The sequence below is a fragment of the Parasaccharibacter apium genome, assembly GCF_002917995.1.
GTDB classification, from domain to species: domain Bacteria; phylum Pseudomonadota; class Alphaproteobacteria; order Acetobacterales; family Acetobacteraceae; genus Bombella; species Bombella apis.
Genome location: NZ_LMYH01000001.1, coordinates 1 through 57,340, shown reverse-complemented (window position 1 = coordinate 57,340; position 57,340 = coordinate 1). Strand labels below are relative to the sequence as shown.

Below are 57,340 nucleotides of genomic sequence, written 5' to 3'. Positions count from 1 at the left end.
CTCAGAAAACTCCACAAGAAAATGGCGCAGGACATTGCAGCAGACGGCAATACGGACGATATAGAGGCCCAGAATGGTGGTGCAGGATAGCCCATGACCTTGCATGGAGCACCACCGGACCGTTCAATATCGTATCGTTCATCGCCTGCCTGGGGAAGATTATGTCAGAACAGACGACGCCTGTAACCTCCAACTCTGCCGTCCCCGGAGCAGATTCGGCCACTGGCAAGCCGCCACTGAAGATTCTGCTGGCTGGACCACGCGGTTTCTGTGCCGGGGTGGATCGTGCCATTCGGGTGGTCGAGGAGGCTCTGCGCCGTTATGGGGCACCCGTCTATGTCCGCCATGAGATCGTGCATAATCGCACTGTCGTGGAAGGGCTGGAAGCCAAAGGTGCCATCTTTGTCGAGGAGCTGGATGAGGTGCCAGAGGATGGTCACGTCGTGTTTTCAGCCCACGGCGTGCCCAAATCCGTTCCGGCAGAGGCGCAGCGCCGCAATCTGCTGTACCTGGATGCGACATGCCCGCTTGTCTCCAAAGTGCATCGTGAGGCTGAGCGTCATTTCGCCGGGGGTGGCCCGGAGCAGCGCCATATCCTGATGATCGGTCATGCCGGGCATCCTGAGGTGGTCGGCACCATGGGGCAGCTGCCGCCAGGGGCTGTTACGCTGATCAATGATGCGAAAGAAGCGGCCGAGGTCCAGCCGAAGGACGTGGACCGTCTGGCCTTCATCACGCAGACGACCCTGTCCGTCGATGACACGGCAGAAATCGTGGACATCCTGCGGTCCCGTTTTCCCAACATCGTGGGGCCCCGCCGGGAGGACATCTGCTACGCCACGACAAACCGTCAGATGGCCGTGAAGGAACTGGCTGCGGAGTGTGATCTGGTCATCGTCATCGGCTCACCGAATTCTTCCAACTCGCAGCGTCTGCGGGAGGTGGCCGAGCGGTCTCTGGCCAAGCGGGCCCTGCTGGTGCCAAAGGTTTCCGACATGGACTGGAATGAGCTGGAGGGTGTCAGGACGCTGGGCATGAGTGCCGGTGCGTCCGCTCCGGAGAGCCTTGTGCAGGAAATGATAGAGCAGCTTTCTGCCCGTTATGACGTGACAATCGAGGAGCGTATCGTGAAGGAGGAAAACATCAATTTCCGCCTTCCCCATCCGCTTTCGGATGCGGTCTGATCGCTCATGGCGGTTTATACGGACCTCCAGGAAGGGGACTTGCGGGGCTTCCTGTCACTTTATGACATAGGGGAGCTTCGCTCTTTCACCGGGATTGCGGAAGGAATAGAGAACAGCAATTTTCTGGTGAAAACCACTCAGGGGCGCTTCATCCTGACGCTGTTTGAAAAACGCATGAAACCGGAGGAGCTCCCGTGGTTTCTTGGGCTGATGGCGCACCTGGCGGGAGAGGGGATAGCCTGTCCGCAGCCTGTCGTGGCGAAAGACGGGGTGGCTCTGCGCCAGCTGGCAGGTCGGCCTGCCATTCTGGTCAGTTTTCTGGAGGGGCAGTCTCTGGAGGTGGTAACCCCGCAGGCCTGTGAGCAGGTCGGGCGGAGTCTGGCACGTCTGCATGAAGCCGGGCTGGGTTACAGGGCCGAGAGGGCCAATGCTCTGGCACCGGAAGGTTGGGTTGAGCTGTTTTCCCGGTGTACGGATGGTGGTGATGAGGCGGTGAAAGCCCTGATGGCGGAGGTCCGCACAGCTCTTTCAGCGCTTGTGGCAGCGTGGCCGGAGGCCGGGTCCCTGCCTCGTGGGCAGATTCATGCTGACCTGTTCATGGATAATGTCTTTTTCCAGAATGGTCATCTCTCTGGCATCATTGATTTCTATTTCGCCTGTACGGACTTTCTTGCTTATGACCTGGCCATCTGTCTGAATGCCTGGTGTTTTGAGGACGAACGTCATTACCGGGAGGATAGGGCTGAGGCACTTTTGCGCGGGTATGAACAGGTTCGCCCGCTGAATGCTGCCGAACATCAGGCCCTGCCGATTCTGTGCCAGGGAGCGGCCATGCGGTTTCTGCTTACACGTCTGTATGATTGGGTGCACACGCCAGAGGGGGCTTTGGTAACCAAAAAAGACCCTTGGGCCTATCAGAGACGGCTGCATCATTTCCGGAAGGCAGACCATGTCTGACAGGGCGGAGAAAGGGGACGCAGCTCCCAGCACGCAGGTGGATATCTGGACGGATGGAGGCTGCAAGCCCAATCCTGGGCCAGGTGGCTGGGGTATCCTGTTCCGTTGTCAGGGTCATGAGCGCACCATGAAAGGCGGGGCGGTGGAAACGACCAACAACCGCATGGAGCTTACGGCGGCTGCCGTTGCTCTGGAAACGCTGACACGCCCCTGTGTGGTCAATCTTTACACGGACAGTGAGTATCTGCGGAATGGCATCACCCGGTGGCATACGGGCTGGGTACGGCGCAACTGGCGCAATGCATCGGGAGACCCTGTGGCCAACATGGATTTGTGGCGGCGTATCCTGGAGGCAGCCAAGCGGCATCAGGTGGACTGGCACTGGGTAAAAGGTCATTCCGGGCATGCAGAAAATGATCTGGTCGATCAGCTGGCGACTGAAGGGCGGGAAGAGTTGGAAGCCGGTTCTGCTGCCGGGGATTGACGGTATTCGGAAGATTCTTGCCGAGAAATCTTTTCTGGGGCTTTACCTGCCGGGGGAGATTGGCTAGACAGGCTCCAGCTGATCCCGAATAGCTCAGTTGGTAGAGCAAGCGACTGTTAATCGCTGGGTCGTAGGTTCGAGTCCTACTTCGGGAGCCAGCCTTTCATTCAGGTCCGGGCCGTATGGCTGCGGGCCTTTTCTGTATCCGGAGCGGATACGGGTGAAATTATTTTCTAATTTGCTGAAAAAAGGGGCTTTACCTGCCGGAGGAGATTGGCTAGATAGGCTCCAGCTGATCCCGAATAGCTCAGTTGGTAGAGCAAGCGACTGTTAATCGCTGGGTCGTAGGTTCGAGTCCTACTTCGGGAGCCAGCCTTTCATTCAGGTCCGGGCCGTATGGCTGCGGGCCTTTTTCATGCTTCCCATAAAATAAAACAGCATGTTGTGGTTCTGCCAGTTTCTGTCTTATCGTATGATAAGGGTGTGGAATAATGCATGATTGAAGGGCACGAACAGAGCATGACAGGCACCGTACAGACGCAGGGTTCGCAGAGCATCAATTATGCGACGGTGACATGGGACCAGCTGCATCGGGATGCCCGCCTTCTGGCCACGGAGCTGATGCGCAAATATCGTCCGTTTCGTGGCATTGTGGCCATCACGAGGGGAGGGCTGATTCCAGCGGCCATTCTGGGGCGGGAGCTGGGATGCCGTCTGATCGAGAGCGTGTCTGTCGTCAGTTATGCAGGTGAGGAAGGAACCCAGCAGGAACCAAAGCTGCTGAAAGCCCCGGAAGCCGCAGGTGATGGGGAAGGGTTCCTGATCGTGGATGATCTTGTGGATTCGGGGGTGACGGCCCGTTATGTGCGGGAGATGCTGCCCAAAGCTGTTTTTGCCTGTTTGTATGCCAAGCCGGATGGGCGGCCCTGTACCGATCATTTCGTGACAGAAGTGCCGCAGGATACGTGGGTTCTCTTTCCATGGGACATGGCGCCGCAGTTTGTTGCGCCGCTGAACCGCAGTCACAAGGCGTAATTTTTTGAAAAAACACTTTTTTCATGCAAGAAAGTCCCTTGCCTGTACGGTGAAGTCCCTTTAAGAAGGCATCACGTCGTCGGGGCGTGGCGCAGCCTGGTAGCGCGCCTGTTTTGGGTACAGGAGGCCCCCGGTTCGAGTCCGGGCGCCCCGACCACGTCATGCAGCAAGGCAGGAGCGCCCTTAGCTCAGCTGGATAGAGCAACAGCCTTCTAAGCTGTGGGTCGCTGGTTCGAATCCAGCAGGGCGCACCATTATGCCGCCTTGTAGTGTCGCTCCGTTGCAGAGTAGTCTCCCTGTAAAATATCCGTTGGGCTCATGTAGTTCTGGCCTGTCGCCTGCATGCAGGTGCGGGTGGTGGATGTGCGTTACATAGTAAAATCTGTCCATAATGTGCTTCTGGCTGCCCTGAAGAGGAAGCGGGACGTGATGGCGCGTAAGCATATTGTTATCTGGAGAAGAGATGGAGGTGCGAGGGAAGGTTGAAGCAGGGACGTGGTGGTCTATTATCATTATGTTTTTTTTATTTAGTACATTATTCTTTACTGTTTTTTGTTAACAAATTTCTTTCATGAAAGGGGATGTTTACATTTTTTCTGCCCTGTTATAACTTGCTTCATAACCTGATGTAATGAGGTGTTACCATGAGTGAGAATCGTTTGCAGCGTCTTTGGGTCATGGACTGGTTCGGTCATGTGATCGATCAGCCTTCAGAGGGTGGTCCACTGATCCGCGATTATCTTTCTCCGGGGGCTTATCCGGACACGTTTGTATTGTCTTCTTGGCCGCTGAAAACGCCGGCCCGTGTCATGTTCCGCCATACGTCGAGCGTTGCCCAGAACCTGCCGGATGCCCAGTTTGTGGCTGCAGGTGAGAATCTGGTCGCTCTTGAAGACCAGGATTCCGGCACGTTCTTCTCGATCAATCCGCGCAATAACGATACACACTGGAATTCTCCGGCTGTTTATGACTGGGAGCGCTTCATCCTTCTGACCAAGGAGATGCTGGATGGCTTTGCCGTCCTCCAGGATCGTTCTTATGGTGAGGTGCAGATGAGCGGGCATCCGGTTCCTGCTCTGGTATGGCCTTCCGTTGCTGAGAATATCGGCAATTTCGCCTGGCTGGGTGGGTTTGCATTCTCCATCACGCGCAATCTGGAGAATCTGGCCAAGATTGGTGCGACTGCGCCGGGTAAATCTGTGGATGTGACCCTGGTCAGCCCGCATGGTGATATTGCCAAGCTGTCCATTGTTCGTTCAGAGAAAGAACTGTAAGAAATTTCGTCCCATCCCTCCTGCGAGGGATGGGATTTTTTACGTTAGACAGAACTGTCATTTGCGAGCCAGAGAGTTTCAGGCGAAGAAATTTCAAGTGGATTTGATGCTGTTTTTGGGGAAATGAGTGATGTCCGGGGACGTTTTGCCTTACTCATTTGATAAAGTCTGGTTCATGGACTGTTTCGGGCACGTTTTGTGCTATACGCCGTATCGTAAGGTGCTGGCGCGGGTTCCGTTACAGGGTTCTTTTCTGAGTGGGTTCGTGTCAGGTCCCTGTCCTTTTCCTAATAATTTCATACCGCAGTGGCGTAATATTTTTAACAGCCTAGTTGAGTTGCCTCCGTTCAGGATATGCCCACAGGATGGGGGGCTGGTAGCCTTACATAATGAAAAGACAGGTCACTACCTCAGCATAAATCCGTCGAACAACAAGACCGCTTTTTCTCCGGTTATCGCCGACTGGGAGCTGTTCTGCCCTCTTCAGTACGATGTTTATGTGGGGCTGCTCGTTGTTACGGACCCCGGCATGGCCGAGATTTTCTGTGAAAATGACGAACGGGAGGTTTCGGGGCTTTATTTTCTGGGGCCGGGTGACAATAAGCCGTTTGTTGCCAGTTTTGATAGAAAACGCATTGGTTTTCTGGAGAACCTTTCTACATTTGCGAGAATAGGTCGCCTGAAAAAGGGAGAGACTGCAAAGTTTCTTTTCAGGGGATTTATATCCGGGAAAGAGTACACCATGCGCATCACGCGCCTTAAAGAGATAGCGTTCTGAGGGGCATCATGTTTGTTTCCCGCTACAATACTTATCTGGCCGTTATCGATCGTGAGATCGTACAGAAATTTTTATGCACCTATTACGAGGATGATGCCCCACCGGCTGCAACAGAAGACGATATTGAGGCTGCGGGGTTTGAGGTTCATCGGCAGGTTGTTACGCGCGTTGGATTTTACAGGAAGGGGCAGGGCTACCTTTCTGCCAGACCGGATCTGTCCAACGGGTACAGCAATGTCATGCAGGATCGTGAGACGTTTCGCCTGATTGATCCTTCAATCCTACCACCTCCTGTGCCGGAAATGCCAGAAGAAGCCCACATTGCTCACAAAATCCACCAGATTGGCATTTTCCCCAAAGAACCGGGCGTCTATCCGGAAGCATTCATAGAGAACAGAAATAACATTGTCGCCCTGAATCAGAATTATACATTCTATTTCTGGTCGGAAGGTGGCTATTATGACATCGAGGAATTCATACAGAAGCACTATGGTGAGGAAATACTGAAATATTACAGGGCTATAAGTCCTGATTATCTGGCTGCCAGAGCTGACTTTTTCCGCTACCTGTGCCTGTACGCCATCGGTGGCGTGTATCTCGATCTAAAAACCGCCATGTCATATCCTTTGGATTTGGTCGTGAGGCCGGAAGACCGGTTTCTGCTGTCATTCTGGTGCCATGGTGCCCGTCCGCATACGGAAATCGAGCACATCCCGTATGGCGAGTACGAACAGTATTACATCATCTGTGCCGCGGGTCATCCGCTGATGCGCCGTATCATACAGCAGGTCCTGTGCAGTATTGCCCTCTACAAACGTCCCATTCATGGGACAGGGGCTTATGGCATCCTGCGGGTTACAGGGCCTCTGCTTTATTCAATGATCGTGCATGAATACCGTGACCGCTATGAAGATATTGTGAGGCAGATTCACAGTTTCTCCAACGGGATCGAATATACCATCTTTGATGATAACATGGCCCATCATGAACATGTGGGGAAGGATACGCATTACAGCCGGAGGGAGTCGAACATCATCAACTCCGAGATGCTGATCTGATCCCTGTGTGACGATGTGATGTAGAGGAGATGGTGCCCGTGACGATGATTCAACCTGTGGGCCGTATTTCCAGAGGCCTGCGGATGCTGCTGGCCGGGATTGGCCTTTCTCTTTTATTTTGCGGTGGCGTGACGGGCGCCAGAGCCGATGATTACTCCCTGTCATCTCAGGACAGCATTTTCTTGAGTGATCTGGAGCATCGAACCTTCAACTGGTTCTGGGAGACGGCCAATCCCAGGAATGGTCTGGTGCCGGACCGTGCTCCCCTGCCACATGGGGCTGCCAGTATTGCCAGTGTAGGATTTGGTCTGACAGCTTATGGTATCGGGGTGGAACGGGGTTATATCACACGGCAGCAGGCCGTGGAGCGGACCCTCCTGACCTTGCGGTTTCTGGTGGCGTTGCCACAGGGTGATGAGGCCAAGGGTACGGCAGGAACCCACGGCTTCTTCTATCATTTTCTGGACCCGGAGACGGGGCTGCGGGTGGCAGACTGGTCGGAGCTATCCAGCATAGATACGGCACTGCTGATGGGCGGTGTTCTGTTTGCACAGTCCTATTATGACAGGTCCGACAGGCAGGAAGCTGAAATCCGGACACTGGCCGAGACATTATACGGTCGGGTGGACTGGCAGTGGATGACCGGTGGCAAAAGCCCTTGGCTGAGCATGGGGTGGATGCCGCCGGGTCATTTCCTGTCTTCACAGTGGACAGGATATAATGAAGGGCTGATGCTGTACCTGCTGGCTCTTGGGTCTCCGACACATGCCCTGCCTGCTGAAACATGGGACCGCTGGACGGAAACTCACAAGGGGCAGCAGGGGAGTTTTTATGGGCGTGACCTGCTCAATTTTGCTCCCCTGTTCGGGCATCAGTATAGTGAATGTTGGGTAGATTTCCGCAATATTCTGGATAAGGCAAGTCGGCAGCGTGGTTATAACTACTTCCAGAACAGCCAGAGAGCGGTCTACGCACAGCGAGAGTATGCCCGCCAGAATCCGGGACATTGGAAGGATTATGGTTCAGACATCTGGGGGTTGACGGCTTCGGATGGACCGGGGGATGCCTACAGGGATGTTGATGGTCAGCGGCGTCATTTTCTGGCGTACAGCGCCCGTGGGGCCGGACGGGATTATGTGTTGGATGACGGCACGATTGCGCCTACGGCAGCAGGTGGGTCTGTAGCTTTTGCGCCAGAAATTGCCTTGCCGGCACTTCAGGCCATGAAGGCCCGATACGGCAGTCGGGTTTATAACCAGTACGGTTTTCTTGATGCATTCAATCCCAGTTTTTCTGATGGGAAGGACGGTTTCTGGGTTGATGGTCAGCAGCTCGGGATTGACCAGGGGCCCATCCTGCTGATGACCGAAAACCTTCGTAGCGGGCTGGTCTGGAATGTCATGAAGAAGAACCCGTTCCTGCAAAGGGGACTTCAGCAGGCAGGATTTGAAAAACGTTAGTCCGCCCTGTCAGACGAGTTTTATGGACTCTTCCAGCAGGGAGGAGGCTGATAGTGGCCTGATCCCTGCTGAGGCCTGCTGTATGATGAAGGTTTCAAATCCAGCCCGTACAGCATGACGGGCTGAGGCCAGAACGCAGACATCCAGCGCCACGCCGCACAGAAAAACCCGTGTGACGCCAAGGCCGTTCAGCAGGTCTGTCAGGCCAGTGCTGCGTCCGCTATCGTCATGAAAAGCAGAGTTTGAGTCCGCATCGGTTGCTGTTCCTTTGCGGATGATATGGGTAATGCGTCGCTGGTCCAGCCCCCCTACCAGAGCAGCGCCGTCTGTCCCGGCAATGCAATGGGCAGGCCATGGGCCGTTCTGCTCTTTGAAGGAACAATGGCCCATGGGGTGCCAATCCTGGGAAGCGACGACGGCCCTGAAATTCAGATGGCTGAGGCCATTGATGGCGTGCAGAAGGTCATGCCCGCCGGGAACGGGGAGGGCGCCGCCGGGCATGAAGTCATTCTGCATGTCGATGATCAGCAGTGCATCTTGGGCGCTTATGCCATGAGGCAGCAGGATGTGGCTGTTCATGCTTTGCCAGAGGGTTTCATACGGGTGACCAGAAGCTGGTTGATGCGGAAACGTTCGACATCCACCACCTCAAAACGGAAACCGGCCACCTCGACACGGTCTGCCTTGCGGGCCATACGGCGCAGACGATGGGTGATGAAACCGGCAATGGTGTCAAATTCGGAATTGTCATGGAAGAGGGGGATATCCAGCTCCCGGATAACATCCAGAATGGGAGCGGCTCCGTCGATGAGCCATGAATCAGCATCACGGCGGACGATGGCCTGCTCTTCAAAAGGATTGGCCAGTCCATCCATCAGGGCACCCATGATGTCTTTGTACGTGATCAGTCCGACAACCAGCCCATATTCATTGAAGATGAGTGCAAAACCGGCGCCATGCGTATCAAATTGGGCCAGTGTCTCCCACAGGTTCAGCGTATCGGGCAGGGAGAGGACATCCCGGCGCATGTTGAATATCTGTTTGGGAGGGGCCTTCTGCGGGTCGGTCAGTGTGGTGGGTTCATCAACAACAGCGACCAACACATCTTCCGCACGGATGGAGCCGACAACCCTGTCCAGCGATCCATCGCAGAACGGGTAACGGGAATAGGGGCGGACCCGCACCTTGTCACGCTGGCTCTCCAGACTTTCATTGACATCCAGATAAACGATTTCGTCCCGAGGTGTCATTGCAGATGTCACGGAACGGTTTTGCAGGGCCATGACATTCTGGATCATCTGATGTTCCTGCTCCAGAAGAACGCCGGAGGCCGTGCCTGCGGCAAGAATGGCCCGGAGATCTTCTGGCGTGACGGCCTCTACCGTGGCCGTGGCCGGGATGCGCAGCAACCTCAGGATCAGGTCGGCAATATGGGAGAAAAGCCATACGGCTGGATAGAGGAGCTTGAGGATGAGGGCAGGGAACCAGCCTACGGCCAGAGCAATCCTGTCCGGTGCGTTCATGGCCGTGCGCTTTGGCAGAAGGTCAGCAAAGAGAACGAACAGCCCGGTGACAAGGATGAAGGAGCTGAAAGAGCCGACCTTGTCTGCCAGAGGCGCCGACAGGCCCAGATGGTGCAGGCCCTCGGCGAAAGGTTCACTCAGCAGGGCATCTCCCACCACACCGCCCAGAATACCGACGGCATTGAGGCAGATCTGTATGGCTGTCATGACCTGCCCGCTATTGCGTCGGAGGCGCAGAAAAGCGCGGGCCCTTTTGTCGCCTTCTTCAGCCAGGGCACGCATGCGGGTTTCCCGTGCTGCGGCGAATGAGATTTCAGACAGGGAGATGAGAATGGAGACACCGATGAGTACGACCGTAACGAGGAGGCCGACAATCAGCATGATGAAGGGATGATGACTGGATGATGTGGTGGGCATGCGTTCTCTCTATGGCCACCCCGCCAGGGCCAAGGCGGCAATTATCGGCGGCATGATAATGCAGTTGGGGCAGGTTTCAATTGCTTTGTGTGAGGAGGATGGAAAATAAATTTATCATGCCGGGTTAGTAACGTTCAAAAATCCTGTCTTTTCTGCAGGGGGCAGACCAATTTGAGGAAGCATCTTGGAAATTATTACGAAACCCTTTATAAGATCGAAGGTTTGATTCAATGAGGTTGTGATGAGTACCTTTCCAATAGTTGTTTCATTTGACAAAAAATATTTGATACCGGCTCTTGTCACAATCAAGTCCATACTTGACCATTGCTCAGATACCAGCAGGATCGAGTTTTTTGTTTTATATCGGAATCTCGATACGACACTCATACGGCTCACAGAACAGGTTGTTGCCTCTTTTGGAAGCGTCATATCATTCATTGACTGTTCGTCTTTCATGGAAAGTCTGAATTTTGCCAATAATGAAAATCGGCCACTGGAGACTTATGTTCCTTTATTCATCCCGACGATTTTCAAGGGATATGAGAAGGTTCTGAGCATTGATGTTGACATGCTGGTGCGGGATGATGTGTTGAAAATCATCAACGAGATCCCTCAGAATAAAAAATTGGGAGGGGTTCGCTGTCTGATCCGTAATCATAGAAAATATGAAGATTTTGGAGATTTCAATAAATTCAGCCGTAACATGCTGGGAATAAACAACCCTTATTTTTATGTGAATAGCGGTCTCATTCTTTTCAATATGGACGCCATAACAGATGCAGATGCAGCTTACTGCATAGAGTGCATCAAGAAGAAATGGCTTTTTTATGATGAGTCAATACTCAATCATGTCTTTAAAGATTCTCTTCATCATTTCAGCCAGAGCTGGAACCTGTATGCAGAATATCTTCATACAAATTATCTTGAGTTTGAATATAGTATGCAGGAGCAGGTGAAGAAGGCGCAGGAGGATGCGTCAATTATCCATTATGTCGCTGATACCAAGCCCTGGGATCATCCGGCTCCTGACACGACTGATAAATATAGGCTGGAATATCGTGCCCTGGTGGCGGCGGTGAAGGATGAAATCAGGAATATCTTGCCCAGGACCATCTGTGGCGTCATGTGGAACAGGGTCGACAGAGCCTGACGGATGAATCCGGGGCTTATGTGAAGGGGAAAATTGGGGCGGTCCGGTCCGCAGGTATCTGTCAGTGTCCCGCCCCTCAGGGGTGGCGGGACACGGTTTTATTCAGGGCTGGCAGCCCAGCGTATCCATGTATTCTTTCATCCGTTCTACTTTCTCTTCTGAAGAGAAGCCCCAGAAATGAATGAGGCCAAGGCGCCTGTCATGCGTGGGGCCCTGATAGGCGGTGAATGACGTCAGGGCATTGGAATTGACCCCGTTCGTCTTGATGGCCAGATAGTTATAGGCCTCCTGGTCGGCCCAGCCATTGAATGAGCGCCCGAATTTGAAGACCAGATTGGTAACCAGATGGCGGATCTCATTGATGAAACGGCGGATTGTATCACTTTCCGTATTGGGGAAAAGGATTGTTCCCCCGTTGATGCCTGGTGTGAAGCGCCCCGGAATATCATCCATCGAGAACAGGGAGGATCCCACTGGAATGTGGGATTGTATCGGATGGAACTCTTCAGCCGGCGAACATATCTTGCCGCTTGAAAGACCACGGATCAGCAGGGGTTCCAGAGGATTGTCTATGATGATGTCCGGGTCCAGATACAGGAGCGGCTGATAACCTGCAAAAGTTTCCTTGTCCGTTATTTCGTATTTGGAGCAGACAAAGGAAAGGAAGTCCTGTGGGTACAGGTTGTGAATGATGAGGTTATCCGTATACTCTTTTTTCCCTTCAAAAAGATTGTCTATGTAGGCTTGGTCCTTGTCTGTCATGAGGATGATCGGCCCGGTGAATTTCCCCATTTTCCGCAGTGAGACAACGCACATCTTGCATTGCTGCATGACGGATTCTTTATTGTAAGCCGTGATATAGACGGCAGGATTGTAGAAATAGAGCGTTTCACGCTTCCATCCGTCAAAATAGAGCGTGATGTTGTATTTGTTCCAGTATCTGAAAAGCTGATACCGCATGTCGACATCAAAATGGTTGATCTTCAGTTTGAAGACGTCAACGGCTTCGATGTCTTTCCCATCAATGATTGTCTGTGTTTTGGGAATGACCCACCTGTTGGTGAGGAGGTGCCTCAGTATGTCAATTTCTCTCTGCGAAAGCAGCAGGAAGCCTTCCCAGAAGGAGGGATGTTCCCTGGAAAAAGAAAGTGTATGACAGTCAAAGCACAGGAAAAGCCCGTTCTTGTCCCGCAGGTTCCAGACACGGACGTCAGAATTGAAGGTTATTTCGATATCATCGACATGATAGGGGGCAATCTCTTCGCCCTGTGGGATGAATGTATAATTTGCGCCGATATCATCTTCGTGAAGTTCAAGAGCGAAAGCGTCGGTAGGGAAGTGGTCCTCCAGTTTGGAGCAATAAAGGGCTTTACTTGTGGCATCCTGTCGAACGATCTGGAAATCCCATGTTAGAAAATACCTTTTTTCACCCACTGTGTTAACCTCCGGAAACTCTTGGCGAAATTCCGTATAGAAGGGACCTGTAGGAAAGTCTATCCATTTGATGTTATTTTAAATAAGTATTAGGCATAAATCATAAATAAGAAAATAACTTTTTCTTGAGTAAATAAAATACAAGAAATTGTCATGTAAGGCATTTTTCGCAATTTGATGAAAATGAAATAGATTTATAATAAAATAATTAATAGTTTAATAAAAATTTTAACTTTTTTCACTTCATATTTCACCATTGTGGCAGGCTTTATTTTTATTGTACTTTGCAAGCCTGCCACTTGATGTCTGCTTCAGTCTGTCTCGGCCAGCCCGACCATGCCGCGCCACCCCATTTCATCAAGCGTGCGAATGTTCAGCTCGTGGGCTTTTTTGGCTTTGGAGCCAGCTTTTTCTCCCAGTACGACCAGTGTCGTGCGACGGGAGACGCTGTCTGTCACCTGTGCGCCCAGACGTTCGGCAATGGCCTTGGCTTCGGCTCGGGACATGGTGGTGAGAGACCCCGTGAACACCATGACCTGACCAGCCAGAGGCGCTGGACCCTCGTCATCAGCATCAGGACCGGTCTCCTCGCTGATGGTCAGGGAGGGGGTGAGATCATCCAGCGCAGCCCGGTTATGTTCCTCATCAAAGAAGGCGGCAACTTCTTCAGCAATGGCAGGGCCGATGCCCATGATGGCACTCAGGACGGTCCGTTCTTCGCTTTCGGGCCTGATGGCTGCCAGCATCGCCGTATGCCAGACGGGAAAGCTCTGGTAGTGGCGGGCCAGAAGCTGGGCATTGCGCTCGCCAATGCGCCGGATGCCGAGCGCGTAGATGAAGCGGGGGAGGCTGATGGTCCGGCGGTCCTCAATGGCCTGAAGCAGGTTGTCGACCGACTGTGCCCCCCAGCCTTCCAGTTTCTGGAGGCGGTCCCGATGCTCGTGCAGGCGGAAAATGTCTCCCGGCCGCTGGACAAGCCCGAGGTCATGAAAACTGCGGATGCTGCGCTCTCCCAGCCCGTCAATGTCAAACGCTTTGCGGGAGACGAAATGGATGAGCCTTTCGACCGTCTGGGCCGGGCAGGTCAGGCCCCCGGAGCAGCGGCGGACCGCTTCATCGCCGATGCGTTCGGCATGGGCGTGGCAGACGGGGCAGTGATCGGGAAAATGGAAGGGGGCGGCCCGGTCCTGCCGGTCTGCATCCACGACGCCCAGTACCTGCGGGATGACATCCCCGGCCCGCTGGATGCGCACGAGGTCGCCGGGGCGGACATCCAGACGGCGGATTTCATCTTCATTATGCAGGGTGGCCCGGGATACGATGACACCGCCGACATTGATGGGTTCCAGATGCGCCACGGGGGTGAGGGCACCAGTCCGCCCCACCTGAATTTCAATCTCATTCAGTCGGGTGATGGCCTGTTCCGCCGGGAACTTCCATGCAATGGCCCAACGAGGGGCACGGCCTACAAAACCAAGGCGTGTCTGAAGGTCTATGGCGTCAATCTTGAAGACGATGCCATCAATGTCATAATCAAGGTCAGGCCGTTCCCTGGCCAGGGTCTCCACATAGGCAGGCACGTCACTGGCATGGTTTATGGCCCGGGAGAGTGGATTGACAGTGAATCCCCATGTTTTCAGCTGGTCCAGCCAGTCCGAATGGGTCTTGACGGTTATGCCGGTATTGTAACCCAGCCCGTAGGCGAACAGCCCCAGAGGGCGGCGGGCTGTGACAGAGGCGTCCAGCTGGCGGAGCGACCCGGCTGCGGCATTGCGTGGATTGGCAAAGGGCTTTTCGCCCCGCTCTTCCTGCTGTCTGTTGAGAGCCAGGAAGTCGGCCCGGCTCATGAAGATTTCGCCCCGGATTTCCAGCAGGTCAGGAAAAGGAGCAGGCAGGGTCTGGGGAATGGAGCTGATGGTCCGCACGTTGGCGGTGACATCCTCACCCGTCGTGCCATCGCCCCGGGTCGTGGCAACCGTCAGCTGGCCTTTTTCGTAGGTCAGGCTGATGGAAAGGCCGTCAATCTTGGGTTCGGCCACAAATTTCAGCCCGTCCGTCTGGGCCTCGTCAAGCCCGAGAAACCGGCCGATCCGGCTGACGAACTGGCTGAACTCCTCCTCGCTGAAGACGTTGTCCAGCGAGAGCATGGGGGCACGGTGCTTCACCTTGCCAAAGGCCGGATTGGGAGCAGCTCCGACCTGTGAGGAGACACCATCCCTGCGCTTCAGTTCCGGATGGCGGGCCTCCAGCATGACCAGCTCCAGCCGGGCATTGTCATACTCGGCATCGGAGACTTCGGGGTTGTCCTGTCCATGATAGGCCTCGTTCCAGCGGGCGATCTTTTCTTCCAGTTCGGCATGACGCTGGGCGGGGGTGGGGGTTCCGGTCATTTTTCTGCAGGTCCAAGAAGGCTGTCTGCCGCAGCACGGGCGGCATCGGTTACGGTGTCGCCAGCGAGCATGCGGGCCAGCTCCTCACGGCGTTCCTCATCTGTCAGCGGGGTGGCACTGGTCTGTGTCTGGTTGTTGACGACCTGCTTGGCAATGCGGAGCTGATGGTCTCCATAGGCCGCCACCTGCGGGCTGTGGGTGATGGCCAGCACCTGGACATCCCGTGCCACACGGTTCAGGCGTTCGCCAATGGCCGAGGCCGTGGCTCCGCCGACACCGGAATCCACTTCGTCGAAGACCAGCGTCGTGAGGGAGGAGCGGCCCGCCAGCACGACCTTGAGGGCCAGCATGAGGCGGGAGAGTTCCCCGCCGGATGCCACCTTGCCGAGCGGTCCCGGTGGCTGGCCGGGATTGGCGGCGATGAGGAAGGCCACTTGTTCCATGCCATGGCGGTTCCACTGCTCGGCAGGCAGAGGGGCCAGCTCGACGATGAAACGTGCCCGCTCCAGCTTGAGGGGGACCAGCTCGGCCATGACCCGTTTCTCGATCTGACGGGCGGCCTTGCTGCGGGCCGCACCCAGCTCCTGCGCAGCGGCTTCATAGGCGGCCCGGCTCTCACGGACCTGATCTTCCAGCCGGGCCAGGGCCTCTGCGCTGGAATCAATGCTGGCCAGCCGCTGGTTCAGCGTCTCGAGGAAGGAGGGCAGTTCACTGACGCTGATCTTGTGCTTGCGGGCTTCGGCCCTCAGGGTGAAAAGCCGTTCTTCCGTCTCTTCCAGCAGGCGGAAATCTACCGTGGTATCGACGGCCAGACGGGAGAGCAGGGTTTCGGCCTCGGCCAGATATTCCTCGGCCTTTTCCAGGGCCGTAAGGGCTTCCTGTGCCTGTTCCTGCTGGGCGGAGGGTGTTTCCTGCTCCTCGCTCTGTGCCCGGTCCAGTGGGGAGGGAAGCAGCCGGGAAAGGGCACGGTTGGCCGAACGGAGGGCATTGGCCGGTGTGGACGTCCGGCGGTCCCGGGGGGTCAGTTCGGCAAGGGCGGCAGCAACGGCCTCGCCCCGGCGTTCATCCTGCTGGAGCCGGACCCGCAGGGCGGCAAGCTCGTCCTCCTCGCCTTCTCGGGGAGCAAGGGCAGTAAGGTCTTCCGTGATCTGCCGCAGCCAGTCTTCTTCCTTGCTGGCCTCTTCAACATCCTTCCGGGCCTTGTTCAGGCTGCGCAGGGCGTTCTGCCAGTCATCCCAGCAGCGGGCGACCTGCTGGCGGAGCTGCTGTGGCACACCAAAAGCATCCAGAAGGGTCTGGTGGGCACTCTGGTTTGCCAGTCCCATCTGCTCATGCTGGCCCTGTATCTCCACGAGCAGCGAGGCCACTTCCCGCAGGACACTGATGCCGATGGGCTGGTCGCAGATATAGGCACGGGAGCGCCCCTCTTTCGTGACGATCCGCCGCAATACCAGAGGTTCGCCTTCTTCGATGGAGGCGATGTCCTTGTTGTGAAGCAGGCCATAGACGGGATGCCCCTTGTGCAGCTCGAAAACGGCCGTCACGCTGCTCTGGGTCGCTCCAGCACGGATGATGCGGCTGCTGGTCCGCTCCCCCAGGGCGAGGCCGAGACTGTCCAGCAGGATGGACTTGCCAGCCCCGGTTTCTCCCGTCAGGGCTGTCAGACCACCATGGAAGGGGAGGTCCAGTTTTTCTATCAGAACGACATCACGGATGGAGAGATGTGTCAGCATGGGTGCAGCCTCCAGAACCGGCAGAAGCAGTCGGATTGGGCTTCTGTTGTGGTTTGCAGAAAATGCGGTGTCCGATAGTCAGAAAGAAACAGGCCCAGTGCAAGAGGCTGCACGGGCCGGACAAGGGCAAACGATGTGAAGTCGGAAGATTCCGGCTCCACATGCTGCTTTTCAGTAATGGTTACGGCATGCAGGTCACAATATCCCAGAGGGGGCTACCGTGTTTTCTTTCCGCCAGCCTGTTGGTTGGCGCCTGGGGCTGCCGTTGATGGTACCGGGGGAATCTCGACGGAGGCCACCGGCGCCGACTGTGTTGTGGACACAGGCTGCACGATGACGGAATCCGGGGAGACAGGTGCCTTGGCCTGCACAGGCGGTGCCGCACCGTCACGGTGTTTTCTTGAGCGCCTCTCATGCTTTTTCTGGGCATGGGACGGCTTGGGCAGCTGCGGCGTGAGCTGATGGTTGTATTTCAGCTTGTTGTAGGCGAGGCGGTACCAGCGGCTGTCAGGCGCATTATAGCCGAGGACAGCTGCTGCCTGACGGGCTTCATCAGGCAATCCCAGGGCCAGATTGACCTCAACCAGACGTTCCAGCGCTTCCGGCACATGGTTGGTGGTCTGGAAGTCCTGGATGACCCGCTGGTAACGGCCATAAGCTGCCTGATAGTCTTTTTCCCGCTGATAGTAACGGCCCACATACATCTCCTTGCCGGCCAGATGGTCACGGCAGAGGTCGATCTTCAGCTGGGCATCCCGGGCGTAAGAGGTCTGGGGGAAGCGGGTGATGACTTCCTGAAGAGCATCCATGGCTTCCAGCGTGCCGAGCTGGTCACGGGACACATCACCGATCTGCTCATAATAGCACAGGCCCCGCAGATAGTAGGCGTAGGCAGCATCCGGGCTTGTAGGGTGGAGCTGGAGATAGCGCTCCAGCTGCTGGACGGACAGCGCATACTCACCCTGAAGGTAGTAAGCGTAGCCTTCCATCAGTTCGGCACTGCCCGTATAGCCGGAATAGGGGAAATTCTGCTGGAGAAGCTCGAATTCACTGCTGGCCAGCTTGTAATGCCCGCCATGAAGAGCGTCGATCCCGTAGTTGTAGAGGGTCTCGGCATCCGCCGTGCGTGGCAGCTTTGCCTGTATGTCGGCATCGGAGCTGGAGCAGCCCGAAAGAAGGGCAAGTCCGAGCAATGCCGGGGCCCCAAGGGCAGGGAGACGGAAACGGGATGGGATCATGTGGAATTTCAGGATGCTGCTGACCATGATTTTCTTATAGCATGGGAGTGTTCAGGGGAAAGGGGGTTCTTGCTCTCTGGTCTGATATTCTCAGCCGGGAGAGGGCATGACAGGCGGGCTGCCATCGGAGAACCGCCAGTTTTCGGTGGACGCAAAAAGAGCATGCAGAAGCTGGCTGTTCAGCGCATGGCCTGTCCTGTGTCCCTCAAAACGGGCTGAAAGCCGGAACCCGGTACAGTACAGGTCGCCTACCGTATCCAGCATCTTGTGGCGGACACATTCATTATCGAACCGTAGTCCGCCGGGGTTCAGGACACGATCATGCTGGATGACCAGCGCATTGTCGAGTGATCCGCCTAATGCCAGTCCCTGCGCCTGGAGGGCGTCAATATCCTGATGGTTTACGAAGGTCCGGCAGGGAGCGATTTCTTGGGCGAATGTCTCTTGGGACAAGACCATCTGGAACGACTGCTGCCCGATGGCAGGGGCGGGGAAGTCGATGTTGACGGAGAGGTCGAGTGTGTCGGCCTGATGGGCGGGGAGAAGGCTGGCATGAGCACCGTGCCGCCCTTCCACATGAACTGGGCGAAGCACTTCAATGCTGCGGCGGGGGGCCGCCTGGCCGCTGCGGCCAGCTTCCTCAAGAAGAGACATGAATCTTCTGGAGCATCCATCCAGAATGGGTAGTTCCGGCCCATCCAGCTGGATCAGAAGGTTGTCCACTTCGCAGGCATGAAGAGCAGCCATGAGATGCTCTATGGTAGCGACTGTCAGCCCCGGTGTAAGGGGAGAAGCAGCCACCGTGGCCAGAGGGCTGGAAATGATGCAGTCATGCGTCAGGCGGAAGGCGGGGGTGTCTGCCATATCCAGCCGCTGGAGCCTGATGCCTGTATCCGGCGCTGCCGGGACAAGGCGGACCGTGGCAGGCCTGCCACTGTGGAGGCCCCACCCCTGGCAATGGACGGCCTGCTCCAGTGTGGTCTGTGCCTGCTGTAGGTGGGCTGTATTCTGGAGGGGCGGCTGATGAGGCCGACAGCATGTGGTCTCTGGCATGAGGGCAGGTGCTCGGGCATGGGCGACCTTACCCGGTGAGGCAGGACGCTTTCCCCCATGGGGGAGGTGGATGAAGCCCCCTGCCCGCAGGGGAACCGGGGGCTTTAATCAGACCCGGTTACTTCGGGCCACGGCGCAGATAGGTGGGAATGCTCAGCTCGTCATCCTCGGCAGGTGGGGTGACGCTGTCATGCTGCGGTTTCCGCTCATCAGTCGCAGCGTGTGTATCCCGGCGCTCCTGTTCTGGCGAAGGACGGGTACGGAAGAAGCGGCTGAACAGCCCACCGCCCGTTTGCCCGGTCTCCTCCCGTGGGCGGATCGGCTCCGATACCGTGGGGGCAGAAGCCTGCTGGTTCGGGCCGAGATGAGGGTCGTAATTGGGAAGAGGTGATGCCTCCTCGGCTGGCTGGCCTGCTCCTTCGGGGGCAGGGTCGTGTTCCGGGGCTTCTTCGTTCTGCCCGGTGTCTCCCGCGGAGGCAGTTGGATGCTCCGCTGCCTGGTCCGTGTCCGGTGTGTGAGCCACGGTTTCAGCGGGGGCATGAGTCTGGACTTCGACCGGTTCCTCCCCGGAGGCTTCATGGCGTCTCCGGCCATTCAGCCCCGTGGCGATCACGGAAACCTGCACCTTGCCTTTCATGTTCTCATTGACGACGAAACCGCTGTTGATTTCTTCGTCTTCGCAGTTTGCCGTCTCACGGATGAGATTCATGATCTGGTTATAGGCCAGCAGGCTCATGTCCGGACCGAGCGTGACGTTGACAAGAAGTGCCCGTGCCCCGGCAATGGTGGTTTCCTCCAGCAGCGGGTTGGAAATGGCCCGCTCGGCGGCGGTGATGGCCCAGTCTTCACCATCTTCCTCGGCCGATGCCATGCCAATGCCCATCATGGCCTTGCCCATGCCACTCATGACGGTACGGACATCGGCAAAGTCAAGATTCTGATACCCGGCTTCCACCATCAGGTCCGTCACGCTGCGGACACCACTGTACAGGACGTCATCCGCCATGGCGAAGGCTTCGACCAGCGAGGTTGTCAGCGAGGCGCTGCCGAAGAGGTTCTGGTTGGGGATGACCAGCAGCGTGTCCACGTATTTTTCCAGCTCGGCAATACCGGCTGCGGCAGCCCGGCTGCGGCGGGAGCCTTCAAAATCGAAGGGTTTGGAGACGACGCCGATTGTCAGGGCACCGACTTCATGGGCGATCCGTGCCACGACGGGGGCTGCTCCCGTGCCGGTGCCGCCACCCATTCCGGCCGTGACGAATACGAGATCAACCCCTTCCAGATGCTGGCGGATTTCATCTTCTACTTCTTCGGCTGACTGGCGGCCGACTTCCGGCTTGGCTCCGGCCCCCAGACCACGCGTGAGGGTCGGGCCGAGCTGGAGGCGCGTTTCAGCCTTGGAGAGAGCCAGCTGCTGGGCATCGGTGTTGGCGGCGATGAAAGTCACGCCACGCAGCTTGCCGTCGATCATGTTGTTGACGGCGTTGACCCCGCCACCACCAACCCCGATGACAGTGATGCGCGGGGGACTGACAGCACTAACACCAGGGGTCGTTGGGGTCAGGTTCAGTGACATAACGGTCTCGCTTCGGCCAGGGTGGACATTATAGATTGGTCTTTGGAAGACAGATTTACGGGCAGGGTAGCATCTGGAGAGAAATATGTAATGCTAAATATCGGGTATTGTGCCTGTTTATGACTTCCGGCGCAGGAAATTGGCAAAGCGCCAGGCAATGCCTCGTGGGGCTGCTTCATGTTCCGCAAGGCAGAAGCGGTCTCTGGCCCCGGCTGCCCAGGCGAGAAGACCGGCGGCGGTGGAGAATCCCGCCCATATGGAGGGATGATCCGATTCCGGCAATCCCCGTATGGTGGCTGGAGACCGGACCTGCACAGGCCGGTTCAGGATCTCGGCAGCCACGGCATCAATGCCGTTCAGCAGGGCGCCGCCGCCCGTCAGGATGACACGTCCTTCCGCCGGGCGCCCGAGGCCGGCACCGTCCAGCTCGTAGCGGAGCATTTCCAGCGTTTCCTCGACACGGGGGGCGATGGCCCGGACCAGATCGGCCCGGGTGATCTGCCGGACAATGTTGCGATGTGAGACAGGCAGGGCGATGGGAATGGATGTGTCATCAGCCGAGGCATAGGCGACCCCGTAAAGGGTTTTGAGCCGTTCTGCTGTTTCAAGCTGGATGGACAGGGATTGAGCAATGTCCCGGGTGATGTGATCGCCGCCAACCCTGATATGCCGTGTATAGAGCACCCGCCCACGGGCGAAGACGGCAAGGGTTGTCGTGCCCGCTCCCATGTCAACAACGGTCACCCCGAGGTCACGCTCATCATGGTCCAGCACAGCAAGGCCGGAGGCAATGGGGTTGGACAGCAGGTCCACGGCCCGCAGCTCGGCCTTGCGCAGGACAGCATCCAGCGTGTGGAGGGCACTCGTCTGGGCATCCACGATGTGGAACTTGCCCACCAGTCTCTCGCAGCGCTGCCCGCAGGGGTTGAGGACAGTGAGGGTCTCATCGATATTGAAACCCAGCGGCATGGCCTGGACGATCCTGCGGTCATGCTCGGTTGCCTCGTGGCGGGCCTGCCCATAGAGGTGGAGAATGTCGTCCTCGGTCACCTCACGCCCGTTGGAGGCCAGAAAGGTATCCACGTGATAGCTGCGGGGGGTTCCGCAGGCGAGATTGACGGTCACATCCCTGATGCGGCGGCTGATTTTCCGTTCGGCATCGCCCACTGTCGCCCGGATGACACGCTCCAGCTGGATGGTGTCCACGATGGCCCCGGAATTCACTCCTTCGGAGCGTCGCCAGCCCCAGCTCAGGACACGCAGACCACCATTTTTCAGTCCCTGGCCAATCAGGCAGGTGGTTTTGGTGGAGCCAATGTCCAGAACGGCCTTGAGCCCCGGCGTCCAGACAAAGCCCTGCTGTTCTTCTGACGGGAGAATGGGAAGAACGGCCCGCTTCTGCTGGGGAGCGGGCGGATAATGCCGGGACGGTGAAACGGAACGGGACATAGGGATCAGTTTTCAGATGGCGGCGTTGCAGGCGGAGCCTCCTGATCGGCTCCCTGAGGCGTGGCAGGGTGAATGACCATACGGTCGGATAGCCGCATGTCAATGGTTTTCAGGGGGCGGTCCAGGAGCTGGTAATCGTTCTGGTAATCATGCAGACGGGAGAGAGCGGCGCTTTCTGCTCCCTCCGGGAGCATGAGGGTCGTACCGTTCTGCATGAGGATGTTCCAGCGCCGCTGCCCGATGCGGATGAGGGCCAGCGTATGGCTGTTGATATCGGGAAACTGGTCGAGCAGGGTGATGATGGCATTTGCCTCCAGGTTGGCACCTGCGCCGACAACAAGGGGAAGCTTGCGGAAGACCGAACTGTTTTTGGCTGTCAGTTCCTGACGTGAGACAGTGTCTCCTTTCTGGTTGATAAGGACGAAATGGCCTTCCATCTGCCAGATGGCGATGGGATTCTTTTCCTCCACGGTGATGTTGATCGTGTCCGGCAGGTGGCGCTCGACCGTGGAATGCTCGATGAAAGGCAGCTCATCAATGCGCTGGCGTGCCGCCTCCACGGAGAAGCTGAAAAGTGAGTGGTTCAGACCTGTCCCCAGCGCCTCCATGATGTCGCTCTCATCCGTCAGGCGCCGCCCCGTGATGACGATGTGCTGGATCTTCAGCGGGTCCAGCGCAGACAGGCGGGTGCGCAGGCTGTCTGCCAGCCTGTGTCCCCCCTGGCTGCTCCAGGCCAGCCAGCCAGCTCCAGCCAGCAGGAAACAGACGAGCCCCAGAATGCTGAGCCGCCGCAGGATGGCCTTCTGCCGCTGCCAGAAGAGGGACATGCTGGAGGGGCGGTCCCCGTAAGGGTCCACGGGGGCCTGGGGGCGTTTCCTGAAGAAGGACATCATGGGCCGTCAGCGGGCTCAGGCTGGGGCACCGGATGGAGGGAGAGGGGCTCCGCCCGCCCCAGGGCATCCATCACCAGCCAGTGGCAGAGCAGGGGATAGCTCACCCCACGGGCGGCGGCCTGTTCTGGCAGCAGGGATGTGGCCGTCATGCCCGGCTGGGTGTTGACCTCCAGAATGACGAGTTCGCCCTTATCACCATCATAGCGGTAGTCGGTCCGGCTGGCGCCCCGGCATCCCAGTGCCTGATGGGCCCTCCGGGCCAGTGTGAGGGCCTGGTCCGTGATGTCTGCTGGCAGGGGAGCGGGGATGACATGGCGGGAGCCATTGGCCTGATATTTGGCCGCAAAATCGTAGAAACCACCGCTCTCTGGCGTGAGGATTTCCGTAACGGCGAGGGCCTCGTCGCCCAGTACCGCAACGGTCAGCTCACGCCCGGGGATGAAACGCTCGGCCAGAATCTGGGGGCCGAAGGTCCATGACCCGGCAATGGCATGGCGTTTTGCGGCATCATCTTCATGGAGAATATGGACACCGACGGATGAGCCTTCCGCCACGGGCTTCAGAACGTAGGGGGCCGGCAGGGGGGCCCGTTCCTTCAGTTCGTCTGGCGTGATGAGGCAGCCTTCTGCAACGGGGAGACCGGCGGCCTGAAGGGCCATGCGGGTGCTGGCCTTGTTCATGGCGATGGCAGAAGCCAGAATCCCGGAATGGGTATAGGGCAGGCCCAGCCATTCTAGAACGCCCTGAATGGCCCCGTCTTCCCCGCCAGGACCGTGCAGGGCATTGAAGACGGCATCCGGTTTGCAGGCTTTCAGGGCCTCGATGGTGGCGGTGATGTCCGGCCCGGCATCAATGGCATGGACATGGTGCCCGGCCTGCTTCAGGGCCTCCATGACGGCCCCGCCGCTGGACAGGCTGACGCTGCGCTCGCTGGAGGTTCCTCCCATCAGAACGGCGATGGAAAGAGGTGTGGGTGTGGGAAGAATGGTCTTGTCTGTCATGCCCGGATGTTTCCTTGTCAGGAAGGGGAGGCGGGAGAAAGGGAACGGCCCAGCCGTCTGATCTCCCAGTGCAGGGTGATGCCGCTGCTGTCCAGCACACGGGCACGGACCATCTCGCCCAGCTCTTCCAGCTCCGTGCTGGTGGCGTCGCCCGTATTGAGCATGAAATTGCAGTGCTTCTCGCTGATCTGTGCGCCACCGTGCCGCAGCCCCCGGCATCCGGCGGCATCGATCAGCTCCCAGGCCCTGTGTCCTTCGGGGTTGCGGAAGGTGGAGCCGCCTGTCCGGGCCCGCAGGGGCTGGCTGGCCTCACGGCTGGCCCGCATTTCCTGCATTGTCTGCTGGATGGTGGCGGGGTCTTCCGCACCGTGGGCTTTCAGGCGGGCACGCAGCACGATGCTGCCTTCCGGCAGGGAGCTGTGACGGTACCGCATCTCCAGTGCCGGGGCGGGCAGACGCTGGATGGTGCCCTCACGGGTGAGGATTTCCACCCAGTCGAGCAGGGTGGAGAGGTCACCCCCATAGGCTCCGGCATTCATGCAGACGGCTCCACCAATGGAGCCGGGAATGGTGGAGAGGAAGGCGAAACCGGCCATGCCTGCCTGCGCCGCCGTTTCTGCCACGCTGCTGTCCAGTGCGGCGGCTCCGGCGATCAGCCCGTCTCCATCCGTTTCAATGTTGGCAAAACCACCGGCCAGACGGATGGTCAGCCCGGGCAGCCCTCCATCACGGATGATGACGTTTGAGCAGGCTCCAAGGACCGTCACGGGCAGGTCGGACGGGCACTGGCGCAGGGCCGTGGCGAGGTCTTCGGCATCCTGCGGCACGAAGAGCCAGTCGGCGGCCCCGCCCGTGCGGAACCAGCTGCGGGCGGCCAGCGGGGCCTGTCCCTTCAGCCGTCCCCGTGCCTGCTGGAAAGGTGCAGCCGTGGTCATGGTGCGTCCTTTCTGAGGCTGTCCAGCTGCTCGGGGAGAGCCTGTGCCCAGTGGGTGATGGACCCCGCCCCCAGACAGAGGACATAGTCACCCGGCACGGCCACGTCGGCGACGACGCTGGCCAGATCATCCGGCGAGGCGAGGGACAGGACATGGCGGTGCCCACGGTCCCGCAGCCCTTCGACGAGTTGATCCCGTCCGATGCCCTCGATCGGGTTTTCCCCGGCGGCATAGACGTCCGCCACGATGACGGTGTCCGCATCATTCATGCAGGTGCAGAAATCATTGAACAGCGCACTGAGGCGGGAATAACGGTGCGGCTGGATGACGGCAATGACATGCCCGGCACCGGCCTGTCGGGCCGCTTTCAGCACGGCGGCGATCTCGACGGGATGATGGCCGTAATCATCAATGATCTTCACGTCATTCCATGTGCCGGTCAGGGTGAAGCGACGCTGCACGCCCCGGAAGCCGCCAAGCGCATCGGCGATGACATGATCGGGGATTTCCATTTCCTGCGCCACGGCGATGGCTGCCACGGCATTGAGGACATTGTGGTGTCCGAACATGGGCAGATGGAACGGTCCGGCCAGACGCTGGCTGCTGGTCGTCCTGTCCGTGATGGTGACGTTGAAGGTCACGCCCTGGCTGTCCGTGCCGGTGATTTCCGCCCGGACATCTGCCTGCGGGCTGAAACCATAGGTGACGACGCGGTGATCGGAGAGCTGGGGGATCATCTGCTGCACCCGGGGATGATCCACGCAAAGGACGGCGAAGCCGTAGAAGGGGATGTTGGAGACGAACTGCCGGTATCCGGCCTCCATCGCCTCATCGGAGCCCCAGTGATCCAGATGCTCGGGGTCCATGTTGGTGACAACGGCAATGATGGCAGGGAGACGGAGGAAGGAGCCATCGCTCTCATCCGCTTCCACGACCATCCAGTCGCCGGACCCCATGCGGGTATTCGTGCCGTAGGCCTCGATGATGCCACCATTGATGACGGTCGGGTCCAGCTTGGCCTGTTCCAGCACGCAGGCCACGAGGCTGGTCGTGGTGGTCTTGCCGTGTGTCCCCCCGATGGCCACGGCCCAGCGCAGGCGCATCAGCTCTGCCAGCATCTCCGCCCGCCGGACGACGGGGATGAGCCGGGCACGGGCGGCCATGACCTCCGGATTGTCCCGTTTTACGGCGGTGGAGATGACGACGACCCGTGCTTCCCCCAGATTGGCCTCATCATGGCCGATATGAACGTGGATGCCTGATTTCCGCAGACGCTTCACGTTGGCATTCTCGGCAATGTCGGACCCCTGAACCTTGTAGCCGAGCATGTGCAGCACCTCGGCAATGCCGGACATGCCGATGCCGCCAATGCCAACGAAGTGGATCAGACCAAGGTTGAGAGGTAATGCACGCATCAGGGGAACTCCGGCGGGGGTGGGATGAAGGGAGGGCAGATAATCAGGCTTTGATGGTCGTTTCAACCAGATCAGCCAGTTTTTCGGCAGCACGGCGCTGCTGGAGATTGCGGGCGCCTTCCGCAGCCCGTGCCAGCTCGTCAGGATGGCTGAAGAGGTGGGTCAGGTGCGTGCAGAGTGCTGATGAGGAGAAGTCACGCTGCCGGACCATCCAGCCACCACCGGCCCGTTCCATTGCCTGTGCGTTGACACCCTGCTCATCAGAGGCGGCAATGGGCAGCGGGACAAGGATGGAAGGGCGGCCTGCCATGGCCAGCTCCGCAATGGATGACCCACCGGCCCGCCCGATGACGAGATGGGCTTTTTTTAGTTCAGCTGCCACATCCTCGATGAAAGGCGTGACCGTGGCCTTTATGCCGACCTGCGCATAGATGCCGGACAGGGCAGGGACCATCTCCTCGTGGGCCTGCTGGGTCACATGCAGCCGGGTCCGCAGCCCAGGGGGCAGGTTGCACAGGGCCTGCGGCACGATGGAGCTGAAAATCTGTGCCCCCAGTGATCCACCCCAGACAAGCAGATGGATCGGCTCCTCGCTGAACAGGCTTGGGCTGACATAGGGTTCATCGGCCAGAGCTTCGATGGCAGGGCGGACTGGCATCCCTGTCTGCATGACCTTCCGGCCTGCGGGCAGACGGGCCACCCGGGGGTAGGATGTGGCAATGGCATCGCTGAACCGGGCGAGGAGGGCATTGGCCTGCCCGAGGATGGCATTGCCTTCATGGATGATGAGGGCAGGGCGTTTACCCAGACGCAGGCGACTGCCGAGAAGGGGAGGAATGGAAGGATAGCCGCCAAAGCCGACTACGGCGGCGGGCCGGTATCTGGCAACAATCTGGCGCCCGCCAAGGCAGCTCCAGAGAAGCTGGCCGATCCCCCTGAGTTTGTCGATGGGCTTTTTACCAGCCACGCCACTGCTTTTGAGGACATGGCGGGGGCTGTCCGCAAATACGCTCAGTCCGGCCCTGCTGTTGCGGGCATCCGTTACGAGGATGGTCTGGTGACCACGGCGCTGGAGTTCTGCCCCCAGTGCCTCAGCCGGGAAGAAGTGCCCCCCGGTACCGCCGGCGGCAATGAGAATTGGTGCTTGTTTCATCAGATGTGATCCTTCCGGGATGACATGGTCAGACGTGGGGCTGTTTCAGCAGGGGATGGCGGCGGCGTAAAGGGGCCTTCCTCTACACGGTGGCGGGTCAGTGCCAGGGCCATGCCGATGGTTAGGGCAACGGAAAGGGCCGAGCTGCCCCCGTAGGAGATGAAAGGCAGTGTCATGCCCTTTGTGGGGATCAGATGCAGGGAGGAGCCCATGTTGACGAAGGCCTGAAGGCCGAAGCCGGTGATCAGGCCGCTGGCAGAGAGAATGATGTAGGGTTTCTTTTCTTCCAGCAGGCGGTTGAGAGTGGAGAAAACCAGCATGGTGAAAACGGCAATGATGAACAGGCACATCACGAAGCCATATTCCTCTCCGGCAACGGAGAAGACGAAGTCGGCATGGGCATCGGGCAGCAGGTCCTTCACCCGGCCTTCACCCGGTCCCCGGCCCAGCAGTCCCCCATTGCCAAAAGCCCGCATGGAGGTATCGATCTGGTAATGGTCCCCCACATCAGGATGCAGGAAGCGCTGCACGCGGGAATGGACGTGCTCGAACACCATATAGGCTATCCCGAACGCTCCAAGCGCTGCCGAGACCAGCATGCCGAATACGATGATGGGCAGGCCGTCGATGAAGAGCTGGGTGATGAAGACCATGCTGATGACCGAGAGCATCCCGATATCCGGCTGGGCCTGAAGCAGGGCTGCAATGACGAGATAGACCCCGCATGCCACCAGTCGCCCCGGGAACCGCCAGCCATTGGAAAGTCTCAGCGTATGACGGAGGCTCAGCAGCAGGCCGGTCACGACGGCAAAGCAGGGTTTCAGGAATTCAGAAGGCTGGACGGACATGAGGGGCAGGGCGATCCAGCGTCTGGCCCCCTTGATCTCCATGCCGTGAACAAGCGTCATGAATGTGGCGCCCAGTGCCACGATCCCCCCCATGACGGCAATCCGCCCGATCGTGCGGGGGGTCAGCCGGGATGTCACGACGACGACGGCACTGGCAAGGGCCAGAAAGACCACCTGCTTGAGGATGAACATGTTCCGGGAGGCCCCGATGCGGTGAGCCACGGCGGGGCTGGCAGCCAGCATGAGGATGTACCCCAGGGCGACCAGTATTCCGACGCAGCTCAGGCTGACATGGTCAAGGCTGCGCCACCACTGGGCCTTTCGGGAGCTGTCTGACCTGTCGGAGAGTGCCATGATGTTTCAGTCCTCCCCGCAGAGGCTGCGGGCCAGTGTGGCAAAGGCCGTTCCCCGTTCCTCGAAATTGCGGAACTGGTCAAAACTGGCACAGGCCGGGGACAGGAGTATGGGCATGGCCTCGTGTGTCCGGGCATGGTCCCAGGCGGCCCGTGTTGCCTGCTCCAGCGTTTCGCTGATCTCGAAAGGAACATCATGGGCTGTCAGGGTTCTGGCCAGCAATGGGGCATCCTGCCCGATGAGGAAGGCACGGCGCACATGGCCGAACAGTGGTGCCAGACTCTCGATTCCTCCTTCTTTGGCCATGCCTCCGGCAATCCAGAGGCTTTTGGGGAAGGCTTTTAGTGCATGGTAGCTGGCTTCCGCATTTGTGGCCTTGCTGTCGTTGATGAAGCTGATTCCATCAGCCTGCGCCACGAGCTGGAGGCGGTGGTCCAGCCCGGTGAAGCTTCTGATGCCCTCGGCAATCTGTTCCTCGGAGAGGCCAAGATGGCGGGCGATGGCCCGGCAGGTCTCTATGTTCTGGGCATTGTGCTGTCCAGGCAGAAAGGGGGCGTCTGTTTCTGGAACAGGCTGGGTGATCGAGAGTGTCCGTACCGTCACGCCCTGCCGCTCAAGCCGCTGGTGCAGTCCGTCCGCCCAGGAGGCCTTTTCGCCCAGAATGGCAAGGTCGCCTGCGGTCATGTTGTCAAAGACATGCGCCTTGGCATCCAGATAGCCCTGCATGGAGCCGTGCCGGTCCAGATGGTCCGGTGTCAGGTTGAGCAGGGCAGCGGCACAGGCGTGATAGTCCTTCAGCCGCTCCAGCATATAGGACGACATCTCAATGACATAGACGCCGTCATCCCCCAGAGCGGGCAGGGCGAGAGAGGCCGTGCCAAAATTGCCGCCACAGCAGGCCGGGATGCCGGCCTGTGTGAGAATGTGGGTCAGCAGGGCCGTGGTCGTGGATTTGCCATTTGTACCCGTGATGGAGACGAACCGCGCGCGTGATCCTGCCTTGCGAGCCACCTGCCAGAGCAGTTCTGCATCGGAGAGGATCGGCACATGCTGCTCCCGTGCCAGCAGGGCAGCAGGGTGTGGCCGGGGCAGATGGTGCGGGATGCCCGGCGAGAGGATCAGGGCATCCATGCCGGTGAGGTCAGTCAGGGGCGCCAGTGTCAGGCGGTGATGTGAGGACAGGGGAGCTGGGAGCTTCGGCCTGCTGTCATCCCAGGCCTGTACGGTTGCTCCCATGTCCAGCAGGGCCTGCACGACGGCAGCACCGTTGCGGCCCAGCCCGCAGACAGCATGATGCTGCCCGGTCAGGAGTGTTGCAGGCCATTTCTGGGGGGGAGGAAAGGGTAGGACAGTCATCAGCGCAGCTTCAGTGTGGCCAGACCACACAGCCCCAGAATGATGGCAATGATCCAGAAACGGACGACAATTTTCGGCTCCTGCCAGCCTTTCTTCTCAAAATGATGGTGCAGCGGTGCCATGAGGAAGATGCGCTTCCCCGTGCGGCGGAACCAGAAGACCTGGATGATGACGGAGATCGTTTCCACCACGAACAGGCCCCCCACGAGGCAGAGCACCAGCTCATGCTTCACAGCCACGGCCACGGCCCCCAGGGCACCGCCCAGTGCCAGAGACCCGGTATCCCCCATGAAGACCTCTGCCGGTGGAGCATTGAACCAGAGAAAACCCAGTCCGGCTCCGATCAGGGCGGCGCAGAAGATGCTCAGTTCCCCCGTGCCGGGAACATGATGGAGCTGGAGATAGTCGGCAAAGACATGGTTGCCGACCAGATAGGCGATCAGGGCGAAGACGAGGGCGGCGATGATGGAGGGCACCGTGGCCAGCCCGTCCAGCCCGTCCGTCAGGTTCACGGCATTGCCGAAACCCGTGATCGTCACCATGGCGAAGAGCGGGAAAATGTAGCCCAGATGCAGTACGAAGGTCTTGGCGAAAGGAAAGGCCACGGCATTGCGTAGGTCCGGTGGTGTCAGGGCTTCCATGGCAATCCCGGCAAGGCATGAGATCAGGAATTCCCCGCCCAGCCGTATTTTTTTGGAGACCCCTTTGCTGTTGCCCTTGGCCAGTTTGAGATAGTCATCCGCAAAGCCTATGGCGCCAAACCCCAGGGTCGTGAGGAGAACAGCCCAGACAAACCCGTCAAACAGGTCCGCCCAGAGCAGGGTGGAGCAGGTCAGGGAAAACAGAATGAGACCACCGCCCATGGTGGGGGTACCGGCTTTCTCCAGTATATGCCGTTCCGGCCCGAGGGTCCGTATGGGCTGCCCTTGCCGCTGGATGCGTTTGAGCTGGGCAATGAAGGGCTTGCCGAGCAGCAGGGAGATCACCAGCGCTGTCAGGCAGGCGCATCCGGCCCGGAAGGTCATGTAATGCAGCAGGTTGAGAAGGCCGCCATGGGAGGAAGAAGGTGCAGCAAGAAGGTTGAAGAGCATCAGGCGGACTCTGGGGCGTGTGTGGTGGTGGACATGGGCTGCTCCAGCAGCGCAATGAGGGCACGCATGTTACTGCCCAGGCTTCCCTTCACGAGCAGCACATCCCCTTTTTGCAGGGCAGGGTGCAGCAGGGAGGCAAGCTGGACTGAATTTTCAGCATATCCTCCCTGTAGGGAAGGAGGAAGGGCCTCGTAAAGGGATTTCATGTGCGGGCCGCAACAGAATGTCAGAATGTCATGCTTCATTAATGGTTCAGCCAGAGCCCGGTGTTCGGCTTCGGCAAACTGGCCCAGCTCCCTGATGTCGCCCAGGGCGGCCAGATGGCGTCTGGCGGGCATGAGGGCGAGCGTGTCCAGGGCTGCACGGATACTGGGGCCGGAGGCATTGTAGCTCTCATCCAGCAGGGTGATGCCGCCGGGCAACAGGCGCTGCTGGCCCCGTCCGGCTTCCGGCTGGAAATGGCGCAGGGCCTCGGCTCCGGCTTTCGGGTCCAGCCCCAGCGCAGCGATGGCCCCAAGAGCCAATGCGGCATTGCGGGCCAGATGGGGGCCGGGGGCCGCCAGCCTCACGTCGGTGTCGCCCCGTGGTGTGGTCAGATGGAACTGGCTGCCGTCTGCCGTGCAGGTGAGGTCTGTTATCCGGATGGTGGCGCTGGTTGTCACGCCTGCCTGCCAGAGCGAAACACCTGTCGGCAGGGCCTGCTTCAGGCGGGCAAGCCCCTGTGAGGCCTCCGGGCAGAGGGCCGTGCCGGATGACGGAAGGGCGGCAAAAAGGGCCGCCTTTTCGTCCGCAATGGCGTCGATGCTGCCCATATGCCCCAGATGGGCGCTGCCAATGGTGGTTATGAGGCCAATATCCGGGCGTATCTGGGCGGCGAGCGGGGCGATCTCGCCGGGGTGGTTCATGCCCACCTCGCTGATGCAGAAGGCGGCTTCTTCTGGCAGGCGGGCGAGTGTCAGAGGCACGCCCCAGTGGTTGTTGAAGGACGCCACGGAAGCATGGACCTGCCCGTAAGGTGCAAGAGCCGTGGCCAGCATGTTCTTGGTGGTTGTTTTTCCCACGCTGCCTGTAACGGCGATGACCCTGCCGCTGAACTGTGCCCGCCTGTAGCGGCCCAGAGCCTCCAGCCCTTGCATGGTGTCATCGACCTTCAACAGGCGGGGATCATCCGTCAGACCGGCCGTGCTGATGGCGGCCTCATCATGGGCCATCACGCAGCTGGCTCCAGCCTCCAGGGCCTGCCTCAGATAGCGGTGTCCGTCTGAATTATGGCCGATCAGGGCGATGAAGAGGTCACCGTGTTTCAGGATGCGGGTATCGATGCAGACGCCGTGGACCTTCACGTCACCGGCAAGCTGTCCTCCCGTGGCGGCCTGAAGGTCCTTGCGGGTCCAGAGGATGGTTGTATCGGGCATCAGGCAAGCTCCCTGGCGAGTGCGGCCGTGATGGTACGGTCATCGAACGGATGTATTTCCCCCTTGATGATCTGGCCTGTTTCATGCCCTTTCCCGGCGATGAGCAGGACATCGCCTTTCTTCAGACCTTCCAGAGCGGTACGGATGGCCTGCCGACGGTCGCCAATTTCTTGTGCCTGCGGGGCTGTGGCGAGAATTTCGGCCCGGATGGCGGCCGGGTCCTCGCTGCGGGGGTTGTCATCCGTGATGATGACTTCATCGGCCAGATGGGCGGCGATCTGTCCCATGAGAGGGCGCTTGCCCCTGTCACGGTCCCCGCCCGCACCGAAGACCACGACCAGCCGCCCGCTGGTGTGGGGACGCAGGCTGAGCAGGACGTGCTCCAGCGCATCCGGCGTGTGAGCATAATCCACGTAGGCGCAGGCTCCATTTGGCAGGTGGGCGACCGGCTCACAACGGCCGGGCACGCCCTTCAGGTGCGGCAGGAGGGCAATGATGGATTCAGCTTCTTCATCCCGTTCCCAGCAGAGGGCGGCAGCCAGCAGGGCATTTTCTGCCTGAAAACGTCCCGGGAGTGGAAAGTGGAGTGCGGGCAGGGTACGGCCATGCAGCTGGAGTGTCAGGTCCATGCCCTGCGGGGTGGGTGTGGCCTCAAGAATTCGGATGGTCTCGCCTGTTGTGCCAATCGTGCGGAGGTCCAGTTTCCGGCGGGTGGCAATGTCACGGAGGGCCTCTCTGCTTTCGGCATCCATGTCGCTGTTGATGACGGCCCGGCCCCCTTCGGGCAGCAGCGTTTCAAAGAGATGCAGCTTGGCCTGCCGGTAGGCTTCCAGCGTGTGGTGATAGTCCAGATGGTCTCGGGTCAGGTTGGAAAAAGCGGCGGCCGTGATGGCAACGCCGTCCAGCCGGTGCTGCTGGAGGCCATGGGATGAGGCCTCCAGCGCTACATGGGTGATGCCATGCACCTGCAGGGCTGCCAGAGTGTTGGCAAGGGTGACGGCATCCGGTGTGGTCAGGGGGGGGAGTGATGGCAATGCCACGTCACTGATGAGCCCCAGAGTACCGAGGCTTGCAGCCTTCTGGTGACGCAGCTGGCAGAGTTGGCGGAAGAAATCTGCCGTGCTGCTTTTGCCGTTTGTTCCCGTGATGGCGGCAATATGGTCAGGCTGGGCCCCTGCTAGCAGTGCAGCAGACCGGGCCAGGAAACGGGCCGGGTCGGGCAGGGTGATGATGAGGGCCGTGTGGCCGTTTTCCGTCTGCTCTGGCAGATGATGCTGGCCTGGGGAAGCGGCGAGGACGATTGCGGCTGCCCCTTCTGCGATGGCCAGAGGAATGAAGGTCCGTCCGTCCTGTTTCGTGCCCTTCAGCGCCACGAAGAGGCAGCCGGGGCGAGCTTCCCGGCTATCGGCGGTGATGCTGGAAATGTCCGGGTCTCTGGTGAGGTCTCTGGCAAGACCATGATGGCGGAGCAGGGAGGACAGTTTCATGACGGAGACCTTTGAGAAGGGGCGGTGAGGGTTCAGTGGCTGTGATGGGCCCCGTGTTTGGTGGCCAGTCGGTTGACGGTGACAGCCCCGGGGTCATTGCCCGGGCCGAGTGGATGGCGGACACCGGGGGGGACGGGCGGAGAGAGAGACAGGGCGAGCTGGTCGTCAACCTGCTGGGCTTTGGTCGGCTCCAGCGGGAAGAGGCCCAGCATGGGGGCGGTGCGTGTCACGATTCTGGAAAATGTCGGAGCAGCAATCCAGCCAGCAGTCGTCCAGCCATGTGTTTCTGCCGTCCCTTGTGGGGCATCCAGCATGACATAAAGGGCATATTTGGGATCATTCATAGGGAACATGCCTGTAAAGGCCGTGATGTTGACATGTTTCAGATACCCCCCGTGGGCGCCGATCTTTTCTGCCGTCCCGGTCTTTCCACCAACGATGTAGCCGGGGCTTTCCGCTTTTTTCCCGATGCCCTTGGTAACGACGAGGCGCAGGATTCGGCGGAGCAGCTCTGAATTCTTGGTGGAGATCAGATGCGGCCCCTTCTGCTCTTCCGCCATGACGACATCATCATTGAGATGCTCACGGGCCAGCAGGGTGGGTGTGACAAGATACCCCCCGTTGCCGGTACAGGCGGTCCCGCGGACAATGGCCAGCGGCGATTCTGCCACGCCATGGCCAAAGCCGACCGTCATGACCGTGGTTTCGCCCCAATTCTTGAGGGACGGGACCAGCGGGCGTCCTGCCTCGGGCAGCTCAACGGGAACACGGTCCAGAAATCCCATGTTTTTCAGCCATTCATGCTGGCGATCCCGCCCGACATCCAGGGCGATATGGGCTGAGGCCGGGTTGGAGGAATAGGCCATGACAGAGGGCAGCGCCAGCCATGGGGCGAAGTGGTCCGTCTTGAGGTCGGAAATCTTGAAGCGGCCGACATGGATGGGAATGGTGGAGAACTGGTCCCAGGGGTGGGCCACGCCAAGCTCCAACGCCATGGCGGCTGTCTGAAGTTTGAAGGTGGACCCTGGTTCATACATGCCGGTAACGGCCCGGTTGAATCGGGCATCGTCTGCCGCATGGGCAAAATCGTTGGCGTCATAATCGGGGAGACTGACCATGGCCAGGATTTCCCCGGTATGGACGTCCATCAGGATGGCGGAAGCCCCTATGGCCCGGAAACGCAGCTTGGCGTCATTCAGCTCGTCCCGCACGGCAGCCTGCACGCGGGCATCGATGGAAAGACGGAGCGGTGCATGGTCTCCCAGAAGGCGCTGGTTGAAGAATTTTTCCACCCCGGCAATGCCATGATTGTCAATGTCAACGCTACCAAGGATCTGCGCTGCCACGTTCCCCAGAGGATAATGGCGCTGCTCGCCATTTTCGAAATAGATGCCGGGGATGCCAAGATTGTTGATGGCCAGCTCGTCTGTCGGGGCGATGTTGCGGGCGAGGTAGACGAACTGTTTTTTCTGTTTCAGGCGGCGGATGGTCTCTGCCATGTTGAGGTTGGGCAGGATCGTATGGAGGCTTCGGGCAACATCTTCAGGCTCGATGATTTCCATGGGATTGGCATAGACCTGCACGACAGGCAGCGACAGTGCCAGAGGCTGCCCATTCCGGTCCACGATGCTGGCCCGTCTGATGTTGGGCAGGACGAACCCATTGCCTGCCATGGCTTTGGGGTCCGGATGGGGGATGTCCGGTATGGTGCTGCCGACCTGGTTGGGCAGAGGGGCCATGGGGGCCAGAATGGTTGCAAACAGCGCCTTTACGGCCACGCCACCATAAAGGAACAGGAAACCCATGCCGAGATAGACCAGCCTGTTGCGGCTTTTTTCCAGCCAGCTCATGGGGTTTCGTCTGCGTTCGTCCCATCGGGCCCACAGACGTCTCAACAGGGACGGCTTTCCGGGTGGCCCGTCCTTATGGTCTGATCCAGGCTGGTTGGTCTTGCGGGACGGTCTGGAGGCCATGGGGCGCGGGCTCGGCATAGGAAAGGAAGGAACACAGGCGGAAGCCGCCAGAGGGTCAGTCTGTCAGAGGAACAGGGGGCGGAAGGGGGGCAGGCTCGTCTGCCGGGGCCGAGACTGTGTGGATTCCGCCCATGTGGCCGTGCTTGGCAGACTGGTGGACAGGGTGCCAGGCCGCATCCTCCGTGGGTTCGCTGCGGGAATGGTCGGGCACGGCATGGGCCTTCCTGCGGGTCTGGCCCGTCGCACTATCCGTCGGGGCATGGAGACGATGCCGGGGCATGGCGTCTCCATCCGACCCGCTCAGGAGTGCCAGGCTTCGCTCAAGCTGGCGGTCTGCTTCACCCGTGTCATCCTTGTGGATGCGAGGATGGGAGGGTCTGCGTTCTGCGTGGTCGGTACTGGCCACGACATCACGTACTGGCCGGGGCGTTGTGGCAGGCGCCGCCATGGCCTGATGTGCCGGGGCCGTGAGGGATGCCAGCTCTCTCTGGGCCTGTCCCCGGCCCGGGGCCATGGGGATGATGCGATGATCAATGGCGGGAAGACGCTTCCGCAGGTCTGCCAGCTGCACGAACTGCGTGGGGTCGACCTGGCTCATCTCCGGCAGAACCCGCTGCGCCAGGGCGCTGAGCCGGTCCGGCTGGTTCAGCAGGGCCCACTGGGTGCGCAGAATGGCTGTCTGCTGCTGGATGCGGCGGGTATCTTCAATGGTTTTCCTGATATCCTGGTTTAGTACGAGGGTTTCATGCTTCTTCGTGTAGAGGAAGAGGCCGGAACCAGCCGCCATGACGGCACAGAGCAGGGTGACAAAACGGATCATGCGGAAGCTCCATGAGCGGGAAGGCGTCGCAGGGCACGCAGGCGTGCGCTGCGGGAGCGGGGGTTGAGATTCAGTTCCTGATCGGACGGTGTACGGGGCCGTATATGCAGGAGTTCAAAAGACGGGGCTTCTGTCTGCTGCATGGCAAGAGGGGTATGACGGGATGGACCAGCCATGCGGCCAGCCAGCCGGGCGAGGGCCCGTTTCGTCATGCGGTCCTCCAGCGAATGGAAGGTCACGATGCAGAAGATGCCGCCCGGTGCGAGGAGGCCCGGTGCGGTTTCCAGCGTACGTTCCAGTTCGCCCAGCTCATCATTCACGGCAATGCGGATCGCCTGGAAACTGCGGGTAGCAGGGTCGAAATTGGGACGTTCTTTCGGGACGGCTTTGCGGATGATGTCGGCCAGCTGCCCCGTCGTCTGGATCGGGCCGCTCTGGCGGGCCTCGATGATGGCCCGGGCGACACGGCGGGAGCGGCGTTCTTCTCCATAATGGTAGAGGATGTCGGCGAGAGCCTGCTCTTTCTCACCATTGACGATATCCGCCGCACTCAGGCCATCGATGCTCATGCGCATGTCCAGCGGGCCATCATGACGGAAGGAAAATCCCCGCTCTTCCTGATCCAGCTGGAAGGAGGACACGCCGAGATCCAGCACGATCCCATTGAAGGGACCATGATGACCGGCCAGCTCTTTCATGGCGCTGAAGGTTCCCTGGTGGAGATGCAGCCGCCCCTCCGAGGCTGCCACGAGGGGCTGCCCGCGTTTTATGGCATCGGGGTCACGGTCAATCGCATGGACAGTGCAGGAGGCCGAGCGGAGCAGGGCCCGGCTGTAGCCACCCCCGCCGAAGGTGCCATCCAGATACACGCCTCCATCCTGCGGGGCCAGTGTGTCCAGCACTTCTGGCAGCATGACAGGGAAGTGTCCCTCCCGCTGCATGTCCTCAGCAATCTGATGGGCGTGGGTCACGGTGCGGTCTTCTCCCTGTTTTCGGAGCGTTTACGCTGGCCGAGTTCCCGTGTGCGGCTGCGAGCCTGCCTGCGGCGTTCTTCGGCAAGGCTGGGATTCCATATCTGGAAAACACGCCCCAGCCCCATGAAGCTGACATCATCTTCCAGTCCGGCATGGTCTTTCAGGGAGCGGGGGAGGCTGACACGGCCTTCCCTGTCGCAGTCCAGCGGGTAGGCATCGGCATAGAGGCTGGTCGCCAGGTCATCATGGTCGGCCGAGAAGGGGTCATACTCATCAAGAGCGCCGGAAAAAGCGAAAAAGGCAGAGGCGGACCAGCATTCCAGGCAGTCATGAAGGTGGGATGGCCTGATGATCATCAGGGCCTCTCCGGGGCGGGCCTGTTCCCGCAGGGCATTCCGGAATGGTGAGGGAATGGAAATGCGTCCTTTGGCATCAACACGGCTGGCATGGGTACCGAGAAACATGGTCATGGTCTGCAATGTCCCTCCTTCCCTGCCTGCCATGGTGGACACATGTCCGCACCTTCATAGTGGGATTTCATGGGGTATCATGGGATTTTATGGGACGTCAAAGTTTTATTATAAAAAATGGCACAGGGATGCGGTTTTATTGTGTAGATATGGGCAGGGGTGTCTTTTTGTTAATAAAGTAAATAATTGGTATATTCTTCATTGCCACCATGGAAGCGGGGCAGGTGGGCAGAATGGCTGGAAGAGGATGGCAGTGAAGAGGCTTGGCCCTGTACGTCAGCCTTGTGTGTCGGAGCGTCATGAAGGCTCTGGTTGCAGTATCCAGATGCCGTTTTCTGGGGGGCTTGCAGTAATGTAAGGGGCCAGATGGTCTGTAAGCCGGGTTCTGTCCTGCCTCATACATGGTGAGGCGGGGCGATCATTCCTCTGGGATGTGTTTTGCAACACACCTCACGCAACCAACCCGAATGACAGGGCAGGACCCCTCAGCCACGGATGTGGCCCGTCATTCCTATTCGGTCTTGCTCCCGGTGGGGTTTACCATGACCGCCGCTGTTGCCAGCCGCGCGGTGCGCTCTTACCGCACCGTTTCACCCTTGTCCGCATTTTCCCACCATGACGGGGAGAAAACCGGCGGACGGTACTGTTTCTGTGGCACTGTCCCTGGGGTCACCCCCGCCGGCCGTTAGCCGGCACCGTCTTCCTGTGGAGCCCGGACTTTCCTCCATGTCCCGCAGGGGACACAGCGATCGCCCGACCATCTGGCTGGGGGCGTTATGCCGCTTGCCGTGTGGCGGGTCAAGCGGCGGTGGCAGGGAGGGCCGTTCAGGGGGTGAGGGGATGATACATGTCAGGTGAACCGGCGTCGGTCATGATGCTCTGGCCAGCACGGTCTACCCGGACATGGAAGAGAAGCTCTGCTGATGGCGTGTCGCCGGGGCAGCCATTCCCATGCCGTCCCAGGACGTCGATCGTGGGGGTGTTCACACTGCCATCACCATTGACGACCATGACAAGGCAGCGCCGGGGCAGAGGGGTCAGCCCCTTGCGGGTGATGATGGTCCGCAGATGTTCGACAAGGGCGGTATTATCGAACCAGCTCAGCTTGCTGAAGGTGAACTGGTCATAGAGGTTGTCCAGCACACCAGTCCTGACGAACAGGAACATGAGCAGGAAGGTCGGGACCAGCACGACAAGCCGTCGGATGATGTGCTGCTTCAGGGAGCGGGGTGGCCTCGGGCGGCGGCGGCCGAGACGGGGAGGGGTGGTTGGTTCGGTCATGATGGGTCTGCCCCGTGGTCATGGTGGAGACTGCGATGCCTGAACAGGCAAAACCGCCCTGCCGGCAGGGGCAGGGCGGTCTGTGAAGCCGTATGCGGATAGGCCGGTCCTGATCCGGGGAGGATCAGTCTGCCATGTCCTCGTGCCAGGCATCGCCCGTCGTGGCGATGAAGCGGCGTGCTTCTTCCGGCCCGTAGGACCCGGCGGCGTAATGGGCCATCGGAACCTTGTTGGCGGCCCATGTTTTCAGTGTCGGTTCGACCCATGCCCATGCGGCTTCCACTTCATCACGACGGATGAAGAGGGCCGGATAGCCACGGACGGCATCCAGCATGAGGCGCTCGTAGGAATCCGGAATGAGGGAGCCATCGGCCGGAGCGAATTTGCCGGACATGGTGCCGTGCTGAAGCTCAAACCCGGCGGCAGAAGGGTTCTTGATGTTCAGGGCCAGCCCGAAACCTTCATCCGGCTGGAGGCGGATGACCAGGCGGTTGGTGGCGGCAGAGGTGCCAAACAGGGCGGAAGCAGACTTCCGGAACGTCACCACGACTTCGCTCACCTTTTTGGTCGAACGCTTGGCTGTGCGGATGTAGAAAGGAACATCTTTCCAGCGTGGTGTATCGACATAGGCCCGCATGACGGCGTAGGTCTCGGTGTGGCTGTCTTCGCCCAGCTCTTCCAGATAGCCCGGAACGGGTTTGCCGTTCATGTCCCCTTTGACGTACTGGGCACGGACCGTCTCGCTGGCCACCTTGTCCTCCGGGATGGGACGCAGGGCCTTCAGAACGTTCACCTTGGCATCACGGACAGTATCTGCCTCAAGGTCAGCCGGGGCTTCCATGGCGCAGAGGCTGAGGACCTGGAGCAGATGGTTCTGGATCATGTCCCGCAGGGCCCCGGATGTGTCGTAATAGGCAGCACGGCCTTCCACGCCCACGGTCTCGGCGGCGGTGATCTGGATGCTCTGGATGTGCTCGGCAGACCAGACGGCGCTGAAGAGCGGGTTGGCAAAGCGCAGGGCGATGATGTCCTGCACGGTTTCCTTGCCCAGATAATGGTCGATGCGGAAAATCTGCCCTTCTTCGAAGAAGCGGCTCACACCGTCATTGATGGCTCTGGCGGAGGCACTGTCTGTACCGATTGGTTTTTCCAGCACGACACGGGAGTGCGGGGTGATGAAACCGAAACGGTGGAGGTTTTCGCTGATGGCCTCGAAGAGCTGCGGGGCTGTGGAATAATAGAAGACACGGATGCGGTCGGCCGGTGACTGGTCCAGAACGGCCTTCAGCTCATCCCAGTTATGGTCGCTCTTCGTGCCGTCCAGCGTGACGTAATGAATTTTCTTGAGGAAACGCTCGATCAGCGCCTCATCCCTGTGCTGGGCGGGGAGGAAGGTTTCCAGAGCCTCACGGGCACGGGTGATGTAGTCCTCGCGGGACAGTGAGGAGCGGGCAGTCCCGATGATGCGGGCTTCTTCTGGAACATGTCCGATGCGGAGCTGGTTGTAGAGAGCTGGAAGCAGTTTGCGCATCGTCAGATCGCCCGTGGCGCCGAAGATGACGTAGTCAAACGGTGCGGTCTGCTGAGAGTGGGCCATGGTGAGGCGTACCTTTTCTGTCTGGAAACTCGGGTGAGGCATCAGTCTGCCTCCGGTCTTGTTTCTGACCTCCTTTTAGAGCCTGTCCGATGTCCCGTTCAAGCCATAACAGGATGGATGGAAGAGCGGCCGGGAGCGGGGGCGTGCTTCAGGTCATGCAGGCAGGGCGGCAGATGGCAGGATGCTGCGGAAGGACGTGACGGCAGGGGATTGGGCCTTATGTAATGGCATGTTCACATTTGCGTTTTTCCGTCTTTGTGGCTTTTCTGGCAGTGAATATGGGCTGTCTGTCATTCATATGGGCGGGAAGGGGAAGTGCCTTTCCGCTGGATGGTATTGACCACGGCCATGAGGGAGCGATAAGCCGCCCAGAAGAACCGGCATCCGGGCAGATTTGAGGAGTATGGTGTATGGATATGGGAAATGGTGATGAAGGTGCCGTGACAGGCGGCATTGCGGTTGATCGTCTGCGGTCCATTATTGACCGTGTCGAACGTCTGGAAGAAGAGCGCAAGGCACTTGGGTCTGACATCCGCGATGTGTTCACGGAGGCAAAATCGGCCGGGTTTGATGTCAAGGTCATCAAACAGCTGATCAAGCTGCGCAAGCAGGAGCCTGCCGAGGTGGAGGAGCAGGAGACCCTGCTGGACATCTACCGCCGTGCGCTGGGCATGTAAGCAGATCACGTCTCTGACGTATGGAGAAAAGAGAGCCTTTCCCTTCTGGTTCCTGGGGCCAGAGGGGGAAGGCTTTTTTTGCGTGTCTGATGGTCAGTCGGGGAGCGTCAGATGGGTTTTGCAGGCCTGCTGGAGGACGGTGATGAAGTGATGGATGAGCGGTGGCTGCTCCCCCGTCCGTATGCCGATGGCCAGCGTGGCATGAGGGGCGGGGCGGGCGATCCTGTGGAAGGTCACGCCGCCTGTATGGAGCTGGTGGAGCGACTGGGGAACGATGGAGACCCCCAGCCCGGCAGCCACAAGTGGGATGGTCCCGGCAATCTGGGGGGCCTGTTGCCCGAGGGATGGGGTAACACCGGCGTCCCGGTAGGCCGCCAGGATGGCATCGAAGAAGCCTGGCCCCAGCTCACGGGGGAAGATGATGAGTGGTTCCGCCGCCAGGCGGCTGAGATGTATTTCCGGCAGGCTGGTGAAGGGGTGGCCTTTGGGCAGGGCGATCAATGTCGGCTCATCCAGCAGGGGGATGACCTTCACGTTGGCCTGATCTGGCACGGGAGGGCGCAGGATCGTGATGTCCATGCGGTAGGAGAGCAGGGCTTCGCAGAGGGCGGGAGTATTGCTTTCTTCCAGGGACAGGGTCACGCCCGGTGCAATTGTGCTGAACTGCCGGATGGCAAAGGGGATGCTGGGCAGCAGCGGTACGGCTCCGGCCAGCCCGATGCGGAGGTGGCCTTTCTTGCCCTGGGCCAGCCCGTGGGCATCTTCAATGAACTGGCGGCGCAGGTCGAGGATCAGCCGTGCATGGGGCAGGAGGGTCAGCCCGGCTTCTGTCAGGCTTACCCCACGAGGCTGGCGGCGAAAGAGTGACACGCCCAGAGAGCTCTCCAGGCGACGTATCTGCTGGCTGAGTGGTGGCTGTTCCATGCCCAGTTTTTCAGCCGCTTTGGTGATGTTGCCGGTTTCGGCGATGGTGACGAAATAGCGGAAATGTCGGATATCCATGACCCATATATAAAATGTATGGAGACAATGGGAACTATATATTTGTCTGAATTCATCTCCTGCCTTACAGAAAGGACCATTCACAACACAGGGGGCAATATGACTCGACCTTCAGGTGTAAAGCCAAACCGTCTTTTCCAGACATCCACGATGGCAGCTCTGCTGGACGCTGTTTACGATGGTGAAATGACGTTGGGTGAGCTGGTCCAGCATGGTGATTTCGGCCTGGGGACGTTTGATGCCCTGGATGGCGAAATGATTGTGACGGAAGGTGAGGTCCGCCAGTTCCGCTCCGAGGGGATTGCCTCCGGTACGACAGCGGACATGAAAACGCCTTTCGCCTGTGTGACCTATTTCGAGCCGGAAAAGACGGTCACCATCGACCGGCCGATGGGTAAAGAGGAGTTCGAGGAGCTTGTCGACGGGCTGATCGACAATCCCAATCTTTTCGGGGCTGTCCGTTTTACGGGTGAGTTCGAGAAGGTCGATACCCGGACCGTTTTCTGCCAGCACAAGCCCTATCCGGGGATGCTGGAAGTGGTGGCCAAGCAGCCTACCTTCAGCATGGGAGAGATTAGCGGGGTGATGCTGGGTTTCCGTACGCCGCCCTACATGCAGGGGATCAATGTGGCAGGGTATCACCTCCATGTTCTCAGCGATGACCGCAAGCATGGCGGCCATGTGACGAACTATCGTGTGAAATCCGGCAAGCTGGAAGTTGCCCGCATGTCCGATCTGGAGATTTCTCTGCCGAAGACGGAAGAATTTGCCAAGGCAGACCTTCAGCCCGCTGGCCTGCATGAGGCCATCCGCACGGCAGAGGGTGGCTGAGGGGCCGGTCGCTCTCTTCGGTCACATTATGATTACACGGCCCGTCTGGTATTTTCAGGGCGGGCATGATCAGGAAAAAACATCATGACACAGAAAAAATCTCACAAGGCCGCACAGACAGCCGCCGATCTGATCGTCCGCAATCTTGAGGCTCATGGCGTTGACCACATTGTTGGTATTCCGGGTGCCAAGATCGACCGTCTTTTCGAGGCGCTGGAAGACTCTCCCATTCGTACGATCGTTGCCCGGCATGAGCAGAATGCCGTCTTCATGGCCGGAGGTATCGGCCGCATCACGGGGCGGGCTGGTGTGGCCATTGCCACATCAGGCCCGGGTGTGTCCAATCTGGCAACGGGTCTGGCCACGGCAACGTCCGAAGGTGACCCGGTACTGACGATCGGTGGAGCTGTCGGTCGTGCCGACCTGCTGAAGCTGACCCATCAGAGCATGGATACGGTCAGCATGCTGCGCCCGGTGACGAAGTACAGCGCCGAGATCGGTGCTCCAGCGGCCACGTCGGAGGTCATCGGCAATGCGTTCCGTGCGGCTGAGAGCCCCCGGCAGGGTGGCGTGTTCGTCAGCGTACCGATGGATGTCCTGAATTCCGAGATCACGGAAGATTATCCGGTGATGGGCAACCGTAATGCCGTCAAGGCCGGTCCTGCACCGGAAGACGTCATCAAGGAGGCTGCCGCTGCCCTGAAGAAGGCCAAGAAGCCGGTCGTCCTGCTGGGCATGAAGGCCAGCAAGCCGGAGAATGCCGAGGCCATCCGTGCTTTCGTCAAGCAGACGAACCTTCCGGTTGTTGGTACCTATCAGGCTGCTGGCGCTGTTTCCAAGGATCTGGTCTCCCGTTTCGGTGGCCGTGTCGGTCTCTTCCACAACCAGTATGGTGATTACCTGCTGGATGAGGCTGATCTGGTCGTGGCCATCGGTTACAACCCGATCGAATATGATCCGTGCCTGTGGAACAGGAAATCAGCCCGCCCGATCATCAATATCGATGTTGTTCCGGCCCAGCTGGACAATGCTTTCAATCCCGAGATCGAGCTGATCGGCTCCATCGCCCTGAGCGTGCAGCACCTGACCAGGGAGACAGGCGCCCTGACATCCGGCGCTGCGCTGGACAAGATTCTGGAGGTCTATCGTGCCTCCCAGAAATCTGCCTTTGCCAAGGCCAAGAGCACCCAGCAGGGGATGCTCCATCCGCTTGAGATCATCAAGGTGATGGAAGATTTCGTGGCGCAGGACATCACGATCTGTCTGGACATGGGGTCCTTCCACATCTGGCATGCCCGTTTCCTTGAGGTCTTCCGTGCCCGCCAGATGCTGATCAGCAATGGCCAGCAGACGATGGGCGTGGCTCTTCCATGGGCCATGTCTGCCAGCATCGTGAATCCGGCCCAGAAGGTCATCTCCGTCTCCGGTGACGGCAGCTTCATGATGTCCTCCATGGACCTTGAGACCGCCGTTCGCCTGAAGAGCAACCTGATCCACATCATCTGGGTGGACCAGCACTTCAACATGGTCCGTATTCAGGAAGAGAAGAAGTACGGGCGTGATGCTGCCGTGGCCTTTGGCCCGATCGACTTTGCTGCTTTTGCCCGTTCTTTTGGCGCCAAGGGCATCAACGTCAATAGTGTGGACAGCCTGAAGGCTGCCCTGCGTGAAGGAATGGAAACGCAGGGACCGGTGGTCATCGCCGTGCCGGTTGATTATGCCGACAACCCGGCCCTGATGAACCCTCTGCCGGAGCTGAGCAAATAAGATAGCTCGCACTTCTGCTGAAGCAGAAGGGTGGATGAGGAGAGGGGCGTCATGGACGCCCCTTTTTTCTGAGGGTTATCCAATTAATTGATAATAAGTATCATTTAAAAAATTGTATTTCTTCTATTTAAATGAGATTTTTTGCAGTAGAGATTGTCAGTCACGTTTTGTTTTATTGTTGAGTTGGTGATATTTTTTTATAATCACCCATTATGAAGATAGGTTTATTCATTCCCTGTTACATGGATGCCTTCTATCCCCAGACGGGTATTGCCACGCTGGAATTGCTGGAAAAGCTGGGGCAGGAAGTTGAGTATCCCATGGACCAGACCTGTTGTGGTCAGCCCATGGCGAATTCCGGGTGCAACCGTGATGCCAAAGAGACGGAAGCTCTCTTTATCCGCAATTTCTCGAAATATGATGTGATTGTCTCTCCCTCAGGGAGTTGCGTGCATCATATCCGGGACAATTTTGATGCCATTGAGCAGACGGATGAGGTCCGGCATGTGCGCAAGAACACATATGAGCTTGTCGAGTTCATTCATGATGTTCTGAAGGTGCGTGAATTCCCGTGGGCGGAGTTCCCTCACAAGGTCGGGCTGCATAACAGCTGCGCCACATTGCGGTCCCTGCGGACGGCCAGCATGTCCGAGCTGGGCGAGCCTTTTTTCTCCAAACCCAAGACCCTTCTTTCCGCCGTGAAGGGCATTTCCTTTGCTGCACCACGACGCCCGGATGAATGTTGTGGCTTTGGTGGCACCTATTCCGTGACGGAAGAGGCCGTCTCTGCCCGCATGGGGCTGGACAAGGTGACGGATCATCATGATGCCGGTGCGGAGTATATCGTCTCTGCCGACACGTCCTGCATGATGCACCAGCAGGGCTGCGCCGAGCGCAATGGCGTGCCCATCCGCTTCATCCATATTGCTGAAATTCTGAATGGAGCGAGGGCATGAGCAATAGACCGGTCCCTCACGCCAAACTGGCGGCGGAGTTTCTGGAGGATGAGCCGCATCGTCACTTTCATGATGAACGCTTGTGGGACATGCGCCAGAAGCGTGACGAGCAGATGCACATCATGCCGGAATGGCAGGAGCTGCGGGAGCAGGCATCCCGGCTGAAGGAACATACGCTGGCCCATCTGCCCCAGTATCTGGAGCAGTTTGAGGAGAATGCCCGCCGCAATGGCATCCATGTCCACTGGGCCAGGGATGGTGCGGAACATAATCGCATCGTGGAGAAGATTCTCAAGGATCACGGCCACTCATCCATCATCAAGAGCAAGTCGATGATTACCGATGAGTGCGAGATGCGGGAGTATCTGGAGCCAAAGGGCGTCAGCGTGACGGAGACGGACCTTGGCGAACGCATCCAGCAGCTGGACAACCAGCTGCCCAGCCATGTGGTCGTTCCGGCTGTCCAGAAGCTGACAACGGATGTGGCGAAGACCTTCGCCAAATATTACAATACCGACCCGAACATTGATGACCCGCACGCTCTGGCGGAGGCGCAGCGCAATGCGGCCCGTCCGGTCCTGCTGAGTGGCGATACGGGCATGACGGGGGGCAACTTCCTTGTGGCGGAGACGGGCAGCTTTGTCGTCTGCACCAATGAGGGGAATGCGGACCTCAGTGCCAATCTGCCCAACCTGCATATTGCCACGCTGGGGATTGAACGTCTGGTCCCCCGCATGGCGGACCTTGGCGTGTTCATCCGCCTTCTGTCCCGCAGTGCGCTCGGTTCACCGATCACCCAGTACACGACCCATTTCCGCAGGCCGAAGAAGGGCGGGGAGATGCATGTCATCCTCGTGGATAATGGCCGGTCCGAACGGCTGGGGATGGATGATTTCTGGACCTCTCTGAAGTGCATCCGCTGTGGGGCCTGCATGAATACCTGCCCGGTCTATCGCCGGTCTGGTGGGCAGTCTTACGGGTCCGTCTATTCCGGGCCGATCGGGGCGATCATTGACCCGACCTTCAACGCCAGAAAATTCAGCACGCTGCCCTTCGCCTCCACGATGAATGGAAGCTGTACCAATGTCTGTCCGGTCAAGATCGACATCCACGAGCAGCTCTATAAATGGCGGCGTGTTCTGGCAGAACGGCATGAAATTCCGTTCGTCAAACGGGAGATCATGAAGATGGCGGGGCGGCTGCTGGCCCAGCCGACCATGTACCGTCTGGCCATCAGCGGGACGGAGGTTGCCCTGAAGACCATGCCCCGTTTCGTGCTGTACAATTATCTGAATCCGTGGGGCAAACATCGGGAGCTGCCTCATCCGGTGAAGGAGACATTCCACAGCTGGTACAAGAAAAACCGTCTGAACAGGACCAAGGCACAGCATGAGGAGACACAGGCATGAGTGACGAGACGATGAGTGCCCGTGATGTCATCATGCAGCGTCTGAAGGAAAAAAAGTCTCCGCAGGAAGGGGCCTATCCGCTGCCGCCTGTCGTGACATTGGGGGATCAGGATGCCAGCCCGGAACGGTTCGAGGCCAGTCTGGCCTTGATGGGCGGCAAGATGCTCTCCTTGCAGGATGGGGAAGGGGTCGAGCAGGTCATCAGGCGTGCGTTCCCGGAGATGCGCAATCTCTGCACCGCCGTACCGGAGGTGGAAGGGACGCTGCGGATTGAAGACCTGGAAACGCACGAACAGGCCGATACGGTGGATGTGATGGTCGTGCGGGCTGCTTTTGGCGTGGCGGAAACGGGTGGCGTCTTCCTGAGTGAGGTGGAGCTGAAAGACCATCTGGCCGATGTCCACCTGGCGCAGCATCTGATCGTCCTGCTCTCGAAGGATGAGCTGGTGGGCAACATGCACAATGCCTATCAGCAACGTTCCGAGTTTCGGACGGCAGGGTATGGAGTGTTGATGAGTGGCCCTTCCGCCACGGCGGACATTCAGGGCGTCCTGATCCGTGGGGCGCAGGGTGTGAGGAGCCTGTCTGTCATCTGGGCCTGACGGCTTCCGGGAACAGGATACAGAAAAGGCCGTGCGATACTATGTCGCACGGCCCTTTTTTTTCTGGATCAGAGACCTTCGTTGCGGGAGGCCGTCACGCGGTCCTGGAGATGGCGTAGCAGTTCTGGCAGGCCGTCCCGGCTGACGCCGGAAAGCAGATGAACCTCGGTACCGGAGGCGGCCTCCAGGGCGGCCTTTCGCTCCTCGATTTCTTCCGGCAGCAGGGCGTCACATTTGTTCAGGACGAGAATCTCCGGCTTGGCTGCCAGCCCCTCATCATAGGCCTTCAGTTCCTTGCGGATCAGCTTCCAGTTCTGGACGCAGTTTTCATCTGTCCCATCAACCAGATGGATCAGAACGGCACAGCGTTCCACATGGCCGAGGAAGCGGTCACCCAGACCCGTTCCTTCGCTGGCACCTTCAATGAGGCCGGGAATGTCGGCAATGACGAATTCTTCCATGGCATTGAGGCGCACGACACCAAGCTGTGGATGCAGGGTCGTGAAGGGATAATCCGCAATCTTGGGGCGGGCACGGGAGGCCACCGAGAGCAGGGTGGACTTGCCCGCATTGGGCAGGCCGACAAGCCCGACATCGGCAATCAGCTTCAGCCGGAGCCAGACCCAGCGTTCCTCCCCGGGGAAGCCCTTGTCGGCCCGGCGTGGGGCACGGTTGGTGCTGCTCTTGTAATGGGCGTTGCCCAGGCCACCATCGCCACCCTGACAGAGCAGGACGGTCTTGTTTTCCTCATCAAGGTCCGCCAGCAGGGTCTCACGGTCTTCATCGAAGATCTGCGTGCCGATGGGAACATCAATGATGACATCATCCGCTCCCGCCCCGGTCCTGTTGGAGCCAGCCCCGTTACCACCCTTGCGGGCACGGAAGTGCTGCGTATAGCGGAAGTCGATCAGCGTGTTGAGGCTCGGCACGGCACGGAAATAGATGTGGCCACCCCGGCCACCGTCACCGCCATCCGGCCCACCGAATTCGATGTATTTTTCCCGGCGGAAGGCGACAACGCCATCTCCTCCATCACCGGAGCGGACATAGATTTTGGCTTGGTCAAGAAACTTCATGGGAAGGCCGCCACAGCAAGGGGGAGGGGAAAGGGACAGGAAGAAAAAAGGTCGGCACCACTGATGGAGCCGACCCTTCTTCATGCTCTGTGCCCGTCAGGGCAGGCAGAGTGCGTTATTCGGCAGCTTCTGCCAGGGCAACGGAAACGTGTACCTTGCCACCAGCACGACGCTGGAAGCGCACGCGGCCATCAACCAGTGAGAAGAGGGTGTGGTCACGCCCCATGCCAACGTTCTCACCCGGGTGCACCTTGGTGCCACGCTGACGGATGATGATGTTGCCGGCGATGACGCTCTGGCCACCGAACTTCTTCACACCAAGACGGCGGCCCGCACTGTCGCGTCCGTTACGGCTGGAACCACCTGCTTTTTTTTGTGCCATGACTGTGTCTCCTTAGGAACGGGCGAAATTACGCAGCGTTGATTGCGGTAATGCGCAGAACGGTGACCGGCTGACGATGGCCGTTCTTGCGACGGCTGTTCTGACGGCGGCGTTTCTTGAAGATGATGACGGTCGGCAGACGGTCCTGTGCGACGACCTCGGCGGTCACGCTGGCACCCTCGACCAGAGGGGCACCGATCTTCGTGCCAGCCTCACCACCGACCATCAGAACGTCGGAGAAGGTGACTGTGCTGCCAGCCTCAGCATCCAGCTTCTCAACCTTCAGGATGGCGTCCTTGGCGACGCGGTACTGTTTCCCGCCCGTGCGGATGACTGCAAACATGCAAAACTCTCTTTATGTTACCGAAGCCTCTGGCCGTATTCCTTCCTTTCTGCGAAAGGAGGATGGCCTGCTCGCTTTTTGTCATTGGTTCAGACGGTGCCCCGCCAGCAGCGGAAAACCGTAGGAACAGAGGGGTTCTGTACTGCTTTTCTCCTGTACCGTCAATAAAAAAGCAGGATTTGTGGCGGGAAGGCGGGATGGAAGAGGGCTGCCTCTTGCCAATCCTGTAAAATCCCGCCATAACACCGGCCATCAGCTGGTGATGGTGGGCGCTGCCCCTGTTCCATTCCAGTTCCCCGGAGAGGTGCCAGAGTGGTCGATTGGGGCGGTCTCGAAAACCGTTGAGCGTGCAAGCGTTCCGAGGGTTCGAATCCCTCTCTCTCCGCCAATCACCCTTACAATACAGTTTTAATTAATATCACAAATGGCGGATTTCTGCGGATATCCTCTCATTTCGTGTTGCATCCCAACTCATCAAATTGCACTGTATCCCACTGCTCGCGTGGTATGGAGTGTGGGAATAGATGGGCCGGTTATCAGCGACCTCTGTAAAAGCCACCAAAGAGCCTGGACGCTATGGTGATGGTGATGGCCTCTATCTCGTTGTGACTCCCTCGGGGAGTAAATCCTGGGTTTGTCGCGTCCAAAAGAACGGCAAGAGGCGAGATATCGGCTTAGGCAGCGTCAAGAAGGTACCCCTGGCCCTCGCAAGAGAGCGTGCCGTTAAGACACGAATGCAGGTCGAGGTCGGAATTGACCCCGTCTCAGAGCGCCGCAAAGAGGCCGGTGTTCCCACATTTCGAGAAGCCGTCTCTCTGGTCTTCACCGAGAACAAGGCGAGCTGGAAAAACCAGAAGCACCGCGCTCAGTGGTTGTCCACGCTTGAGCGCTATGCCTTTCCTGTGATTGGTGACCTCTCCATTTCGGAGCTCGACGGGCATCATGCGCGCGATGTTGTTGCCCCTATCTGGCTGGAGAAACCAGAAACAGCGCGCCGGGTCCGTCAACGCATTGGCAGCGTCGTGGATTGGGCTATTGGAAAAGGCTACCGAACTCTTCCATTGCCGCTCGCAGCGATGGATAAATCTCTTCCCAAAATTAAATCCAAGCCCGTTCATCATGCTGCACTTCCCTATGCGGAGGTGCCGCAATTTCTGTCTTATCTCCAAGACGGTGACTCGATCGGCCGATTAGCCCTGTCGGTCTTGATCCTCACGGCGACACGCTCTGGCGAGGTCCGGGGCGCAACATGGGATGAAATTGACTTCGAGAATGCGCTCTGGACGATTCCGGCTGAGCGTATGAAGGCAGGCCGGGAGCATGTCATTCCTCTCTCTCCACCAGCACTCGCGCTATTGCGGAAAGCTGCGGCCTATAGAGAGGCGCGGAGCCCTCTGGTCTTTCCAGGACAGCGAGGAGCGAAGCCGCTGTCGGACATGACGCTGACTAAAATCTGTCGAGACGCCAAAATCGAAGCCGTCCCACATGGTTTCCGATCGTCTTTCCGCGACTGGGTCGCGGAAGAAACCACCTTTGATGGTGATATCGCTGAAATGGCCCTGGCCCATGCGATCGGAAATAAAGTTGAGGCCGCTTATCGCCGAGGAAACTTGCTCGATAAACGACGCGTGATGATGGAGGCTTGGGCCCAGTTTTGCTCGCAATCGAAATCATAAATCATTTAGGTTGATCTGGTTTTCAACTGAAATGCGCGGAATGGGCCATGATCACACCGTGGGAGAATGCCTTCACCGTTGGGGGATATTTTATAAACCCTGATCGTCCATCGGACGGAAAAAGGCGAATATTAAACTATTCGAAGTCATCTATCGTTCAGATGGCTTATATTTTCTTCGCTCGATATCTAGTTTCAATTTTCTCAGCGATATTTCTTTTAGCATCTACGCTAGCATTTGTTCTCAATGAGATATTTCATAGAACCTCTCATCAAAATATATTGTTTATTTTTATAATTTCAGCTTGTGCGTTCTTTCTTTCAATCTACGCGTGCGACCGAATTCATTTTACTCGCTTTCGCGTTCCGTTGCTCACCCTACCGGATGAAAGCTCTTTTCCCGAGTTGCGCCCCTTAATCGCAGCATTGCGATCGGGTGAATGGGAAGCAAAAACGTCGCAGGGTATCATTCCAAACTATGTTTTTCAGAACCGCTGGTGGATTTTGTTGTTCTCTGGTGCAGACTTTAATGAGCGTCGCCGCTGGATTAATTGTTACTGGCGGACGGCGTATCATGGCGATGTTTGGGTCCGACGCGTTTCGGGCTCTTTACCTTGGCCGACAGATAAGCTTGAGCAGCCTTGTGACGTGAAAAACCAGAACAACACATCGAAGACATTGGTCGAAAAAGCTGTGTGCCACAAAAAGGCTGTGGCTATCATAACAAAGCGAACCGGGCGTTGGTTTGCAGAGGTTCCAAAAGATCAGCAAGATGCCTTCATTGCAGCCTATATTGGGGAAACCCGTAAAACAGGCGATGCGGCTGAGCAGCTAAAAATTGTCCTCAGAACCGTCATGAATCTTCCAGATGCAAGGGCAAAAGACACCCTGGACGAATTGGCTGAGTATGTTCTCGCTGTACTCGAGAGTTCGAAGCAGAAAGGGACGATCGAAACGATTTGGACGACAGATAGTCGAGATCCAAAGCCTGTAGAAACGATCAAAAAGATCCTTGGGAATGGAAAATACCATTCTTACGACAAGATACGCGATCGTGCGCTTGCGACGATCCGCAATGGCTTTGTGCATAAGAATATATAAATTCCAATGCCTTACGTTTTACGCCGTATGGTTTCTGTCTTTTTTGGGTAAAAGCTCACGCATGGTGAGTCGCACGATTTAGGTTTGATCCGTTCCCCATCATTTGGAACGGATCATGATGACACAACACACGAACCTAAACCTTCTTCTCACGATTGATGATGTGCTGCGTATGACAGGCTATCGTAGCCGATCGAGCATTTATCGTCTGATGAAGCGCTCCCAAATCCCGCTGCCGATCATGGTCGGCGGAGGCCGCGTCCGATGGCGCTCCGGCGATATCGAGCACTGGCTCAAGAGCCTCCCAACCCAATCCTATCGTTAACGGCCTGAGGTAGCGCTCGCGTCGTTAAGCGCCGCGCCGCCTCAGGCCTCCCGAACATTCTCACCCTTCCACGAATTTGCGTCCTCAAACGTGAAAAGGATCTCGCATGCCCGTGTTCCTGAGTGCTTTTGCACGCCTTCAGTCCTGGCTATCGCCCGCCTCTGATCAGACCCTCTCGGTCAAAGCGCCTGCCCGTATTCTTCGGGGGGTTGGCCCCATCATTGAGAAGCTCATCACTGATGACAAAATCGGTGAGAGCTACCGTTGCGCCACGTCGCACTGGTTTCGCTATGACGTACCCCCTCTGGCCTATTATCACGGCACCACATCGACCTGCGTCATCTCTGGCCCGTTGCTGGAGCAAGGCAAAGCCTACCGCCCAACAGGCGCGATCATTGAGACACCTGGCTTCGATGTTCGCCTCCCGCCAGAAGACGCCCACGACCTGGACCAACAGATCCAGCAGGCCATCGAAAGCACGATCGTCGATTGGGTCGCAGAGTACCAAGAGCGAGAGCCTACCCCTGAGCCTCGCCATCCACCGGGTCCAACAGTCGATCTCGACGCGCTTCTTGACGACACGGCGTCAGTGTTTCATCCAGACTCATTAGAGACACGGCCTACACCCGCTAAAACACAGAAACGGCGCCGTTCGACCTCCTCATCCAAAGGAGGTCAGCGTGTCTAAACGACAACCTGTCTCTCTCCCGTTCGACCGACCCGAGACTTTGTCTCGGGCCACAGAAAGAAGAACACACCCCACGCACTGGCCTGCGGCTTGGGGCTGCGCTTTTCAGCGCGTGCGATCCGCCTACACATCCGGCGGTTCTGTTCGACACCTTGGAACGCCTAGATTTTCCGAGAGTGCGGATGGCCTACACGGGCAGGTGCAGCCATGAGCACGGTCCAGCACACCTTGCGCCTGCCGAGAGCACTTGATCAGGCTCTACGCAAGCACGCGGCGGCGCGCGAGCTGACCCCTTATGCGCTCCTACAGCTCTGCGTGCGTAGCGGACTCGCGAGCGTGATCGACGAACGCGGGCAGCCCCCGCTCCTCAACGAGATCGCGCGAGAGCTTGGAGCCCTCAGCGCCCGCGTTGTCCATATCGAGCGCCTCACAGAACGCACGCTCTATGTGGCCTGTGCAGCCTATGTCTATGCCCGCGCGGCAACTCCGGCCCGTGTCGATGACACCCAACTCAGTGATGACATCACGGCCGCTTTTCAGCGCCAGCTTTCTCATGCCGGAGACGCCTCATGAGCAATGATCTTGACCAACGCGCGCATGCCCAAGCTTTGCGCGCCCTTCGACGCGCCGAGAGCGGTGCCCGTGCCCGTCAGGGGTTCCTCATCATCTTGTTTGTAGCGCTTGTAAGCGGACTCTTAGTCGGGATCGCCACGACACCACGCGAGACGCTGCGCCTGGCAGGCCCTTTTCTCTACGCAGAGGCGCAACGCCCCGTCATGGCGATGACGGGCAAAGACGTGCCCATGCACGTGAGTATTGAAGGCAAAACCTACGACACCGGCGCGCAAGAGGTCCTGAACGAGCCTTGGCTCCGGCGGCGCATGGTTGGCCTGATGGAGCGCGTCGCAATCGGCCTGATCCTGGGTTGCGGTGCCGCAATTGCGGGTCTTTGGCTCACCAAAGACAAACGACAGCGCAAAGCCGCTGCTGAGCTGGCAGACCGCTATATCAGCGGAACGCAACTGGTCTCAGCCCAGACGCTCGCCCAGGCCACGGCCAACCCCGACGACCCTGCACCACTCTTCATCGGATCAGTGCCGATCCCGCGCGGTTTTGAAACCCGCCATTTTGAGCTGGATGGCTCGACGGGGTCCGGCAAAACCACAGCCATGCGCCAGATGCTTGATGGCATTGAAGCCCGTGGCGAGCCTGCGATTGTCTATGACATCTCCGGCAGTTTCGTCGCTCAGTATTATAACCCCGTGCGGGGCGACATCATTCTCAGCCCCTTTGACGCACGTGGGGTCTATTGGAATCTCTTCGACGAGATTCAGCATCCGGCGGATGCAGCGCGGCTGGCACGTTACCTGATCAACGAAACCGGAGACCGGGATCGGGATGTCTGGTTGGAGACGGCGCGCATCCTGGTCGCCAATATCTTGCGCCAGCTTTGGGAGGAACAACGGGGAACACCGACCGCACTGATTGAAGCGCTCCAATATATGACGAGCGAGGAACTGGGCCGATGGCTGGCCCATACCTCCTCAGCGCGCACTTTTGCCCAGGATGCAGAACGCGCCACAGCCAGCGTGCTCTTCATGCTCGCCAAGGCGGTCAATCTGCTGATGTTCCTGCGGGCTGAGCCGGAACCGGGTACGACAAGCTTCTCCTTTGCAGCGTTCTTCGGTGGCCTGGACAAGCACAAAGGCAGAACACGCGCCCCTTGGGTCTTTGTGCCGCGCAAGGAGGACTATTTTGAAGCGGTCAAACCGCTCATGGCGCTTTGGCTCGAATGCGCGGCCTCGGCGACTTTGGCGCTGCCACCTTCGAACACGCGGCGCTTGTGGTTTGTGCTCGATGAGTTCCCGGATCTTCCCCGCGTTGACAATATGACGCGTCTCTTGCCTCAAGGCCGACAGTTCGGGGCTGCGGTCATTCTGACCTTTCAGACCATCGGCCAGATGCGCAGCCGCTACGGCGAGCAAGATGCCCAGGCCATTTTGGGCAACTGCAATACGAAGCTGTTTCTTCAGCTTTCAGATACAGAAAGCCGAGAGCGCGCCTCTGCCACGATCGGCAAGGTCGAGGTTGAGATCCAAACCGTCTCGGGCGTGATGGATACCAAGACCCGCAAACCCCAGATCACCGTGAGTTCTCGGCGGGAAGTCCGGCCTGCTGTGATGGAGAGCCAGTTCCGCCTCCCTCCAGGACGCGGTTATCTGCTCTTCCCGAATGGTTTTCCGGTGGCGCAGATCACGCTCAGCACAGACCACATTGCGGCCCGTGGCGCTCCAAAAGCCGCAGCTTTTGAGGCAATCGACCCAGCCAAAACATTCTGGGGCAAAAAAGACAGACAGAATGCTGTGCGTGATGACGCCGCCCGTGAGAAAACGCCATCCAAGACGACGCAAAAACCGACATCAGCCATTCCACCCAAGCCCACGCGTGATCGGGGGCCTGTCTGATGGTGGCGACCGTCTCCGGACTGACCAATGCGGCACAAGCCAGCGCCTATTACGAGGCCGATGACTATTATTCTGAGGATGGCACTGCGCCGTCTATCTGGCTGGGAAAAGGTGCGGCTGAGCTGGGCCTCTCTGGAGAAGTCGATCAGGAGGCGTTTACACGCCTCCTTCATGGACAGATCACAAAAGATCAGCGTCTGGGCACCCAGCGCGATGGAGAATGGAGCCATCGCCCTGGGTGGGATCTCACGTTGAGTGCGCCAAAGTCCGTATCGGTCATGGCGGAAGTTGCGGGCGATCGTCGTCTCATCGAAGCCCATGAGGCAGCGGTCCAGCGCACCCTTGCCCTTGCCGAGCAGCATTTGGCGGCAACCCGCATCCGGGAGGATGGAGAAGTCCGCCGTGAGGTCACGCAGAATCTTGTGATTGCAAGTTTCCGGCACGGGACGAGCCGCGCGCTCGATCCGCAGCTCCACAGTCACAACGTCATTTTGAACATGACGCAGGGCCAAGACGGTCAATGGCGGAGCTTGGAACCACGGGCCCTTTATCAACTCCAAAAGCAGCTTGGCGCGCTTTATCGCCAGGAATTGGCGCATGAGGTGACAGAGCTGGGCTACGGGATCACCAAAGGCAAAGATTCAAGCTTTGAGATTGCCGGTCTCTCTTCTGAGAGCTTGGAGGCATTTAGCCAAAGAGCGCAGGCGATCGAGGCGCAACTGGCGGAACGTGGAAAGTCCCGTGCTCAGGCCAGTGCAGCCGAAAAACAGACGATCGCGCTGGAT

General features: G+C 58.7%; 51 protein-coding genes, 5 tRNA genes and 1 other RNA gene. 27 read left to right on the top strand and 30 right to left on the bottom strand.

Annotation, left to right across the window (positions count from 1 at the left end):
* Positions 1–161: 161 nt before the first annotated feature.
* The 12 genes from ispH to ASO19_RS00230 all read left to right on the top strand — a co-directional run bounded on the left by ispH (position 162) and on the right by ASO19_RS00230 (position 8,230).
* Positions 162–1,184: a 4-hydroxy-3-methylbut-2-enyl diphosphate reductase gene (gene ispH / locus ASO19_RS00285; RefSeq protein WP_043559807.1), complete on the top strand. Its 1,023-nt coding sequence runs from the start codon at positions 162–164 to the stop codon at positions 1,182–1,184.
* Positions 1,185–1,190: 6 nt separating this feature from the next.
* On the top strand, positions 1,191–2,141 hold the full coding sequence (locus ASO19_RS00280) for a homoserine kinase (RefSeq protein WP_103765157.1): 951 nt from the start codon (positions 1,191–1,193) through the stop codon (positions 2,139–2,141).
* The gene (gene rnhA, locus ASO19_RS00275; RefSeq protein WP_103765156.1) at positions 2,134–2,625 is read left to right on the top strand and encodes a ribonuclease HI; all 492 of its coding nucleotides are present in this window, start codon (positions 2,134–2,136) and stop codon (positions 2,623–2,625) included. The genes ASO19_RS00280 and rnhA overlap by 8 nt, the downstream gene beginning before the upstream one ends.
* Positions 2,626–2,707: 82 nt before the next feature.
* Positions 2,708–2,783, top strand: a tRNA-Asn gene (locus ASO19_RS00270).
* Positions 2,784–2,921: 138 nt separating this feature from the next.
* Positions 2,922–2,997, top strand: a tRNA-Asn gene (locus ASO19_RS00265).
* Between the two features lie 147 nt (positions 2,998–3,144).
* Positions 3,145–3,660 (top strand): xanthine phosphoribosyltransferase, encoded by a 516-nt coding sequence (gene gpt / locus ASO19_RS00260; RefSeq protein WP_043561051.1) that lies wholly within the window; start codon positions 3,145–3,147, stop codon positions 3,658–3,660.
* An 80-nt stretch (positions 3,661–3,740) separates the two neighbouring features.
* Positions 3,741–3,817 (top strand) — tRNA-Pro (locus ASO19_RS00255).
* Between the two features lie 20 nt (positions 3,818–3,837).
* Positions 3,838–3,914: transfer RNA gene (locus ASO19_RS00250), tRNA-Arg, on the top strand.
* Positions 3,915–4,304: 390 nt separating this feature from the next.
* Positions 4,305–4,934 carry a hypothetical protein gene (locus ASO19_RS00245; protein ID WP_043559812.1) on the top strand — a complete coding sequence of 210 codons (630 nt, stop codon included), beginning with the start codon at positions 4,305–4,307 and terminating at the stop codon, positions 4,932–4,934.
* Between the two features lie 130 nt (positions 4,935–5,064).
* Positions 5,065–5,712 carry a hypothetical protein gene (locus tag ASO19_RS00240; RefSeq protein ID WP_103765155.1) on the top strand — a complete coding sequence of 216 codons (648 nt, stop codon included), beginning with the start codon at positions 5,065–5,067 and terminating at the stop codon, positions 5,710–5,712.
* 8 nt (positions 5,713–5,720) lie between these two features.
* The gene (locus ASO19_RS00235) at positions 5,721–6,770 is read left to right on the top strand and encodes a glycosyltransferase family 32 protein (RefSeq protein ID WP_052349026.1); all 1,050 of its coding nucleotides are present in this window, start codon (positions 5,721–5,723) and stop codon (positions 6,768–6,770) included.
* 44 nt (positions 6,771–6,814) lie between these two features.
* Positions 6,815–8,230, top strand: coding sequence for a glucoamylase family protein (locus tag ASO19_RS00230; protein ID WP_258036082.1), 1,416 nt, complete (start codon positions 6,815–6,817; stop codon positions 8,228–8,230).
* Positions 8,231–8,239: 9 nt separating this feature from the next.
* Here the strand turns inward: ASO19_RS00230 and ASO19_RS00225 are convergent, their stop codons facing one another.
* Both ASO19_RS00225 and ASO19_RS00220 read right to left on the bottom strand, forming a co-directional pair.
* On the bottom strand, positions 8,240–8,809 hold the full coding sequence (locus tag ASO19_RS00225) for an isochorismatase family protein (RefSeq protein WP_081563259.1): 570 nt from the start codon (positions 8,807–8,809) through the stop codon (positions 8,240–8,242).
* Complete coding sequence (locus ASO19_RS00220) at positions 8,806–10,170, bottom strand: hemolysin family protein (protein ID WP_043559816.1); 1,365 nt, start codon at positions 10,168–10,170, stop codon at positions 8,806–8,808. Before ASO19_RS00220 ends, ASO19_RS00225 begins: the two co-directional genes overlap by 4 nt.
* A gap of 241 nt (positions 10,171–10,411) precedes the next feature.
* Here ASO19_RS00220 and ASO19_RS00215 point away from each other — a divergent pair, with 241 nt between their 5' ends.
* The gene (locus tag ASO19_RS00215) at positions 10,412–11,320 is read left to right on the top strand and encodes a glycosyltransferase family 8 protein (protein ID WP_086431481.1); all 909 of its coding nucleotides are present in this window, start codon (positions 10,412–10,414) and stop codon (positions 11,318–11,320) included.
* A gap of 102 nt (positions 11,321–11,422) precedes the next feature.
* Here the strand turns inward: ASO19_RS00215 and ASO19_RS09175 are convergent, their stop codons facing one another.
* From ASO19_RS09175 to zwf, 24 genes are all read right to left on the bottom strand, one after another.
* Positions 11,423–12,754 carry a glycosyltransferase family protein gene (locus ASO19_RS09175; protein ID WP_103765154.1) on the bottom strand — a complete coding sequence of 444 codons (1,332 nt, stop codon included), beginning with the start codon at positions 12,752–12,754 and terminating at the stop codon, positions 11,423–11,425.
* Between the two features lie 311 nt (positions 12,755–13,065).
* Positions 13,066–15,144, bottom strand: a complete 2,079-nt coding sequence (gene ligA / locus ASO19_RS00205; protein WP_103765153.1) for an NAD-dependent DNA ligase LigA — start codon at positions 15,142–15,144, stop codon at positions 13,066–13,068.
* Positions 15,141–16,877, bottom strand: a complete 1,737-nt coding sequence (recN, locus tag ASO19_RS00200) for a DNA repair protein RecN (protein ID WP_043559825.1) — start codon at positions 16,875–16,877, stop codon at positions 15,141–15,143. Before recN ends, ligA begins: the two co-directional genes overlap by 4 nt.
* A 215-nt stretch (positions 16,878–17,092) precedes the next feature.
* Positions 17,093–18,115 carry an outer membrane protein assembly factor BamD gene (locus tag ASO19_RS00195; protein WP_227656569.1) on the bottom strand — a complete coding sequence of 341 codons (1,023 nt, stop codon included), beginning with the start codon at positions 18,113–18,115 and terminating at the stop codon, positions 17,093–17,095.
* Between the two features lie 90 nt (positions 18,116–18,205).
* Positions 18,206–19,168: a UDP-3-O-acyl-N-acetylglucosamine deacetylase gene (gene lpxC, locus ASO19_RS00190; protein ID WP_103765152.1), complete on the bottom strand. Its 963-nt coding sequence runs from the start codon at positions 19,166–19,168 to the stop codon at positions 18,206–18,208.
* Positions 19,169–19,286: 118 nt separating this feature from the next.
* A complete protein-coding gene (gene ftsZ / locus ASO19_RS00185) occupies positions 19,287–20,744 on the bottom strand; it encodes a cell division protein FtsZ (protein ID WP_103765151.1) in 1,458 nt (485 codons plus the stop codon).
* A 117-nt stretch (positions 20,745–20,861) separates the two neighbouring features.
* Entirely contained in the window at positions 20,862–22,193 is a 1,332-nt protein-coding gene (ftsA, locus tag ASO19_RS00180; RefSeq protein ID WP_052349029.1) for a cell division protein FtsA, read from the bottom strand.
* A gap of 5 nt (positions 22,194–22,198) precedes the next feature.
* A complete protein-coding gene (locus ASO19_RS00175) occupies positions 22,199–23,086 on the bottom strand; it encodes a cell division protein FtsQ/DivIB (RefSeq protein WP_103765150.1) in 888 nt (295 codons plus the stop codon).
* Positions 23,083–24,087 carry a D-alanine--D-alanine ligase gene (locus ASO19_RS00170; protein ID WP_081563253.1) on the bottom strand — a complete coding sequence of 335 codons (1,005 nt, stop codon included), beginning with the start codon at positions 24,085–24,087 and terminating at the stop codon, positions 23,083–23,085. The genes ASO19_RS00175 and ASO19_RS00170 overlap by 4 nt, the downstream gene beginning before the upstream one ends.
* 17 nt (positions 24,088–24,104) lie before the next feature.
* On the bottom strand, positions 24,105–25,022 hold the full coding sequence (murB, locus tag ASO19_RS00165; RefSeq protein WP_103765149.1) for a UDP-N-acetylmuramate dehydrogenase: 918 nt from the start codon (positions 25,020–25,022) through the stop codon (positions 24,105–24,107).
* Positions 25,019–26,437 (bottom strand): UDP-N-acetylmuramate--L-alanine ligase, encoded by a 1,419-nt coding sequence (gene murC, locus ASO19_RS00160; protein ID WP_086441817.1) that lies wholly within the window; start codon positions 26,435–26,437, stop codon positions 25,019–25,021. The genes murB and murC overlap by 4 nt, the downstream gene beginning before the upstream one ends.
* Before the next feature lie 43 nt (positions 26,438–26,480).
* On the bottom strand, positions 26,481–27,590 hold the full coding sequence (gene murG, locus ASO19_RS00155) for an undecaprenyldiphospho-muramoylpentapeptide beta-N-acetylglucosaminyltransferase (protein ID WP_043559836.1): 1,110 nt from the start codon (positions 27,588–27,590) through the stop codon (positions 26,481–26,483).
* The gene (locus ASO19_RS00150) at positions 27,590–28,792 is read right to left on the bottom strand and encodes an FtsW/RodA/SpoVE family cell cycle protein (protein WP_043559839.1); all 1,203 of its coding nucleotides are present in this window, start codon (positions 28,790–28,792) and stop codon (positions 27,590–27,592) included. Before ASO19_RS00150 ends, murG begins: the two co-directional genes overlap by 1 nt.
* A gap of 6 nt (positions 28,793–28,798) precedes the next feature.
* Positions 28,799–30,148: a UDP-N-acetylmuramoyl-L-alanine--D-glutamate ligase gene (gene murD, locus ASO19_RS00145; protein WP_103765148.1), complete on the bottom strand. Its 1,350-nt coding sequence runs from the start codon at positions 30,146–30,148 to the stop codon at positions 28,799–28,801.
* Positions 30,148–31,239, bottom strand: a complete 1,092-nt coding sequence (gene mraY, locus ASO19_RS00140; protein WP_043559842.1) for a phospho-N-acetylmuramoyl-pentapeptide-transferase — start codon at positions 31,237–31,239, stop codon at positions 30,148–30,150. Before mraY ends, murD begins: the two co-directional genes overlap by 1 nt.
* Positions 31,239–32,654 (bottom strand): UDP-N-acetylmuramoyl-tripeptide--D-alanyl-D-alanine ligase, encoded by a 1,416-nt coding sequence (locus ASO19_RS00135; RefSeq protein ID WP_103765147.1) that lies wholly within the window; start codon positions 32,652–32,654, stop codon positions 31,239–31,241. The genes mraY and ASO19_RS00135 overlap by 1 nt, the downstream gene beginning before the upstream one ends.
* Complete coding sequence (locus ASO19_RS00130) at positions 32,654–34,141, bottom strand: UDP-N-acetylmuramoyl-L-alanyl-D-glutamate--2,6-diaminopimelate ligase (protein ID WP_103765146.1); 1,488 nt, start codon at positions 34,139–34,141, stop codon at positions 32,654–32,656. The genes ASO19_RS00135 and ASO19_RS00130 overlap by 1 nt, the downstream gene beginning before the upstream one ends.
* A gap of 32 nt (positions 34,142–34,173) precedes the next feature.
* The gene (locus tag ASO19_RS00125) at positions 34,174–36,114 is read right to left on the bottom strand and encodes a peptidoglycan D,D-transpeptidase FtsI family protein (protein ID WP_081847748.1); all 1,941 of its coding nucleotides are present in this window, start codon (positions 36,112–36,114) and stop codon (positions 34,174–34,176) included.
* A gap of 55 nt (positions 36,115–36,169) precedes the next feature.
* On the bottom strand, positions 36,170–36,934 hold the full coding sequence (gene ftsL / locus ASO19_RS00120) for a cell division protein FtsL (protein WP_103765145.1): 765 nt from the start codon (positions 36,932–36,934) through the stop codon (positions 36,170–36,172).
* A complete protein-coding gene (rsmH, locus tag ASO19_RS00115) occupies positions 36,931–37,875 on the bottom strand; it encodes a 16S rRNA (cytosine(1402)-N(4))-methyltransferase RsmH (RefSeq protein WP_103765171.1) in 945 nt (314 codons plus the stop codon). The genes ftsL and rsmH overlap by 4 nt, the downstream gene beginning before the upstream one ends.
* Before the next feature lie 26 nt (positions 37,876–37,901).
* Positions 37,902–38,378 carry a division/cell wall cluster transcriptional repressor MraZ gene (gene mraZ, locus ASO19_RS00110; protein WP_043561075.1) on the bottom strand — a complete coding sequence of 159 codons (477 nt, stop codon included), beginning with the start codon at positions 38,376–38,378 and terminating at the stop codon, positions 37,902–37,904.
* 358 nt (positions 38,379–38,736) lie between these two features.
* Positions 38,737–39,143: RNase P RNA component class A (rnpB, locus tag ASO19_RS00105), an RNA gene on the bottom strand.
* A 60-nt stretch (positions 39,144–39,203) separates the two neighbouring features.
* Entirely contained in the window at positions 39,204–39,659 is a 456-nt protein-coding gene (locus ASO19_RS00100) for a hypothetical protein (RefSeq protein ID WP_043559850.1), read from the bottom strand.
* Between the two features lie 124 nt (positions 39,660–39,783).
* A complete protein-coding gene (gene zwf / locus ASO19_RS00095) occupies positions 39,784–41,256 on the bottom strand; it encodes a glucose-6-phosphate dehydrogenase (protein WP_043561077.1) in 1,473 nt (490 codons plus the stop codon).
* Between the two features lie 410 nt (positions 41,257–41,666).
* Between zwf and ASO19_RS00090 the strand changes: the two genes are divergently transcribed.
* Positions 41,667–41,933 carry a DUF2312 domain-containing protein gene (locus tag ASO19_RS00090; protein ID WP_043559853.1) on the top strand — a complete coding sequence of 89 codons (267 nt, stop codon included), beginning with the start codon at positions 41,667–41,669 and terminating at the stop codon, positions 41,931–41,933.
* Positions 41,934–42,026: 93 nt separating this feature from the next.
* On the opposite strand, the gene ASO19_RS00085 is transcribed toward ASO19_RS00090, so the two are convergent.
* Positions 42,027–42,935 (bottom strand): LysR family transcriptional regulator, encoded by a 909-nt coding sequence (locus tag ASO19_RS00085; RefSeq protein ID WP_043559855.1) that lies wholly within the window; start codon positions 42,933–42,935, stop codon positions 42,027–42,029.
* Between the two features lie 99 nt (positions 42,936–43,034).
* On the opposite strand from ASO19_RS00085, the gene budA reads away from it, so the two are divergent.
* The 5 genes from budA (at position 43,035) to ASO19_RS00060 (ending at position 48,500) form a co-directional block, all read left to right on the top strand.
* Complete coding sequence (budA, locus tag ASO19_RS00080) at positions 43,035–43,766, top strand: acetolactate decarboxylase (protein ID WP_043559857.1); 732 nt, start codon at positions 43,035–43,037, stop codon at positions 43,764–43,766.
* 84 nt (positions 43,767–43,850) lie between these two features.
* Positions 43,851–45,533, top strand: a complete 1,683-nt coding sequence (alsS, locus tag ASO19_RS00075) for an acetolactate synthase AlsS (protein ID WP_043559859.1) — start codon at positions 43,851–43,853, stop codon at positions 45,531–45,533.
* A gap of 212 nt (positions 45,534–45,745) precedes the next feature.
* Positions 45,746–46,489, top strand: a complete 744-nt coding sequence (locus ASO19_RS00070) for a (Fe-S)-binding protein (RefSeq protein ID WP_043559860.1) — start codon at positions 45,746–45,748, stop codon at positions 46,487–46,489.
* On the top strand, positions 46,486–47,898 hold the full coding sequence (locus tag ASO19_RS00065; protein ID WP_103765144.1) for a lactate utilization protein B: 1,413 nt from the start codon (positions 46,486–46,488) through the stop codon (positions 47,896–47,898). The genes ASO19_RS00070 and ASO19_RS00065 overlap by 4 nt, the downstream gene beginning before the upstream one ends.
* 11 nt (positions 47,899–47,909) lie before the next feature.
* Positions 47,910–48,500: a LutC/YkgG family protein gene (locus tag ASO19_RS00060; RefSeq protein ID WP_103765170.1), complete on the top strand. Its 591-nt coding sequence runs from the start codon at positions 47,910–47,912 to the stop codon at positions 48,498–48,500.
* Between the two features lie 68 nt (positions 48,501–48,568).
* Here ASO19_RS00060 and obgE read toward each other — a convergent pair whose 3' ends face one another.
* From obgE to rplU, 3 genes are all read right to left on the bottom strand, one after another.
* Positions 48,569–49,576: a GTPase ObgE gene (obgE, locus tag ASO19_RS00055; protein ID WP_103765143.1), complete on the bottom strand. Its 1,008-nt coding sequence runs from the start codon at positions 49,574–49,576 to the stop codon at positions 48,569–48,571.
* A gap of 115 nt (positions 49,577–49,691) precedes the next feature.
* Entirely contained in the window at positions 49,692–49,958 is a 267-nt protein-coding gene (rpmA, locus tag ASO19_RS00050) for a 50S ribosomal protein L27 (protein ID WP_043559867.1), read from the bottom strand.
* Between the two features lie 28 nt (positions 49,959–49,986).
* Positions 49,987–50,301: a 50S ribosomal protein L21 gene (gene rplU, locus ASO19_RS00045; protein WP_043559869.1), complete on the bottom strand. Its 315-nt coding sequence runs from the start codon at positions 50,299–50,301 to the stop codon at positions 49,987–49,989.
* Positions 50,302–50,599: 298 nt separating this feature from the next.
* Between rplU and ASO19_RS00040 the strand changes: the two genes are divergently transcribed.
* The 8 genes from ASO19_RS00040 to mobF form a co-directional block, all read left to right on the top strand.
* Positions 50,600–50,689 (top strand) — tRNA-Ser (locus ASO19_RS00040).
* 136 nt (positions 50,690–50,825) lie between these two features.
* Positions 50,826–51,977 carry a tyrosine-type recombinase/integrase gene (locus ASO19_RS00035; protein ID WP_103765142.1) on the top strand — a complete coding sequence of 384 codons (1,152 nt, stop codon included), beginning with the start codon at positions 50,826–50,828 and terminating at the stop codon, positions 51,975–51,977.
* A gap of 47 nt (positions 51,978–52,024) precedes the next feature.
* A complete protein-coding gene (locus ASO19_RS09015; protein WP_146046891.1) occupies positions 52,025–53,077 on the top strand; it encodes a hypothetical protein in 1,053 nt (350 codons plus the stop codon).
* 115 nt (positions 53,078–53,192) lie between these two features.
* Positions 53,193–53,402, top strand: a complete 210-nt coding sequence (locus ASO19_RS00025) for a helix-turn-helix transcriptional regulator (protein ID WP_308455498.1) — start codon at positions 53,193–53,195, stop codon at positions 53,400–53,402.
* 106 nt (positions 53,403–53,508) lie between these two features.
* Positions 53,509–54,090, top strand: coding sequence for a hypothetical protein (locus ASO19_RS09010; RefSeq protein WP_146046890.1), 582 nt, complete (start codon positions 53,509–53,511; stop codon positions 54,088–54,090).
* Positions 54,091–54,426: 336 nt separating this feature from the next.
* Positions 54,427–54,663, top strand: a complete 237-nt coding sequence (locus ASO19_RS00015) for a hypothetical protein (protein ID WP_258036083.1) — start codon at positions 54,427–54,429, stop codon at positions 54,661–54,663.
* Positions 54,660–56,555: a type IV secretion system DNA-binding domain-containing protein gene (locus ASO19_RS00010; protein ID WP_258036084.1), complete on the top strand. Its 1,896-nt coding sequence runs from the start codon at positions 54,660–54,662 to the stop codon at positions 56,553–56,555. The genes ASO19_RS00015 and ASO19_RS00010 overlap by 4 nt, the downstream gene beginning before the upstream one ends.
* The coding region (gene mobF / locus ASO19_RS00005) for a MobF family relaxase (protein WP_146046889.1) at positions 56,555–57,340 on the top strand (786 nt) is incomplete at its 3' end. The genes ASO19_RS00010 and mobF, both read left to right, overlap by 1 nt.

Bases quoted from the DNA above. Each gene is read 5' to 3' on its own strand.
- alsS (WP_043559859.1), top strand. From the start codon at position 43,851: ATGACACAGAAAAAATCTCACAAGGCCGCACAGACAGCCGCCGATCTG.
- ASO19_RS00225 (WP_081563259.1), bottom strand. From the start codon at position 8,809: ATGAACAGCCACATCCTGCTGCCTCATGGCATAAGCGCCCAAGATGCA.
- ASO19_RS00065 (WP_103765144.1), top strand. From the start codon at position 46,486: ATGAGCAATAGACCGGTCCCTCACGCCAAACTGGCGGCGGAGTTTCTG.
- ASO19_RS09015 (WP_146046891.1), top strand. From the start codon at position 52,025: ATGATCACACCGTGGGAGAATGCCTTCACCGTTGGGGGATATTTTATA.
- ASO19_RS00085 (WP_043559855.1), bottom strand. From the start codon at position 42,935: ATGGATATCCGACATTTCCGCTATTTCGTCACCATCGCCGAAACCGGC.
- ftsA (WP_052349029.1), bottom strand. From the start codon at position 22,193: ATGTCCCGTTCCGTTTCACCGTCCCGGCATTATCCGCCCGCTCCCCAG.
- ASO19_RS00130 (WP_103765146.1), bottom strand. From the start codon at position 34,141: ATGAAACTGTCCTCCCTGCTCCGCCATCATGGTCTTGCCAGAGACCTC.
- ASO19_RS00070 (WP_043559860.1), top strand. From the start codon at position 45,746: ATGAAGATAGGTTTATTCATTCCCTGTTACATGGATGCCTTCTATCCC.
- ftsL (WP_103765145.1), bottom strand. From the start codon at position 36,934: ATGATCCGTTTTGTCACCCTGCTCTGTGCCGTCATGGCGGCTGGTTCC.
- ASO19_RS00195 (WP_227656569.1), bottom strand. From the start codon at position 18,115: ATGATCCCATCCCGTTTCCGTCTCCCTGCCCTTGGGGCCCCGGCATTG.
- ASO19_RS00035 (WP_103765142.1), top strand. From the start codon at position 50,826: ATGGGCCGGTTATCAGCGACCTCTGTAAAAGCCACCAAAGAGCCTGGA.
- ASO19_RS00175 (WP_103765150.1), bottom strand. From the start codon at position 23,086: ATGATGTCCTTCTTCAGGAAACGCCCCCAGGCCCCCGTGGACCCTTAC.
- obgE (WP_103765143.1), bottom strand. From the start codon at position 49,576: ATGAAGTTTCTTGACCAAGCCAAAATCTATGTCCGCTCCGGTGATGGA.
- ASO19_RS00010 (WP_258036084.1), top strand. From the start codon at position 54,660: ATGAGCAATGATCTTGACCAACGCGCGCATGCCCAAGCTTTGCGCGCC.
- mraY (WP_043559842.1), bottom strand. From the start codon at position 31,239: ATGCTCTTCAACCTTCTTGCTGCACCTTCTTCCTCCCATGGCGGCCTT.
- ASO19_RS00280 (WP_103765157.1), top strand. From the start codon at position 1,191: ATGGCGGTTTATACGGACCTCCAGGAAGGGGACTTGCGGGGCTTCCTG.
- ASO19_RS00220 (WP_043559816.1), bottom strand. From the start codon at position 10,170: ATGCCCACCACATCATCCAGTCATCATCCCTTCATCATGCTGATTGTC.
- murC (WP_086441817.1), bottom strand. From the start codon at position 26,437: ATGCGTGCATTACCTCTCAACCTTGGTCTGATCCACTTCGTTGGCATT.
- ASO19_RS00170 (WP_081563253.1), bottom strand. From the start codon at position 24,087: ATGACAGACAAGACCATTCTTCCCACACCCACACCTCTTTCCATCGCC.
- recN (WP_043559825.1), bottom strand. From the start codon at position 16,877: ATGCTGACACATCTCTCCATCCGTGATGTCGTTCTGATAGAAAAACTG.
- ASO19_RS00100 (WP_043559850.1), bottom strand. From the start codon at position 39,659: ATGACCGAACCAACCACCCCTCCCCGTCTCGGCCGCCGCCGCCCGAGG.
- ASO19_RS00125 (WP_081847748.1), bottom strand. From the start codon at position 36,114: ATGGCCTCCAGACCGTCCCGCAAGACCAACCAGCCTGGATCAGACCAT.
- ASO19_RS00135 (WP_103765147.1), bottom strand. From the start codon at position 32,654: ATGCCCGATACAACCATCCTCTGGACCCGCAAGGACCTTCAGGCCGCC.
- budA (WP_043559857.1), top strand. From the start codon at position 43,035: ATGACTCGACCTTCAGGTGTAAAGCCAAACCGTCTTTTCCAGACATCC.
- rsmH (WP_103765171.1), bottom strand. From the start codon at position 37,875: ATGCAGCGGGAGGGACACTTCCCTGTCATGCTGCCAGAAGTGCTGGAC.
- ASO19_RS00215 (WP_086431481.1), top strand. From the start codon at position 10,412: ATGAGTACCTTTCCAATAGTTGTTTCATTTGACAAAAAATATTTGATA.
- mraZ (WP_043561075.1), bottom strand. From the start codon at position 38,378: ATGACCATGTTTCTCGGTACCCATGCCAGCCGTGTTGATGCCAAAGGA.
- zwf (WP_043561077.1), bottom strand. From the start codon at position 41,256: ATGGCCCACTCTCAGCAGACCGCACCGTTTGACTACGTCATCTTCGGC.
- ASO19_RS00150 (WP_043559839.1), bottom strand. From the start codon at position 28,792: ATGGCACTCTCCGACAGGTCAGACAGCTCCCGAAAGGCCCAGTGGTGG.
- ASO19_RS00240 (WP_103765155.1), top strand. From the start codon at position 5,065: ATGTCCGGGGACGTTTTGCCTTACTCATTTGATAAAGTCTGGTTCATG.
- ASO19_RS00230 (WP_258036082.1), top strand. From the start codon at position 6,815: ATGATTCAACCTGTGGGCCGTATTTCCAGAGGCCTGCGGATGCTGCTG.
- ispH (WP_043559807.1), top strand. From the start codon at position 162: ATGTCAGAACAGACGACGCCTGTAACCTCCAACTCTGCCGTCCCCGGA.
- ASO19_RS09010 (WP_146046890.1), top strand. From the start codon at position 53,509: ATGCCCGTGTTCCTGAGTGCTTTTGCACGCCTTCAGTCCTGGCTATCG.
- ASO19_RS00235 (WP_052349026.1), top strand. From the start codon at position 5,721: ATGTTTGTTTCCCGCTACAATACTTATCTGGCCGTTATCGATCGTGAG.
- ASO19_RS00025 (WP_308455498.1), top strand. From the start codon at position 53,193: ATGATGACACAACACACGAACCTAAACCTTCTTCTCACGATTGATGAT.
- rnhA (WP_103765156.1), top strand. From the start codon at position 2,134: ATGTCTGACAGGGCGGAGAAAGGGGACGCAGCTCCCAGCACGCAGGTG.
- murG (WP_043559836.1), bottom strand. From the start codon at position 27,590: ATGAAACAAGCACCAATTCTCATTGCCGCCGGCGGTACCGGGGGGCAC.
- ASO19_RS00090 (WP_043559853.1), top strand. From the start codon at position 41,667: ATGGATATGGGAAATGGTGATGAAGGTGCCGTGACAGGCGGCATTGCG.
- ftsZ (WP_103765151.1), bottom strand. From the start codon at position 20,744: ATGTCACTGAACCTGACCCCAACGACCCCTGGTGTTAGTGCTGTCAGT.
- gpt (WP_043561051.1), top strand. From the start codon at position 3,145: ATGACAGGCACCGTACAGACGCAGGGTTCGCAGAGCATCAATTATGCG.
- ASO19_RS00245 (WP_043559812.1), top strand. From the start codon at position 4,305: ATGAGTGAGAATCGTTTGCAGCGTCTTTGGGTCATGGACTGGTTCGGT.
- ligA (WP_103765153.1), bottom strand. From the start codon at position 15,144: ATGACCGGAACCCCCACCCCCGCCCAGCGTCATGCCGAACTGGAAGAA.
- murD (WP_103765148.1), bottom strand. From the start codon at position 30,148: ATGACTGTCCTACCCTTTCCTCCCCCCCAGAAATGGCCTGCAACACTC.
- murB (WP_103765149.1), bottom strand. From the start codon at position 25,022: ATGACCACGGCTGCACCTTTCCAGCAGGCACGGGGACGGCTGAAGGGA.
- rplU (WP_043559869.1), bottom strand. From the start codon at position 50,301: ATGTTTGCAGTCATCCGCACGGGCGGGAAACAGTACCGCGTCGCCAAG.
- ASO19_RS00060 (WP_103765170.1), top strand. From the start codon at position 47,910: ATGAGTGCCCGTGATGTCATCATGCAGCGTCTGAAGGAAAAAAAGTCT.
- rpmA (WP_043559867.1), bottom strand. From the start codon at position 49,958: ATGGCACAAAAAAAAGCAGGTGGTTCCAGCCGTAACGGACGCGACAGT.
- lpxC (WP_103765152.1), bottom strand. From the start codon at position 19,168: ATGCCAGAGACCACATGCTGTCGGCCTCATCAGCCGCCCCTCCAGAAT.